This is a genomic window from Candidatus Paceibacterota bacterium, from assembly GCA_035583355.1.
Taxonomy (GTDB): Bacteria; Patescibacteriota; Minisyncoccia; order Phycocordibacterales; family UBA6899; genus JAJZQJ01.
This window is the reverse complement of sequence record DATEZQ010000012.1, coordinates 1-57,671: the sequence shown is the minus strand read 5'-3', so window position 1 is coordinate 57,671 and position 57,671 is coordinate 1. Positions and strand designations below refer to the sequence as shown.

The window sequence follows — 57,671 nt, the reverse complement described above, 5'->3', positions numbered from 1 at the left end:
TGAAAGATGCATTTGTTGTCGAACATCCTGAGCGCGTGCAGGGTAAGCATGTGGTCATCATTGATGATGTGGTGACGACGGGGGAGACGATGCGGGCAGCACGGGCGTTGCTTAAGAAGGCAGGAGCCAAAAAAGTGATAGGTATCGCAGTAGCGCATTAACAAAAGCAGCTGTATTCAGCTGCTTTTGTTTTAAGCGGTACTGCGTACCCGCTTGCGCTACTGCTTTGTTCTGTCTCCGTTACAGTGGCGGCGGTCTTTTTCGTAAATCTGCCATGGTCTCCCTGCGGTGCGCGCTCAATGTATATCTATACACCTCGCTGGCGCTCCTCGGTCCGACCATGGCATCTTTCCAAAAAATCCTCGCCGTTTCATTAAGGTACATTCAGCGTGTGAATGAGGATAAAAATTCCTCGCTGTTTCATGGGGTAGGGTGAGGTGCGCGAATCCAATGCCTCCGACAAAAATCCTCGCCGTTTCATGATTTGAAGTGGGTGATGTCTACTTTTGAATTCCCTCATGACTCAAGCTCATGTCTCATGACTGGATTTTCACTGGCATTCTGCATTTTCTCCCTGTATAATAGAGTACAAATGAGCTTTCTCGAACAACTTGGTAATTTATTTGGAGACAAATCGAGTGCGAGCGTCGTCGGTGTGGACATCGGCGGTTCTTCGGCGAAGGTATTGCAGGTAAAGCGCGGTAGTCCAAAGCCAATTCTTGAGACCTATGGTGAGATTGCACTTGGACCTTATGCCGGCGTAGAAGTCGGCCAGGCAGCACTCAATCTTCCTGTCCCTACTATTGTTGAAGCATTGCGCGGACTCTTTAAGGAGGCGAACGTGACTTCGACTGACATGGTGTTTTCGCTTCCACTTTCTTCGACATTGCTTACGGTGATCGAACTTCCTGATGTTGGTGAGAAGCGGCTCGCAGAGATTGTGCCTATTGAAGCGCGCAAATATATTCCAATGAATGTGAACGAAGTTTCACTTTCGCACTGGGTGATTCCAAAGGCCGTCCGTAACTATGTTGATCCTGATGAAGAAGAACGCAATAAGAATGGTCCACCAAAGGTAGACGTGCTCCTCGCGGCAGTGCACAACGACATTTTGAAGCGCTTCCAAGACATCGCTACAGGGCTCGGTGCAAAAACCGCTTCCTTTGAGATCGAGGCATTCAGTACGATTCGCGCCGTCATGGGTCGCGAAAGTCAGCCTGTTGCCATTCTCGATATCGGTGCCGCATCCTCGAAGCTTGTGCTTGTTGAAGATGGCGTGGTGCGTGGCGCACACTTACTCTCCGTTGGTTCGCAGGAAGTGACCCAGGCACTTGCACGTGCGCATGGAGTGACGCTCCTCCAAGCAGAAGAGATGAAGCGTGAGTATGGTCTTATCGGAGATCCGAATGATCCCGCAATCGCCGAAATCGCACGCCTTGCAATCGAGCGTATCTTGGGTGAAGCAGTCCGTATCGTTCGTCGCTATGCGCAACAGCATCATGTCACTATGAGTCGTGTGATTCTCTGTGGTGCAGGCTCACTTATTAAGGGGCTCCCCGACGTAGCCCGTGGAGGTTTTGATTGTGAAATTGTCTACAGTGATAGTTTCTCACGTTTAACCACTCCTCCTGCACTTGCTCCATATCTTGCTGATGCGGGTCCAGAATTTGCCGTTTCCCTCGGTCTTGCGTTGCGCAAGATGGGGAAGTGAGGATAAGACTAAATCCAAGGGAATAAGGGAATAAGGGAATAAGGGAATAAGGGGATAAGGTTTGAAATAAATACAATTTTTAGACAGTATAAAACTTCATGCGCTAAGCGTATGAAGTTTTTATGTTTGCCTTATACCCTCATAACCTCATTCCCTTATCCCCTTATTCCCTCGCATTTGTATCATATTCCTCGTTCTCTTATGTTATAATATATACGTATATTATGGCTAACATCGAAACAAGCTTTATCCCCGAGCAGGGAGGTACCTATCAGTATGGCGCGCGCAGATCCTATGCTGCAACCATTTTTGCGGTATTCATTACGGTCATCGCGATTGGTGCAACCGCATATGTCTGGTGGGCATTGCGTGCGGAAAAGCGAAAGGTTGATGCTTATGCTGCAGCACTGCAGAGTACAGAAAAGAATTTCGATCTCGATAAGATCGCAACGCTTGCACAACTCGATAAACGCATAAATCTCGCTCGTGAAATATTCAACAAGCATTCAATGCCTTCTCTGGTGATTGATTACTTAAGCGACCATACGGTTTCTTCAATCAGGTGGACGCAATTCTCATATAAGAAGATGGTTGCTGATGCGAAAGCGAGTCCCGAAGGAGTGCCCGCAGGAGACACATTGGAACTCACTGGTGAAGCCATTGGGTATGGAGCACTCTATCAGCAGCTCGCACATTTCCGTGCGCAGAATCGCGTGATTCTCTATACCGAACTTTCAAGTTTTCATATTGACCCCCGTACGGGTGTCGTCGCAATCGCGATGAGGCTCGTGCTTCGTCCAACATATGCAACCTTTGCAACGGTCCGTGAGCGTGCTGCTGCCTCGGAGGCACCTGTCGCAGCTCCCGCTCCCGCAGCAGCGCCTGCAGCAGCTCCCGTAATCATCACTCCTCCAACGCAAGTGACCCCCGTTGCTCCTAAACCTGCAACGACAACACCTGCACAGACGTCTCCGTCGACTACCACAAAGCCAGCGGTCGCACCAATTACTAAGCCCGCAGTAACACCCGTAGGACAATAATATGCGCTACATTACCGCAATCCTATTTTCATCGCTTGCCGCAGGCCTCATTGTTGCATACGCATATCCGACGTACCAAAAGATCGGAGAGCAAAAGGCACGCCAAGTTGAGCTACAAGACTATATTCAGAAGGCTTCACGCGCCCAAGATAAGATTAATAATCTCGATAGCATCTACAGTAAGTTCCCTGATGGGGCAAGTGAGCGTATGGCTATCATGATTCCCGAGTCTGTGGATGATGTGCGCCTTACGATGGACCTCACTAATCTTGCAGCATCGCACGGTCTCTCACTCGCAAACCCTTCAATCAAGAAGCTTTCAGTGGACAAGAGCAGCCAGTTGCAGCAGTACGATGTATCATTCTCGATAGAGGCCCCGTATGTTACCTTCCGTAATTTCCTGAATGATATTCAGTATTGGTTACAGATTCGTGATATTACGTCGCTGTCCATTACTCCGGGCGAAACACTTTCTTCTCCAATGAGAATTTCGATTAGTTTCGTAACGTACGCACTCCACTAATATGAAGCAAACACTCTTTGATATGCTTATCGTGATGGTGGTCCCCGCACTTATATTTGTGGGATATATCACGATGCACAATATCGGTGGTACACAGGAGTTGATCCAAACTATTACCGGTGGTAACGTTCCAAAGGCAGATGAGCCTGGTGCACGCACAACGCTTGCACTTAATGAGCTTGATAAGATTCAACTTGATAGCTCTATCTTCTCGCTGACGGAATTCAAATCGCTCAAGTTTAGTCAGGCTACTATTCCTGATGAGCCGATCGGCCGCAAGAATCCATTCACCGATTAAAAAGAACGCATGAGCGTTCTTTTTGTTTTTCTCATGCTCAGCTGCATGGAATTTGCACCAGCAAACATACATATATATGGAGAGGAAATGCAGGTGCGTAGGGTGGTTCAAATGGTCAGTCAGTATGCTTATGAAAGTACTCTATAGAGTGACTAACAGAAAGGTATTGACATAGGTATTTCAGTGTGATAAAGTCCTAGGGCAGTAAAAAGAAAGGGGAGAAATCGCTTGACTATTCCTGGCATTCGTATATACTGCATCTTACGTCAATCGAAGTTCAGCGAAAGCAAAAACCCCGAAAAGACGTAAAGAACTTTGACAACTGAGTGTTACGCAAGATCCTGGTCAAACCTGCCGTATGAGTAATACGAAAGGCAATGACCAAAATAACAAATTTCATAATCAATTTGTAATTCCAGTTTTGAGAAATCGAGTAATCGATAACACAGTAATAATCAAGAGCATTGAAAGTTGGGTCAAGAAAGAAAGTTCTCTCTTGTCTCATTTTACTTTTAATTAAGAGTTTGATCCTAGCTCAGGATGAACGCTGGCGGCGTGGATAAGGCATGCAAGTAGAACGATTCATGTTTACTTCGGTTTACATGGGTAGTTGCAGACGAGGTAGTAACACGTAGGAATATCCCCCATAGTCAGGAATAACGTATCGAAAGGTACGCTAATACTTGATGGTCCCGCAAGGGTAAAGATTTATCGCTATGGGAATAGCCTGCGCAGTATCAGCTAGTTGGTAGGGTAAAAGCCTACCAAGGCTATGACGCTTAGGGGAGGTGAGAGCCTGACCCCCACCGATGGGACTGAGACACGGCCCATACACCTACGGGTGGCTGCAGTCGAGAATCTTCCGCAATGGACGAAAGTCTGACGGAGCGACGCCGCGTGATCGAAGAAGCCTTTCGGGGTGTAAAGATCTTTTATGAGGGATGACATAGCGACAGTACCTCATGAATAAGGGGCTGCTAATCTCGTGCCAGCAGCAGCGGTAATACGAGAGCCCCAAGCGTTATCCGGAATTACTGGGCGTAAAGAGTTTGTAGGCGGCACTGTTAGTCTTCTGTTAAATCTCCTGGCTCAACCAGGAACCCACAGAGGAAACGGCAGAGCTTGAGTGTGTGAGAGGTGAATGGAACTCATAGTGTAGGGGTGAAATCCGTTGATATTATGGGGAACACCAAAAGCGAAGGCAGTTCACTGGCACATTACTGACGCTGAGAAACGAAAGCGTGGGTAGCGAAAGGGATTAGATACCCCTGTAGTCCACGCCCTAAACGATGTTCACTCGCTTTATGGAGTATCGACCCTCCGTGAGGCTAAGCTAACGCGATAAGTGAACCGCCTGGGTAGTACGATCGCAAGATTAAAACTCAAAGGAATAGACGGGGACTTGCACAAGCGGTGGATTATGTGGTTTAATTCGTCGGTACACGAAGAACCTTACCAAGACTAGACATCCTAACGAAAACTCTAAGAAACTAGAGCCCTGCGCAAGCACGGTAGGACAGGTGATGCATGGCCGTCGTCAGTTCGTGGTTTGAACTGTTCCCTTAAGTGGGGTAACGAACGCAACCCTTATCTCGTGTTACAAGTGTCACGAGAGACTGCCCAGCCCAATGTTTGGAAATCCTTTTCAAGGATTTGTGAATATCGGGCTGGGAGGAAGGTGGGGATGACGCCAGGTCAGCATGTCCCTTTGACGTCTTGGGCTACACACATAATACAATGGGAGTTACAACGGGTCGCGACGCCGCAAGGCTGAGCTAATCCTAAAAAAGCTCCCCCAGTTCGGATTGGAGGCTGCAACTCGCCTCCATGAAGCCGGAATCGCTAGTAATCGCGGGTCAGCCAAACCGCGGTGAATACGTTCTCAAGTCTTGTACTCACCGCCCGTCAACTCAAGGGAGCCGGGGGTGCCCCAAGTCTCATCTCGCATGGGCCTAAGGCAAATTCGGTGACAGGGAGTAAGTCGTAACAAGGCACGGGTAGCGGAAGCTGCTCGTGGATCAATTCCAATTTGGGCGTGATTCATATTTATATGATCACTGATCGTCGATTGTTTCTTCAAGAAACATGGATATCATGAAATTCCATTTAAGTCATGACCTAACGTGCTGGTGTCGCACGTCGGATTTCCTCGCAAATACGTTAGCGAGGGGGTAAAATGAGGCAATAGAGAATTTTATATTCTCCAACCTTATCTTGATAGTGAATCAAGAATTGATTAAGAACTTGCGTAACACTCAGTAGTCAATGTAAAGAAATACCCGGAAGGGTGTTTTTCTTTTTGTTAAATATTTAAATTTTCAAATGTTTAAATATTGGTTATGGGAATTCTCAACGCTCGGGGCGTTCCCTTTGGGAACGTCTCGCTATTTGAAGTAAAATGAGGCAATATCAGCGGCCTCGAGAACTCGGCACCAGGCGCTGATACCGGTAGGAGTCGCGCCACCGCGCGTCTATCAACTCAAGCCACTGCTGCGCATTGGCTTTTTCCGATAGAGAATTTCATGCGCTGAGTCGTTCACGGGTAGACATCAAGAATTGATCAAGTACTTGCATACGCCTAGATTCAAAGTAGGGAAGAACTGGATGGTTTTTATTAAATTTTTGAAATTTTCAAATATTTAAATACTCGATGAATGGGGGCTTTACATGTTGTATTTCATGATTGCGGTAGGTTTTTACATGTTTTCTTTTGCCGCAACTGCTATAATGGCGATATATGCGCATAGATAATGACATGAAGTTGGATTACGCAGATGTACTCCTCAAGCCAAAGCGAAGTACACTCGAATCACGAAAGGACGTTGTACTGGAGCGAACGTTTACGTTCTATCATTCGCCAAAGGAGTGGACTGGTATGCCGATCATGACCGCAAACATGGCTTCTTCGGGGACATTTGAGATGGCGAGGGTGCTCTCAGAATATAAGATCATTACAACGTTCCATAAGTATTATACGGTGGATGATTTCAAGGAATTCTTTGCTCAATTCAATAACCCTGATTATGTTGCGTACAGCCTAGGTATACGAGACGAAGACATGCAGAAACTCCGCGATATGGATGCCGCTGGTCTCATGAAGAATTTTTCATTCATTTGTCTCGACGTGCCCAATGGATATTTGCAGCGTTTCATCGATGCGATCAAGTCAGTGCGTGCAATGTTTCCTGAACATATCATCGTCGCAGGGAATATCGTGACCAACGAAATGGCTGAAGAGATCATTCTCTCGGGTGCGGATATCGTTAAGGTAGGTATTGGCTCAGGTGCCGCATGTACTACTAGGCGCATGACCGGTGTCGGTTATCCGCAACTCTCTGCGGTCATTGAATGCGCGGATGCAGCGCACGGTATTCGAAATGCACAAGGAGTGGGGAGAATCATTGCCGATGGCGGACAGCAATATATCTCCGACATCGCAAAAGCATTTTGTGGTGGTGCTGATTTCAATATGTGCGGCTCACTCTTTTCAGGATTTGAACAGAGTGGGGGAGAAACAGTCGAGAAGAATGGAAAGCTCTATAAGGAGTATTTCGGCTCCTCTTCAAATAAGGCAATGATCGAACATTATGGGAAAAAAGATGCGCATCGTGCGAGCGAGGGGCGCTATGTACTGCTTCCCCACAAGGGAGATCTGCATATTTTCGTTCAGGATCTCCTTGGTGCGTTGCGTAGCACTGCAACCTATCTTGGCGCAAGCTTCCTCAAGGAGCTCCCAAAGCGCGCAACCTTCATCATGGTTAACAGACAACTAAATACGTATCTCGAAAAGTATGATACGGGCGATTAGGTCATAATGTCGAAGAGAGTGTAAAAGAAAAAACGCCCGGGTGGGCGTTTTTGGGGAGGGGGAGCTAGTCCTGAAATGCACTGATGTGTGCAGCGAGCTCCGCGAAGATGATCATGAAGAAGGCGATTGTGGGGTTAGCTGGTTTCCCGAGGAGGGTAGTGAACAGCACGCTCGCAGTGATTGCGATGAAGACAGACAGAATCGCAGTGAACGCATGTATCGTCTTACGATGCACTTCTCCGCCAGTCAGTAGGACTGTGATGGAGATGAGATTTGCGATGAAGCCGGCCGTCGCGCTAAAGGTAAAAAACATGGTGAATCCCCAGAGCGCCAGCAGGAAAAGATGCCTTCCGTCGGGTCGACCGAGGAGGAGGATTGCTGTGAGCACGGCGAGGCAGATGAGCAGTGCACGAACTTGCTTGGCGAGGAAATCCCTTGTGTTGACGAGAGCGGGCGAATCACTGGTGGACATGGTGTCTCCTTGTTGAAATGTGGTCTATGGAAATTATGACATAGTTGTATTAAATGTCAAGCAAAGTGTGTACTTTGGCTAGCGAGAATTTGTATGCACAATAACCGTATATGCTACAATTACAGGATGGAAAGAATAGGAAATGAAGAGGTGTCTGAAGGGCAGATGCTTAATGCAGAGGAGGACGTGAAGCACGAAGTGAAGGAGGTAGTGCCCGAGCTTAGTTTTTATCATTTTGCAGAAGAGGATGAGGGGCCTGTGGATGGGAAGTATGTTATTGTACGCACAGCAACAGGAGAAGAGTTGTTTGCTACGCTTCCGCGCAGGAGGGCAGAATTGCACTCTGATATTGTAAATATCCTTGGGGGTGAATTGGGTGAGAAGGTGACTTGTATTGGTGGAGGCTATTTTGAAAAGATCGATCCCTATGTTGATAAAGATATGCAGTGGGCGGTGCAAGGTAAGAGTAGTGAGTTTGGTGCAGAAGAAAATCGCAAGCGCACTGCAGCGCTCGTACAAGCACAATTCCCGGAACTCATCATTCGTTCGTGATAGAGAAAAAGCCCCACGTATGGGGCTTTTGATTAGGATCGCGGATTGATCCGCGAGCGGTAGAGGCCGATAGCGCAGCAAAGCGCGCTGATGTCCGAGCGGTTCTGGGTAAACTTGAAGAGCGCATCGAAGAATCCGTCGAGCGCAAGGTCGAGTGTCACCATTCCACGAACTGACCCAGTGATTTCTCTCGTGGTGAGTATTTCAGTCAGTGTGACGACATACTCTTTCCCGGGAGGGCGCTCGAGGCCTGCACTTTCGAGTAATTTTTCAATCGCTCGGTGTAGTGCTTTGTGCTCTTCGGGAGCACAAACTTGGAGGGCTTTGTTGAGGCGAAGTCCTGAAAGGAGCAGTGAGGGGTTGTCCATATGGACTCCTTGTGGTGAAGTTCTGTTTTAACCATAACAGACCAGATTAGTGCGTCAAGGGTAATCCTGAATTGCGCCTTTACCTATTGCGTTTCCACTGAATTTTTGGTATATTGCCTCTACGCGAAAGCGAGTGATTTAGGTCTTAAATATATTCATTGGTTTACAAAGTGCGCGTGTAGCTCAGGTGGTTAGAGCGCGTCACTGAAAAGCGAGGTAAAGAAAAATCGATCCCAATTAAATATTTGTGTTCAAAGTGCGCGTGTAGCTCAGGTGGTTAGAGCGCGTCACTGATAATGACGAGGTCCCAAGTTCGAGTCTTGGCATGCGCACCTTGAACATAAATATTTGATAGGGATTTTTCTTTACACCAGGCTCGCTTGCTGGTCAAGGTCGCGCCACCGCGCGGCAATCAACTCGGGCTATTGCTGCGCACTAGCCCTATCCAGTAAAACGAGGTCCCAAGTTCGAGTCTTGGCATGCGCACCTTGTAAATCAATGAATCTATTTAAGGCTTTTTTATTTGCGCATCACTGAAAAGCCAGGCCCTTCGGGCACCGGGGCTGGCTTGCCCGACAAGGTCGCGCCACCGTGCGGCTATCAACTCACGATTCAGCTGCGCTGAGTCGTTCACGGGTAAAGACGAGAAAGTTCGAGTCTTGGCATGCGCACAATGTGTACAAATATGAGTTTTTTAGCACACAATATTTGTTTTTGATTATTGGGATATTGTGCTAACATGCCTCTATGGCGACACTATATATAGTCTCTACTCCAATTGGCAACCTCGAAGATATCACGCTGCGGGCGCTAAATGTCCTCAAATCGGTCAATAAGATCCTTTGTGAGGACACGCGCGTGACGAGGAATCTGCTCGCGAAATATGATATCCATGTACCGACGATGAGCTACCACGCACAGAGTAGTTCAGGGAAACATGATGATATCCTTGAGCTTCTCCGTGACGGTCAAGATCTCGCACTTGTATCTGATGCGGGCACTCCGACGCTTTCAGATCCTGGGGTACTCCTTGTCCAGCTTGTACGTGAGCATCTGCCCGACGTGCAGGTGATTGCAATTCCGGGTGCTTCCGCACTCCTCACCGCGCTTGTCTCGACAGGATTCTCTTCAGCACAGTTTCTTTTTCTCGGTTTTCTCCCGCACAAGAAGGGGAGAGAGACACTCTTTAAAGAAATAGCAGAAACAGAGCGCACGATAGTATTTTACGAATCTCCGCACCGTATCGAAAAGACACTTGAGTCGCTCGAGAAGTATCTTCCCGCAGATCGGAAAGTTGCGGCCTGCCGAGAACTCACAAAAATGTTTGAGGAAGTACAGATTGGTACCGCAGCGGAAGTGCGTGCCTATTACGCTGCCCATCCGGACAAAGTCCGAGGTGAATTCGTGGTCGCAATCAATCAAATGTAGTAAAAATGTTCTCCCCACGGAGAACATTTTTGTTACATGAAAATTGGTCATTGACGGAACTCATTTATCCTATGGACGTGCGCTATCCACATTAGAAGAAAACAAGAACATACTCTATAATACGAGTATGGCACGCAAACTTCTCATCGGCATCGCACTCGTTATCGCTGCTTTTCCTTGGTTTGGATTTTCCCATTCCATCGATACCTACGTAACTACAGTGCTCGGACTTTTTATGGCCGCAGTATTGCTTTTTTCGAAGCGCCCAAAGATGCTTCCGCAGGAAAAAACTAATGCTCTCCCCGATGCAAAACCTTCACCTTTTGTTCCATCGATGCAGGAGCTTCCCGTTGCGCATCCGAAGGAAGAAGCTTTCACTCCCGTCATTGTCGCAGAGCGACAGTCTGAGTATGTGATTCCATCACCAATCGAAACGCCTGTCCGCAAGCGCGCACGCATGGCACAGCCCGCAACTCCGCAATATGAGATTCCTGCAGCAACGAGTACACTCCCATATGCGCATCCGACGACACCGCGTCGCGTACGAAAGAATGTAGCCCGTGTCACGTTAAGCGAAGAAGCACAGGTACAGCCCGCAGATGTACCCTTTCAGCCAAATACAAATTCATTTGAGGACTCGCGTGCAGAGACTCACTCGTAATATTCCTCATGCAACCTGAAACCTCTACAATGAAGCACTTTGTGCTGGGAGTACTTATCCTGGCAGCACTTTTGATGATCTCTATGGCGTTTGGTGGCGGCGCAACAGTAACGTATGACCGCACAGCGGTCGCAAAAGAGATTGCAGCAGAAGAGGCGCGCAATGCCGCAATGAACGCATCGTCGACTGCATCGACAACACAAAACTCAGTCACGCCAATCGATGTAAAAACCGATGGTGTTGCTCCTATTTCTGCGCAAAGTATCACAAGTTCAGGCACTACTTCGCCGAAGACTCGCCCGATAGTTGTGCACCAAAAAACGCCAGATGTAGTGCGTGCAGCGTATATGACAAGTTGTATCGCAAGTGGTGCGGGTTTGCGTGCACCTATGTTAAAGCTGCTCGAAGATTCAAGCCTCAATGCACTGGTTATCGATGTGAAGGACTATACGGGGTACATCTCCGTTGACTTAGGGAATCCAAATTTTCCTACTGGAGGCAAGTCTTGTCTTGTGAAGGATATGCATGAGTTCCTTGCTGAGCTTGGAGCAAAGGGTATTTATCGCATTGCTCGTGTTGCAGTGATGCAGGATCCTTACTATGCTGATCATCATCCTAATGAGGCAGTGAAGCGCAAAGATAACGGGGGAATATGGAAGGATAATAAAGGACTCGCATTTGTTGATCCAAGTTCAAAAGATTTCTGGAAATACATTCGTGATGTCTCTGTCGCCGCATATGATGCGGGATTCGATGAAGTAAACTTCGACTACGTACGCTTCCCAACTGATGGAAATCTTGCAAACATGTCCTTTGCACACAATAGTTCAACAACGAAGCAAATGGTCATGAAGACATTCTTCACTTATATCGGTGAGGAGATGCGTTCTCGAAAGATCCCAACTTCTGTGGATATCTTTGGTATGGTGACGACTGCAAGTGACGATCTTGGTATTGGGCAATATCTCGAAGATATACTCCCACACTTTGATTTTGTTGCGCCTATGGTCTATCCATCACATTATCCAAAGGGTTTCAATAACTGGAAAGATCCAAATACTGTGCCCGGACCACTGACGGAATTCGTTATGGGTAAGGCAGTAGAACGTGCAAAGGCGAAGGGCTTTGGTCCCGAAAAGTATAGAACTTGGATTCAGGATTTCAATTATGGAAAGATTTATACTGCGGCTGATGTGCGTGCAGAAATAAATAGCAGTGTGAAAGTGGGTGTAAAAAGCTACATGGCTTGGGATCCATCGAATCGTTATACTGATGCTGCATATATCCAGCCCGCAAATCCGATTTCCGCTGCACAATAGTGATAGAAAAACACGACCTCTCGGTCGGGTTTTTTGTTATTTCCATAATGCAATTGTGCTATAATGCATGTATAACGCCACTATGAGCTGGAAATACGACAAAGAAAAGATTACCTATTTCGCTGAAACTGACTTCCGTGGACAACGCGTGAAATTCGGCATTCGTGCTGAGGATCGTGCGCGTCACATGTACATCATCGGTAAGACGGGTATGGGTAAATCTACCTTGCTCGAAAACCTCGCAATTCAAGATATTCAGAATGGGGAAGGAGTTTGTTTTATCGATCCTCACGGAGGCACCGCTGAGGCGCTTTTGCAGTATGTTCCAAAGGAACGTGTGAATGATGTCGTCTACTTTGCACCATTTGATGTGGAGTATCCACTTGCGATGAATGTGCTTGAGGATATGGGACCAGAGAAGCGACCACTCATTGCGTCAGGGCTCATGGGTGCTTTCAAGAAGGTGTGGGTGGATGCATGGAGTGCTCGTATGGAATACTTGCTCTCGAATGCACTCCTTGCACTACTTGAAACTCCCGGCTCGACACTCCTTGGTGTGAATCGTATGTTCGCTGACAAGGATTTTCGTGAAATGGTGGTGAATAACGTGAAAGATGCCTCTGTGCGTTCATTCTGGGTAGATGAGTTTGCGAAGTATACCGAGAAGTTCGCAACAGAAGCTGCATCTGCTATCCAAAACAAGGTTGGACAATTTTCTGCAAATCCACTCATTCGTAACATTGTTGGACAAGAGAAGTCCACATTCGATATTCGTTGGATGATGGATAATCGAAAGATCTTCATTGTGAACTTGAGTAAGGGCCGCATTGGTGAAGGAAATGCTGCGCTCCTTGGTGCTATGCTCATCACGAAGATGTATTTGGCTGCAATGAGCCGCGCCGAAGTAACGCCAGGAGAGCTCAAGGAACTCCCACCATTCTATCTTTATGTCGATGAGTTTCAATCCTTTGCGAATGAGTCGTTTGCGGATATTCTCTCTGAGGCACGTAAGTATAAACTTTGTCTCACAATCGCACATCAATATATTGATCAGATGACGGACGAAGTGCGCTCCGCGGTGTTTGGAAACGTTGGTACAATGATCACCTTCCGTGTGGGTTCTACGGATGCCGAAGTTTTGGAGAAAGAATTTGCGCCAGTATTCGTTGTTGATGATTTCGTGAGCCTTGGTTTTGCGCAGATCTACCTTAAGCTCATGATCCGTGGAGCAAGTTCCGCTCCGTTTTCCGCACGCACTGAAGACCGTCCGCCAATGCCCGAGCATACCTATCTTGCAGAAGTCATCGATGCTTCCCGAAAGCAGTTTGGAAGACCACGCGAACAGGTTGATGCCGACATCAATGTGTGGTTCAGGCCAGTAAAAGAAGGGGGGAGTACTAGTGATGCGCCAAAGACGCAGAAATATTCTCCGGGTGCACGTCCTGATCGACCACGTTATGAAGGATCTTCTTCGGGGTCACGTGATGGTGGTGGACAAGGTCCCCGCCCGTCATATCCTCCTCGTGATAATGATCGCGACCGTGGTGATCGTCCTTCTTATGTTCCGCGTAGTGATGATCGAGGTGGACAGGATCGACCACAGTATGCACCGCGTCAGAGTGAGCGACCAATGCCGGGAGGCCCTGCATTGCGTGATGCACTTGCACGCGTGAATGCAGCTCCTGCGGGATCACGAGACAACTTTGGTTCATATGATCAGCAGCGCCCGTCTCAACAACCACAGCAGGAGCAGCAGTATGCCGCGCCGCAGCAACAGATGCCGCCGCAATACCAGCAGCAGCCTCCGCAGCAGTACGCACCGCCACAGCAATATCATCCTGCTCCTTATGCGCAGCCTCAGCATCCGGGATATCCTTACGCATTGCCACCTGCTATGCCGGGACACTATTATCCTCCGCAGCCAATGCCGCAGTATCCGTATCCTGCGCCGCCGCAACAATCATATTATCCGCAGCATTACGCGCCGCAGTATCCGCAATATCCTTCGCAGCAGATGCAGTATCCGTATCCTCCTGCACAAGCTCCGCTCCCGTCACCTCATGCCTTTGGGCCGCAATATGTAGTGGTGCCAGTAAGTCCAAAGACACATACGCAGCAACATGTTGCACCGCCGTCAGTTCCTAGTCGCGAGCCCCGTAGGGAGGAGTCTCGACGAGAGGATACTCGCCGTGATGATGGCAAGAAAGAAGAGCGTAAGGACTCCATGCGTACAGAACGTCCTGTCGATCGCACGCGTACGGAGAATCTCAAACGTGAACTTGCAAAGTCAGAGGCGCGCAATGTGGCGCCCCGTGTTGATAACAAGAGTCCCACCCCAGAGAAGCTTGATGCACTTGCTGAAGCACTAAAGAAACTTCAGGAAAAAACCGCAGCGGCACCTGCTCTCGAGGGTGATGGAGTAGAGCCACCAGTGCAGCTTGTTGCTACTCCAGTTGAGGAGAAGCAGCAGCCGAAAGAGGTTCCGCTCGATCAGCTCAGATCGGTGCTCGGAGATAATGAATAAAACAATAGTCGCAAGACTATTGTTTTTTTAACCATTGAAATAGTGATGTGTACTGCATATTTTCTTGACGCTCTCCAATAACCTTGTAGTTTTAGCATAGAGCGTACTTTTTGGAGGACAACATGCACGATGGCCTACCCGAGATCGAACCTGTCGATATGGTGCCACCGCAATTCGGCCGCTGTTATTTCTGTGGCAGTGATTCAGAGGCAATGATGCGCGGACCCTGTATCGCAGAGAATTTTCAGGGAGAAGCGAAGCAGTACATTCTTGATGCGCTGACACTCGTCGGATTGTACGACCCAGAGAAGAAGGTTGCACAATCAACGGGCTTCGCGCTCATTTGCGCGGACTGCGTCTATGGTCTTGCTGAGTGGTTCGATGACGAAGCGGTTCAGGAAGATGCGAATCAGATTCGCGCCAAAAGCGTGAAGATGACTCCGGGTCGCATTCAAGCCATGCTCGACAAGATTGTGATTGGACAAGAGCGTGCCAAGAGGGCACTTTCAATCGCCGTCTGGCAGCATTACATGCGCATTCGTGCCAAGAGCGAAGACCTGAAGCATCCAAAGGCTCAAGGAGCGGAGGTGAACATCGAGAAATCGAACGTCCTCCTCATTGGTCCGACGGGCTGCGGAAAGACGCTGCTCGTGCAGGCAATCGCGCGGTACCTCGAAGTCCCGTTTGCAACCATCGATGCATCCATGGTGACCGCATCAGGATATGTTGGGGCGAATTCCAACGATGCGCTCCGGCAGCTGTTCTATCAGGCCGAGGGTGACCTCGCACTTGCAGGCCGAGGAATCATTTGTGTTGACGAGATCGATAAGATCGTCGCCAAGGAAACAACCAGCGGCGCTGATGTCGGCGGCATCGGTGCGCAGCAGACATTCCTCAAGATCATCGAAGGAGCGGATGTTCCGTTTGAAGTGCCACTCCCGAGTGGCGCGAAGCTCGAGCGTGTCATGGATACGAGAAATATTCTTTTCATCGGAAGTGGTGCATTTCCTGGTCTTAATAAAATCAAGCGTGCGCCAAAATCGTCAAAAGAGATCGGCTTCATGAGTTCGTCTGTGAAGAAAACAGAAGAGCAGGAATCGTGCAAGAAGGTACTTCCTGAGGACCTTGTCAAATACGGTTTCATTGAGGAGTTCTGTGGCCGTTTTCCGGTTATTGAAACACTCGATGCGCTTTCAAGACAAGACCTCGAACGTGTACTCATCGAGCCACAGAGTTCACTCGTGAAGCAGTACAAAAAACTTTTCCGTATTGCTGGGGTTGAACTCGAAATCACTGAAGAAGTGCTTGCAAGTGTTGTTGAAGAAGCGGTCTCGAAGAAGATGGGGGCACGCGGGCTCCGCGGAGCACTCGAGGCGAGGCTGCAAAGTGTTTTATTTACGGTTCCCGATCTCAAGTTGCAGAACTCGCGCTTGAAGAAGGTAATCGTTGATAAGGAGTGCGCGGGAGGAGGATCGCCGAAGTGCGAATTTCGTCCCATAAAAGTGAAAATTCCTCCTATCGTAGAGATAGAGGGTTAGCAAGACAACCACGAGCAATCGTGGTTTTTTATTTGCAATATTCTTGCCACTTAAAATATATTATGGTCTACTGCAAAAAAATAAAGTATTATTGATTTTCTTGACCGTTTGCTATTTTCTATGAATTACACGCATGCTATAATTTGTGTATGTTACATCGAATGTTGGCGATGAGCGTTCTCTTTTTGCTGCCAAGCGTTTGTTTTGCAGCTGTCGAAATAAATGAGATCGCATGGATGGGAACCTCTGCAGGTTCTTCAAATGAATGGATTGAATTACACAATACTGGTAATTCTGATGTTACTCTTTCAGGTTGGAAGATTGTTTCCGTGCCTGCAAAAATTTCTATTGCGCTCACTGGTTCCATTGCGGCTGACGGCTACTATCTCATCGAACGTTCGAATGATAATGTCATCCCAGAAATTCCTGCTGATCTTATTGCCTCTTTTTCGACAGGCCTCAGTAATGATGGCATGACCCTCAATCTGCTCGATGCGAGTGGTGCAGTCGTGGATGAGGTAATCGGGGGAGTAAGTTGGAAAAATATTGGAGGCAGTGTCTCTTCGAAGGAAACTGCGCAGCGCAGCACCTCAGGCTGGGTGACCGCAGCGGGGACACCTGGTGCACCAACTCCTTCTTCTGTTTCGGACAATACAAGTGGTGATAATACGACTCCAGTCATTGAATCGAGTGCAACGAATACTCCAGATAATGTGCAGGACATCACTGTTTCAGGTACTTCTTCGGGCAGTGCCTCTGCTACAAATAAAACTACCGTCACTCGTGAAAGTTATCGTATTGTCGTGCATTCAAACGAGCGCATATACAAAGACATCCCAACCGCTTTACGTGCAAGTGTAAGTGGTCTCCATGATGAAATGCTTCCTGATGCGGTAGTGACTTGGAACTTTGGTGACGGCGCGGTTGCGACAGGCACTGCGGTGACACATACGTATCGTTTTCCAGGGACCTATCCTGTGATCGTCACTGCGGCATATAAGGGACTGAGCACACAAGTACGCGCGCGAGCGCAAGTGATTGCACAAGATGTGCATATTGTGACCGCACTTCCCGGGATTGATGGATACGTGTCCATTATTTCTCCTGTTGATATAGATATCTCCGGCTGGACACTTCGTGATGGAAATGTGTCATTTGCTTTTCCTCCGCAGACACAACTCTTTGGGAAGGTTGCGGCAACATTTCCAAATGCCATCACTGGTATGTATGTGCAGCAGACGCTCGCACTCTTCCGTGCTGATGGAAGACTGATGTCTGCTGTAGGAAGTGATGACGAAGCGGAGCTTGTTGTTGATAGTTATCCTTCAGCACAGCTTGCGCTTGCACGCTCTGCGCTGCAACCACCTGTCTTGGGGAAGGCAGCGACAACGACAGCAACCTCACTCGGTGACTGGAGTATGTCGAGTGTAACAAAAGGCTTTCGTTTTCCTGTGTGGGGATATTGGGTCCTCGCCGCATTCTTTGTCGGCGCTGCGGGACTCATTATTGCACTCTCGAAAGGATTTAATCCGAATAGGGAAGTAGATGCGGAAGCAGAGAAATATACGTTTATAGAGTTGGACTCCAACTTGGAAGACATAACTTAAAACCGCATATTTGAGCGTACTTGCACTGGCTTCCCAGTGCCGCCTCGTCACCGTAGAACACCTACGGCTCCGACGGTCGGCACTGCTCCAGCCAGCACAATTACATCTCAAATCTGCGGTTTTTACATTTCTAGACACGCGAGGTATGAAATACAAAATGCGAACTTGTTGCACTTTTATTATCTGTTAGGATGAAGGGATGTTTAGTTATCTCAGTCAGGAGTGGAAGGAATTTCTTGGAGAGGAAGTACTCAAGAAGACCGAAATGGATTTGAGTGATTTTTTGGATGGGGAATATAGGAAGGGTGAAGTTTACCCTCCGCGCGAACAGTTGTTTACCGCACTTAATCTCTGTCCACCAAAGTCTGTGAAAGTAGTTATTCTTGGGCAGGATCCATACCATGGGGAGGGTGAGGCTCATGGGCTTGCGTTTTCGGTCCAAAAGGGCGTAAAACAGCCTCCCTCGCTTCGTAATATCCTTTCCGAGGTAAGCTCCGATTTGAGCCTAAAAACGCCACAAACGGGCGATTTGACCCCCTGGGCAGGGCAAGGCGTGCTGCTACTCAATACGGTGCTATCAGTTGTGAAAGATAAAGCGAATTCCCATGCCAAGAAGGGTTGGGAGGACTTCACCCTAACAATCATCAGAAAGCTTTCAGCCCAAAATAACCCCGCTGTCTTTATGCTCTGGGGAAAGCCCGCCGGGCAGTACGCGCAGTACATTGACCCAATAAAGCATCTCATTTTGACCGCCCCGCACCCTTCACCACTTTCCTCCTATCGTGGCTTCTTCGGCTCCAAACATTTTAGCAAGGCAAATATTTGGTTAAGGGAAAAAGGAAGAGGCGAGATCGAGTGGTTACAAGAATAGGTTGAAAAACATCGCTCCGGCGCTGTGTTTCATGCGTGACTTTAGAATGAAGTATCATGTTATGATACATATATGACAACTGAAATCGTTGATTCAAGAGCTGAGTTCGTTGGTTTTATAGGACAAGGGTTCATTGGAAAAAATTATTCAAATGATTTTGAAAATCGAGGAATAGCAGTAGTACGTTATGCGCTTGAGGAACCGTATGTGCAGAATAAGGCTAAGTTGAAAAATTGTAAGATTATATTCATTGCAGTCCCGACGCCTACAACGCCGGATGGATTCGATGACTCTATTGTGCGCAATGCAGTTGGACTCGTCGCCCCAGGAACGATCGTTGTGATCAAGTCGACGTTGGCGGTGGGTGCTACAGAGTCTATACAGAAAGAATACCCAGATCTCTTTATTATGCATTCACCAGAATTTCTCGCTGAGAAGACAGCTGCATACGATGCTGCTCATCCAACGAGGAATATCATTGGCATTCCAAAAGATACTGTCGAGTATCGACAAAAAGCTGAGCAGGTACTCTCGATACTTCCTGCTTCTCCTTTTACACTGATCTGTGCAGCAAAGGAAGCCGAGCTCATAAAGTATGCTGCGAATTGTTTTCTTTTTACAAAAGTGCTTTATGCAAATCTCATTGCTGATCTTGCTGCGGCGAATGGTGTTGGTTGGGAAAATATTATGAAAGGAATCGGTACTGATCCACGCATTGGTCCGTCACATTTGCGTATCATGGATACGAGTGGTCATCCAGGTGCAGCGCAGGGTAGGGGTGCAGGTGGTCATTGCTTTATTAAAGATTTTGCGGCACTACGGGAAATGTTTGAGCGGTCGTTGCCAAATGACGATAAAACCTTAGCAATACTGCGTGCAATGGAAGCTCGCAATTGTCAGTACCTTAGAGAGAGTAAGAAGGACCTCGATCTGCTTGGTGAGGTCTATGGGGTCCAATTCCCTGAGGGTTCTTGAGGTATGTGTCTGTTCGCATTTTGCTAAGTGTCTTGCAACTTTTCTCTATATGCGGTAGTTATTGGGGTAGATAATCTTTATAAGGAGAACACATGAAAGTACTCATTACTGGTGGCGCCGGTTTTATCGGCTCACATCTTGTCGAGGCAATGCTTGCGCGTGGGCATGAGGTGACCGTTTTGGACAATTACTTCACGGGCACGCAGGCAAATCATTTTTCTGGCGCCCGTTACGTCCGCGGGGACACCGAGCATATCGCCACACTCATCGACGAAAAGCCCGAGTTGGTGTTCCATCTTGGTGAGTATTCGCGCGTGGAACAAAGTTTTGCTGATATACAATTAGTCCATCACTATAACGTAAGAGGTACCTTCGCTGTTCTGGAATTCTGCAGGAAGCATGGCGCAAAAATCGTCTATGCGGGGAGCAGTACAAAGTTTGGCGATGGTGGTCTCGGTCGTGATCAGAGTCCGTATGCTTGGACAAAGGCAGCGAACACTGAACTGGTGCGTAATTATCACTCTTGGTACGGGCTGAGATATGCGATCACGTATTTTTACAACGCTTATGGCCCACGAGAGATTGCTGAAGGGCAATATGCGACATTGATCGCGAAGTATCTTACATTTGCGCGTGAAGGGAAGCCTCTTCCCGTAGTCGCCCCAGGCACGCAGCAGAGAAATTTTACACACGTTGCAGACATCGTGCGTGGACTCGTGTGTGTCGGTGAGCAGGGAGAGGGGGATGATTATGGCCTCGGTTCCGATGAGGCCTTTACTGTGCTCGAAATCGCGCAGATGTTCAATCGCCCGATCGAGATGCTCCCTCCACGTCCTGGTAACCGTATGGGTGCATCAGTAGAGGTGGCGCGTGCACGTGGTGAGTTCGGATGGAAAGCTGAGCGCTCTATTCGGGATTACATCACTGAAAGTCTCGCGAACCTCTAGGTTCAGATCTTGTTCAGTTAACGCCCACATGGTGTGGGCGTTTTTATTTCCACTAAATAAAAAAACGAACAGGTATGTTCGTTTTTTATTAGAAACGTTACATGAACGGACTCCCTTTGTAATAGTCGTGTTTTTTGAGCAAGGCATCCAGTTCCTGCTTTGTGAGGAGGTGGTGCTCTGAGCTGTATCCCTCAATGGGAAGTGTCACGGTTCCGGATATCTCCTTGTAGTGAATCCTGTACATATTTGTACTTGGATTGAAGCTTGTTCGCGGTGCTTCTGCATGCGCAATCATTTGTTCGTGGAGCTTTTCTGAGATACGTGGTACTCCGACGTGGTAGCGAAGGCCAAAGCGCTCAGCATAGATCTCAAAGAGGTCTTTTATGCGCATAGAGTGGAGGGCGGGGACAATACTTGCGCCTGTATCCTTGAGTGCGACTTCAACACAATCGATTGCAGCCTCAATCTCGATCATGAAACGTGTCATTTCTTCTCCGTAGAGCGCAAGCTCGTAATTTTTTGCGATAGCATCCCAGATGAGTGGGATGATGGAGCCTGTAGAATTAAATACGTTGCCATAGATGACCGCCGAGAGTAGTGGCTTTTCTCTTTCAGCATTGAGAATGAAAAGTTCTCCACCAACGAATTTCATCGCTCCGTAGAGGGTCGTTGCTGCACGACTCTTGTCTGTCGAGATGAATGTTGCTGCTTTGAAGTTGTTTGCGATTGCAACCTTTCGAGAGTTGATTCCTCCTTGAATAATCGTCTCAATTGCAACTTCGGGATTCTCGTCCACTGCTTCCACCTGCTTAAGTGATGCGGTGAAAATTCCTATCGTGCACCCCCTGGCCGCATTATTGAGACGTTCAAAATCTCTCACGTCGCCAATGACACAGTGGATTTTTGGGAACTCCTTCTTCAGGAAATAATGCTTTGCCTCATCTCTACTGTAGATGGTAATTTCATTATCCTTGTAGTAGCGTCGGACGAGATTTTTCCCAAGAAATCCAGCTCCACCAGTAATGAAAATGTGCTCTCCCGTAATCATAAGTATTCGAACTATAGCAGATAGAATTATCGTTTGCAACGCTTGTGTTTGTGGAGTATATTCATTTGAGATACTTAGGAGTATCATATGAATATGACCAAAACACGCGTTATTCTCATTACTGGCGCAGATGGCACACTCGGCTCTGCGGCCACCGTTGCTTGCTGCGCCCGAGGAGACAGGGTTATCGCGCTTGGGCGCCGTAAGGTGATTCCAGCCTGGCTTCCTAGTGGTGCTGTTTATGCTACCGCTGATATTCGGGACGAAAGCCGCTTGGCAGAGATAATGACTGAAAACAGCGTTGACTCTGTTTTTCATTTTGCATCCCTGAAGAATGTTGGCGAGAGTGAGCGGATACCATTGGAGTATTGCTCGGTGAATATCGACGGAACACGTGCTGTCCTATCGGCGATGAAAGCCGCAGGCGTGCAGCATATTGTTTTCGCTTCGACATGGGCGGTCTATGCTTCATGTACTCCTGTTGCACAACTCAATGAATCAAGTCCTGTTGGTCCAGCATCAACGTATGCGCTCACTAAGCTGCTCGGCGAACGTTTCATACAAGAGTATGCTGAGAAGAAGTGGATTTCGGATTTTCAAATACTTCGACTGGCAAATCTTGTAGGGCCAGCCCCCTCTGCTTCTGGCGTGAATACTTTCCTTGATATCGCGCTTGATGCTGCTCGCAAGGGTAAGCCAATTACGCTTTCTGGCATTCATCACCCGACGAGTGATGGTTCAATGGCCAGAGATTTCGTGGATATTCGTGATGTGCTGAGGCTCATGCAGTTACTCCCTGGTGCCCCGTCTGGTACTTTCAATGTCGGCTCTGGGAAAGCGACGACGCTCAAGCAGGTCATTGCGGCAGTTGAAGAAGTCACTGATACAAAAGTCTCCTTAGTTGTGCAAGAATCTACACCAGGAGCTCTTGCGTCAGTTGTCGTCGAAAGTGCTCTTGCGAAAAAGATGTTCGGCTGGGAGCCGTCGGTTGGCTTGCTTGATTCTATCCGTGCGCTCTAGATAGCAAAAACGGCCACTCGGTGGCCGTTTTTTTGCGTAGTGTGAATCTTTAGAGTGCCGCTATTTGCTTACATGCAAGCTCGAAGAACTGCCCTGTGTCCCAGCACACATAACCTTGCCTGTGCAGATCAAGGATCATGACTTTTGCTGCCTCTGCGGCTGAGATCATGATGAGCACCTCGTTCTTTTGGTGGCCGTTGGTCCTGATTACTCTAAGTACGGAATCTTCAAGCTGTGTATAGACTCTCCACGCGTCATTAGCTGGTGCCTCGATGAAGGTTGTGCTTAGTCCAAGCTTAATATCGGTAAATCGTTCAACACCAGAAGTGACGATATAGACATGTCGCGTCGAAAGGAAGTGCTTTATTCTGGGGAAGTCTATGTGTTTATTGTGTTTCGGATGAAAGCACATTGAGTTTCCATATGTAGACCCTTCGCGAAGCAGTTTCCTCGCAAGAATTTTCGCAGAAATCCAGATGGACCACTCGTGGGGAATATTCGCCAATCGGTATTCTTCTTTCTTTCGGGTTATTTGTTCATGGGGAAAGCAAAGTAGTATACCCTCAGCCTCAGCTTCTTTAAGGGACGAGAGGAGGATTCTCGCAAATGCACGATTGTAGCGAAAGTGCCAATTATTGAAATAGATACTCGCCCCCATGAGATATCCAAACGTCCCATCTCCTGCACGAATCATAGAGCGACTATGGTTCATTAGCTCATCAAGAGTTTCTGTTTCGCTTAAGAAACGTACTTTTCCATAAATGTCTGCATCCTTGTCGGCAACAAGTCTTTGGTAGGTATGTCTCCAGATGTAGGAGAATACAACGAGTGGGTTGTCGAGTGCTTTTCTGAATTTCATAAGTGGGTGACTGTGCACAATCTATTTATTGAATGCCGTCTCGATGAGTTCTTCAAATCGCTTCATTGTCGTATCGATGAGAAAAAGTTCACGTCCCTTCTTCTCTGCTGCGCGTCGCATGTTTTGGAAGTCGCTATTTTTCTTCTTTGCAATGAATGACTCCATATTTTTAGCATATGTAGCGAAATCATCTTTCTCGCTTACTAGACTAAAATTGCTATCGAGATACTCAAGGTGTGCATTCCAGATGTGCGACTTGTGGGAGAGTATTGGATTTCCTGCAATCATTGACTCTGCGATATTTAGTCCGAATGATTCTCCGTCGAATCTGAAGTGTGCAAGCGCATCGAGTGATCCATGGAATCCCCAAATATCTTCTTCTTCGTAGCTTGGGTCAATGTAATGTACATTTGGGATATTTCGTTCGCTCACAATCGATTTCAATGCAGGCATTGGGGCCATGATGATGTAATGTGCTTCGGGGTGGTTCTTCACGATAAGCTCAAACGCATTAATCCCGATGGGGTCAAAGATGCCATCTGATGGGCGACCTATTCTTCCGAATACAAAGTCGGAATCCTTGATTCCAAATTTCTCTCGAATTGCTTTGCCTCGCGCAAGCATTTCGGGGAGGGGAGGTTCAGAGGGGACAGGAAAGACGACCCGTTTTTCTTTTGATACAACTCCCTCAAGCTTTGCAGAGACTTCTTCAGAAATGCAGATATGGTAAACAATATTTTTTTGCACATTTGGTACACCAAAAATATTGATCATGATGATGGGGATATTTCGAACTGTCGTGAGTGGGTAGTTCGCGCCACCCACCTCTGCCATTACGAGTATGTCGATGTTTAATGCTTTGATGAGTTCATGAATTTCAGGATTCATACCAGAAACGAAGTGGGGAGGCACATCATCTGCCCTTTCGTGTGCAAAAGGGATCGCGATTACCTTACCATCTCGAATGTAGTTCAAACGACTCTTTCTTTTATCTCCTTCCTCATGGAGCTCGGGATGAAGAAAATATACATCATATTTATTCTTATCAAGATGCTTTGCCAGTATTTGGAGATATTTTTCGGTACCGCCAAAATCGAGTCCAGCAAGATGATAGAAAAGCAATCTTTTCTTCGTATTTTTTCTGGGCTTATCAATTAACATCTTCATGAATGAGAAAGAACGCACATATGCTTCTCGAATGTTCCAGTAAATTTTTCCGCGATGCATGTGTGTGTTTATGAAGGAAGAAAGACTCATGTTAGTTCATATATTTTTCTGCAAGTGGGGCAAGTTGCTCTTGGTGCTTTGTGTACCAGGCAACCGTTTTTGCGATTCCATCACTCATCGTCGTCTTTGGACTGAAGCCGAGCTGTCTTATCTTGCTTGCATCAGCATATTGATCTGGAATTTCGATGAAATTCACTGGCTTAGGAATGATGACTGGTTCTATCTTTTTGATACGGGCACCCAAGAGTGCAATGATGTCGGTCACACTTTGGATGCGATCACACTTCTTGACTTCCGCAAGATCCTTCTTGTCATAATTGCCGATATTGAAGGCTGACCATCCGTACGTTTTTGCTCCGCTTGAGGGCATATTCTCAAGATTCTGTCCATAATACTCATTCGTCTTCTCTGCAAGCAAGAGATATGCGTCAACAACATCATCAACATAGATATATTCACGAAGGACATGTTCGTTGCCGATATTGATGACAGGGGCCTTGCCCTCCATAAGACGCATTATCGTTCTTGGTATAAGCCTTGTGAAGTTGAGGTCTCCTGGGCCATAAATATTACATGCTCGTGTAATCATCACTGGGAGCTTGTATTGATATGCGTACGTTTGTGCAATCATATCTGCTGCAACTTTAGATGAACTATAGACGTCCAATCCGCGGAGTGCATAGTGTTCTCGATAAGGGAGTGTTTCCTCGGTATCATTTGCATGATCACCGTACACTTTGTCAGTTGAAACAATAACCACACGTGGAATATTGTTCGTACGGGCAACCTCAAGGAGATTCAAGGTAGTCTCGACATTATTCTCGATTGTTGAGATGGGAGAATTCGCCGCATTACTTACGATTGAAATTGCTGCGAGGTGGAAGATTGTATCAATCTGATGCCTATCACAAATTCTACGAGTTGCAGCAAAGTCGAGCAGATCGTTGAACTCAATATCCGGCGATGAGCTCTTCTCTTCTCCCTCGTCGAGCAACTCAAGTGTTTTGATTGGGCGATTATGACGCACTGTTCCGACAACTACGGCACCAAGGCCAAGTAACTTCTTTATGAGGTTTGCGGCAACAAATCCGTCTGCCCCAGTAACGAGGACTCGCTTTCCGTACCAAAAATTTTGATTTTTCATGAATATGAGTTTGATTAAAAGATGTGTATTTTCGACGGGTGTTCTTATCTTCTGATTACTTTACGAAAGGAAGATCGAGTGGTGTCTCTTTGTGGATAAATAAGTACATATATGCCCCATCGATGGGTACCTCTGGAATACTCACAAGGTTTTCGCCCTTGTGGAGATATGCGGTGTATCCTTCATCGCCGAGTAGGTCGAAAATTTTCTGGAAATCTTCATTGATATACGCTCTCTTGCTGAGTGAGTGTGCAATCTCGATATAAAGCACAGGGTGCGCCGCGGCGATCGTCTTTCGTCCACCGAGCAATGCTCGGTATTCGAAGCCCTCAACGTCAATCTTTATGAAATCAGGAGGGGGAAGTGAAAGTCCATCAAGAGTCTCTACAGTGATATTTCGCTTCGCAAGTTTCATGTCCCCATTGAAACCTTTGACGAGACTGGAACCTGATCCTGCAATCGTGATTTCTGCGGTCGTTTTCGAATCTCCGATAGCAATAGGGTGAATTGTGATGCGGTCAGAGAAGTTGTTGAGTTTTACAGTTTCGGTAAGGCATTCAAGGTGCTCCTCTAGCGGTTCAAATGAGTGCACTTGTATCGATTGGTCTTGTGCGGCAGCGAGAATTCCATAGTAGCCTGTATTTGCGCCGATATCGTAGAAAACAAGATGTTGTTTCTTTTGTTTGAGCTGGCGAAGCAGGTTAATTGTGAGCTTCGTACCATTTTCTTCAACGGATCCACCGCTGTAAGCAATGCCATATGCGATATCTGCTACGCTAAATACATTACCAACATACCAAAAACCGAGTTTTGAGTATACGGCGGTTTTAAGGTTACCACGGACAACCTGTGGGGGTAGTACAAGGATTGCTTTGTTGAGTATGCGCTCAAGAAGGGCGATAATGGTTCTTTTCATATGAGTATTACTAGCCCTCTTTTATTTGAGAAGCTTATATCGGATATAGTTTTTCATATCATTGAGTGATACGAGCCACTTTGGTGGCAACGAGGGATTCGGAGCGCGCCCGACTTCTTTTTCGAATTGTGCTCGCAGTGTCATGTTATTCCATATATCAAGTGGTTCAAAGAATGCGATGCCTTTTTCTTTGAACAGTTCTTGAATACGCTCCTCTCTCTCGATATCTGGTGCATTGAATGCATCATGAGGAGGAAGAGTTACTCCTTCGAGCCATTCCGAAGGAACTGGTTCAGTTTCTATCTTTTCAAATTTTGCAATTGCATACTTGTTGTTCACACGATAAGGGTGTATGCCAGCAGCAAGTTCATGACACATATACCAAACCTGCTTAATCTTATTTCTCTCAAGTGCCATGAAGTGCAGATGGAGGATGGGGAGGCTTATCGAGATACTGTCGGTGATTGGAGGGATTCGTGCGGTATGATCATTAATAACCACCTGTTGTGGAAATTTCACCTTGTCGTCATCATAGAATGCAAAGGCTTTTAGGCTCTTGCGCCATACGCCATCAACACGATGAACAGTGCCATCGTTCATGAGCTGTACCCAGTCCGCAACGAACGCAAGTGGCTTCCTTGTGCATGCTGCTTTCATTGCTTCAATTGCCTTTGGTGAAATCGGTTCGTCTGCATCAAGGAAAACGATCAGTTTTTCTCCTGGAATTTTACGTGCCTCATCTAGGAGGAGCCAGCGTACCATGTTCGAATGGCCTTGATTGTTATTATCAATGACTTTGACTTTTGGGAATTGCGCACAGATTGCTCGAGTCGCATCCGTTGATTGCTGGTCTGCAATGATGATGACATCAGAGAAGTCAGAAAAATTCTTTAGCGTCCAGGGTAGGATCCATGCTTCATTTTTGACTGGGATTAGTGTAATGACTTTCATGTGTTTTCTATAACTCGATTATAGTGAAAAAGGTTTTTTATACGCTTTCGGAATCGCAGTAATCCTAGTTTCGCGCTGTTTGAGAGAAGGCGTGTGAAAAGTGCGTATAAGCCGAGTCCGCGTATTGCATGTATGCTTATGAGATGATGAGGCTTTTGTTCTTTGAGAAATGCTCGAAGCGAGAAGCTTCTTGGGAACGTGCTAAGGTAGTAGAGCGCTGCGTTCGTACTGAGAACGTCGACTTTATTTCGGGGAAACTTCTTTGTGAGGAGGCCTCGATAGAAAGAAAGTAGGTTGATTGCATGTGTAGGGGTTAGAGTGGAGCCACGATCGTCTCTTACATCAAGTGTGTGGTCACGTTCGAATATCCCCCTTCCTGTGAAAAAAGCTCCATGAGCATTGAACTGTTCAAGAATGGTCCCCAGCATGAAGCGATCACAGAATACATCGTAGAGGTTGAATTTCCAGTCATAAATTCGCTGCTCCTTACGATATATGACCGCACCAAAGATGAATGGAGTGAAGTTCAGTACTGCTTCCGCAAATTCAGCTGCATCGAAGGTGATGTACTCAGTACTATCCATCCTTTTTTCAGTGAATGTGATATCTTTCGAAACCCATTCTGGTCCAGTTGTGACCCATGAGATGGATGGGTTTTTTTCGAGGAGTAGTATTGCTTGTTCAAGATAATCCGACTTCAGGAAGTCGTCGGCATGTTGAGAGAGTATGTATTTTGTATCAACAGGGAAGGTGATGCTTTTGAGCATATTCGGCATTGCACCAATATTTGTTTCGTTCCGAGTGATTTCAACGGGAAATTCCGCTTTAAACTCTTCTCTGAGTGCATCGAATCCAACTGGGGATGCATTGTCGATGATGACCACTTTGAAAGATCTAAACGTTTGTCGCTTGAGTGCGGTGAGTGCTCTCCTAAGAAAATCATGATCTTTATATACCGGAAAAACTACCGTGAGGATTGGAGATTCTGGAGATTCCATCAGACGATTATAGCATTCTGTGTGGGTTTCCGCACCCATGCTGCCTTATGAAGGAACATAAGAAAAACGGCCCGTGAAGGGCCGTATGTGTGGTTTATTTCTGCACACCGATAAAGGAAGTCAGTGCTTCCTCAAGGGTGAGTCGTGGCTCCCATCCTGGGACAATAAGTCCATGCTGTAGTGGAAGCATGATTTCTCTTGGACGGTAGTTCAAGGCGCCAAATCGCGCATCGATGGGGTGGCCACAAATGCGACCAAAGAGCGCCACGAAGTCACGCAATGTCATTTGTTCCCCTGACGAGAGCACGAATGACTTTCCTCGAAGATTGGTCTGCGCTGGACTTGAAAGTAACTCAAGCATCCTCTCGAATCCGTCGATGATGTTCTCGATGGGGCTGATGTCGAGGATCTGTTCGCCCGGAGACATATCAAGTGGCATTTTCTTCTGTGCAGCCTCAAGGAGGATATTCGCGAGCTTTCTGCGGGTATCGCCCTTCCCGAACGTGTCAAAGAGTGTGATGTCAATGATTGTCGTCGGTGAGGTTTCTGCGTAGTAGCGCACAATATCCGCAAATGCTTGCTTTGTCGCCGCATACAGGTTCATGGGGGCGTAGGTGCCGTCTGCTGCGTATTGCACAAACGTACTCGTGTTGATGAACCAAGGCGTTTCGTGCCGCGTGGCGACATCCAAGAGCTTCGTACCGAAGGATATGTTGCTCTCAAGGAGTTGCGTAATATCTTGTGGTCGATGTTGTGCTAGGAAATGCGTCGCGAGGTGAATCACCCCGTTGAAGTAATTTTTTGCGAAGAGTTCCTCGATTGAGTACATGTCGCCCGTGAAGTTATGCGTGCGCACTCGAGTGTCGAGTTTCGTCGTATTTGTGGTAGGGCGAATGAGTGCAGTGATTTCGTCGCCATTTTCAATGCATCGTTCGACAAGATTACTGCCAATGAAACCCGTTGCTCCGGTGACTAGAATTTTCATGTGACCTCCCTGAATTACTTGAATGGAGTTTCAAACTCTGAAAGCGGGGGATGGCTCTTGTCGCGATTCGACAAGATGGGGTTGCTTACTTGCCAATCACAACCAAAGGAGTCAAAGTGAATCCCTTTGTCGTGGTCGGGTGAAAACTCCCTCGTCTGCAAATAACGCACGACCGTTTTGTCTTCAAGGGCGAGAAAGCCATGAGCAAATCCCTGGGGGATATAAAGCATTTGGTGATTTTCTGCACTGAGCAAGATTGTGATATGCGTGCCGTACGTTGATGCAGATCTCCTTAGGTCGAGTACGACGTCGAGAATGCTTCCTGATGTCACGGAAACATATTTTGCACACGCCATTGGTGGCGATTGGAAGTGCATTCCGCGGATGACGCCGCTCTCGGAGGTTGATGCAAATTCTTCCTGGATTTCTGTATCCATGCCGTGAGACTTAAATAAACTCGCGATGAACGATTTCTCGAACGTTCCTCGATTGTCGGTCAGGAGGCGAGGGGTGATGAGAAAAATGCTGGGAATTTGCAACGTTTCGATGCGCATATTGCGCTCCTTGTTTCTGTGAATGTACTGTGCTGTTAGCACAATAACACTTGATTACGATATGGCAAGGCTACCGTTTTTGTAAAAAAAGACCCGCGTGTTGCGGGTCTTTGCGTTGCAAGAAAAATTAGGACTTGCGCGCGATGAATTCAGAGATGCAGTTTTTCATATACGAAAGTTGTTCCTTCGTGAGGCCCTGATGCGCGGCAAGCACGAGGCCACTACGCATAATCTGATTCGTCACGGGGTAGTCCGATTCGGCGAGGCGGTGAGGAATATCCTTGAAGCCTGGCTGTTTCAGGATGTTGCCCGTGAAGATGGGCCTCGTCTGGATGTCGCACTCTTCGAGATAGGTCGCGAGCTGGAGTCGTGTGAATGGCGCTCCTTCCTTGATGGTGATCGGGAAGGCGAGCCAGATCGCATCTGCGCCCTTGGTCTGCTTCGGTAGCGTGAACAGGTGTTCGTACTGACCGAAGAATTCCAGGAGGTCAGCGAAGGACTCTCTGCGTGTATCCATGAATCCCGGAAGACGCTTGAGCTGTTCGAGACCGAAGGCTGCCGAGATCTCGAGCGGTAGGAAATTGTATCCCATTTCCGAGAAAACGAACTTGCGATCGTACGCGATACCCTCGAGCTCCACATTAAAGCGGTTCTCGGGGCGCTCGGATTCCATACCTTCGCCGAAGAGCGAAGATTGGCGGCCCCAGCCACGGAGCACCAAGAGGCGTTCCGCGAGTTTTTTGTCGTGGACCATGATCATACCACCACCGCCCGCACCATTGATGATGTGGGAGCCGTAGAAGCTTGTGGTGGTGATGTCCGAGTAAGATCCAGTCGGTTCGCCCTCGAACATTCCGCCGAGCGTGTCGCAGGAATCCTCGATGAGGGCGAGGTCATGGAGATGCGCGATGTCGCGCAGCTCACGGAGATTCGGGATGTTGCCGAGCAGCGAGGGGATCATGAGCGCCTTGGTCTTGGGCGAAATCGCCGCCTCAACCCGCTTGGGGTCGACAACGTAGGTGCCCTCTTCGACATCGACGAATACTGGGGTAAGGCCCTTCTGGATGATGGGCGCCACGACCGTACTGAAGGTGAGGAGAGGTGTGATGACCTCGTCGCCAGGCCGGAGGTTGAGGAGTTCCATGGCAAGGAGATTCGCGGACGAACCGGAATTCACCATGATGCCATGAGCTTTGCCGAAACGAACGGCCACATCAGCCTCGAAAGCTTTGGTGGCTTTGCCGACGGCCGTACCTGTCTTGAGGACATTCACAACTGCGTCGATCTCTTCTTGGCCGTGGAATGAAAAAGCGTAGGGGACGCGCATATACTGCTCCTTGTGTAAAAGAAAGAACTGGCCAAACACTACCACATATTATCTAATTGTAAAACACAAGGATTGGGACAAAAGTTGCTCATGTGTGGTTATATTTTCTAGATTGACTCGCTACTGCTTTTGATGCAGTATTCGATAAGTTCTGTTCATTAGGGAGGTATTCATGTATCGTCATTCGCTCGCAGAGTTCTATCGAGGTAAGAGGGTGCTCATCACTGGCCATACCGGTTTTAAGGGTGGCTGGCTTGCGCTACTGCTTTCCTCTTGGGGTGCCGAGGTCACTGGTGTCGCACTCGCGCCACCTAGTGGGCCGAATCTCTTTGACGCATTTGAACTCCGGTCGGCATTGCGCAACTTCGTTGTCGATGTGCGCGACAGGGGCGCGCTTCGAGAGGTCATGATCGAATCACAACCAGAGATCGTATTTCATCTCGCGGCGCAACCCCTGGTTCGCAGGAGTTATCGTGAGCCATTGCTGACTATCTCGACAAATGTGATGGGCACGACGCACGTTCTCGAAAGTATTCGAGAGACTCAGACGGTGCGCTCTGCGGTGGTCGTTACTACCGATAAGGTGTATGAGAACCGAGAGTGGGTCCATCCCTATCGAGAGATTGATGCGCTTGGGGGATATGATCCCTACAGTGCGAGTAAGGCTGCAGCAGATATCGTGACGCAGTCCTATCTGCGTTCCTACTTCAATCCCGAAAAATATGGCATTGAACATTCGACGCTTGTCGCGATCGCGCGTGCGGGGAATGTCATCGGGGGTGGCGACTGGTCTGAAGACCGTCTTGTTCCTGATATTATTCGTGCCATTTTTACTGGAGATGGGGTGGTTGCACTCCGCAACCCCGATGCGATTCGACCCTGGGAGCATGTGCTTGAACCTCTCTCCGGTTATTTGCAGCTTGGAAAGTCACTTGCAGAGGGAATGGTGGAGTGCTCAGGTCCGTGGAACTTTGGTCCGAGCGTTGATGCTTGGGTCTCTGTGGGTGAGGTGACGAGGAAACTCATCGCTTGTGCAGGTGTGGGAGAGCTTCGCGTTGTCCCCGACCATGAGAAGCACGAGACCAGTCGTCTCGCACTCGATGTGACGAAAGCATTCGTTCATCTCGGTTGGGTTTCGCAGTGGAAAGTGGAACGTGCTTTAGAGCAAACCATCAAGTGGTACCAGGCGTACTATGATGGCAGCGTCAATATGCGCGAGTTCACGCTTGCGCAGATCGAGGAATACTTTTCCTTCGAAAATCAGAGCGGGAGGCTCCCATGAAAGTTGTGATTCTTGCGGGTGGTCTCGGGACGCGTATTAGCGAGGAGACGCAGGTTCGCCCGAAGCCAATGGTGGAGATTGGTGGCATGCCACTCCTTTGGCACATCATGAAGATCTATTCGTTTTTCGAAATTCATGAATTCGTGATCTGCCTTGGATACAAGGGTGAGTACATTAAGGACTGGTTTCTGCGCTACAAGTCGCTGCAGAACAGTTTCACGCTCGATCTCGAGCGTGATGCAATTGAATACCATACGACGACGCACGAGCCTTGGAAGATTGCGCTCATCGACACTGGCCTCCATACAATGACCGCAGGACGCATCGCGCGTATTCGTGAATATGTGGGCAACGAGCCCTTCATGCTTACATATGGCGACGGAGTGGCGAACGTGAATATCCATGAGCTGCTCGCGCATCACAAGTCTCACGGGAAACTTGTGACCATGACGACCATCGTGCCTGAAGGACGCTACGGTGTTCCTGATATTGGCGCCGATAACATCATTGCCTCTTTCAGCGAAAAAACAGATAATCGCAGTCGTGTAAATGGCGGATTCTTCGTCTGCGAGCCGGCAGTCTTCGATTATCTGCAGAATTCTGATAGTGTCATGTTCGAGCGGGGGCCACTCGACGCGCTTGCGCGAGACGGCCAGCTGGTTTCTTACCCGCATGATGGTTTCTGGAAGGCGATGGACACCCTCGGCGACAAGCAGGAGCTTGAGCGGCTCTGGGCTGGCGGAGCACCCTGGAAAGTCTGGGATGCGAAATAAAAAAACAAACGAGCACCATTCGGTGCTCGTCTTTTATTTCACAAGTGTTTTGAGTTTTCTAAAAACCCTTGCTGCTTGATGGTATACCACACTCAGATTCCAAATCGCTTTCTGAGGGAGTGACATGAGTTTCTGTGTGCGTACCTCGTCCTTTCCTACACATACTCCATAGATTGTGTGTGCATAACCGTCTATCTCGAGATTAAGGAATTGCAGTTGCCAGTTCGGTAGGTTCTTAATCCACCAATCTTTGCTTCGTACGTGCCAGTACCCCCACTGATGGTTCGTATCATATGGTTCCGCAAAGCAGAGTATGGAACCGACAGGAAGATCATTTACTTTTTCCAAGAATGCGGCAATGTAGTAATCTTCGATATGCGTGAGCACGACCGATGTTGTGAGAAAGACCGGCTCTGATATTTGGAGTTGGTCGATCCCATCGCACATATCAGCATTGACCAGTCGCATGTTCTGCAGTTGTGCGTGAACACGTTTGCAAAGTGCTATTGCTGTCGAAGAAGGTTCGACTCCGATCGTGGTCTCGAAATATGGTGACATTTTTCGAAGAAGCCAGCCGTTTCCAGAGCCGATATCTATATGGGTCTTTGGCGCCCTACTCGAAAGAGAGAGTGCAAGAGCAAATCCCATACGCTCAAATTGCTTCATGCCGTCGTAGCGCCTGATGATGGCGAGGGTATTCTCGTCATTATTTTCACTCGTGTTAAAATGTGCGTTATGGCGTTCGTAACTTTTTAGGTCTTTTTTCATGTTATTCCTATTTGCAGCGCGAGCTTACCATGCGTAAATTTTCCATTTTGTCATTGCGTGCTGATAGTCTGGTCTCATATCAAGTATCAATCGTTTTATCGCTTCAGGGTCTCCAGGGCGATGATAGATACAGATTGATAGCCTTGGCTTGAATCTTTTTATCGTTTCTGTGGCACCAGTGAGTGCAGCGATTTCTGAACCTTCAATATCCATTTTTATGAAATTGATCTTTTCTATCTTGTGCTCTTTTACATAATCATCAAGTGTGGTTATGGTTACGTCGATGGATTCACCCTCGGAGTTTTCTGCAGAGCTACTAGTCTTTTCGTCTGAAAAACGATAGGTGGTCGCACCCTTTTTCGCACCAAGAGCCTCTGTATTCGCGATGATATTGTCACTTGCGGTATATTTCGTTTGGTTTTTCAATATAGCGTTAATCGCGGGGATTGGCTCGAATGAGAATACTTTTCCTTGTGGTCCAATCTTTCGTGATGCATCGACGGAGAATACGCCAACGTGTGCTCCTGCATCGACAACGTAGTCATCTTCCTGTAGTCGTACACCAAATTTCTCGTAGCTTCCTTCGATAACGATGAATGGAATCGGAAAGCGTACCTGGTTGGGATAGATGATATCGAAAAAGACCGTCAAGAACGAAAGCATCGAAGATTCTTTGCTGAAAAAATCGTCCGGTAGCGCGATCTTGAAGTCGCCCCATTCTAGGATGTGGTCGGTCTTGTTTGAAGTGATCTTGAAGTATTTGTTTATGTAAAAATGAGTGCGTGCGTAGCGCTGTTCTGCAGACAGCGTCATATACTCATATATATATAACCAAGGATGCTTCTTGGTTTCGAATGCTGCAGCCATAAGCATGTTCGGCAAACTTCGTAGGACCCAAGTGATCCTCCTTACTATCTTTCTAATGTACATAGGTGTGGGTTAATTGGAAAGTTTTTGATTCCGCTAATTATTACAGGTTTCGTATTTGCTGTAAAGAATTCATTCTTAGGCGGCACGATAACTCCCAAGTATCATATTGCGAGTGCTCTTAAAGAATAGTAGGGATGCGGGGAGGAACATATAGGAGACAAGTGTCGCATATGCCGCACCATTTATACCGTAAAGGGGAATCCATAGGATATTAAGGATGATATTGAGAACCATGGGTACGAAAGAAGAGAAAATGAGTATGAACCGTAGATTCATCGCAATGAGGTATTGATAGAAGAATAGACCAAGTGAGGTGAATACTCCAGACCAGACGTATATCTGAAGAATCGATACACTTCCCTCGTAGCCTTTTCCATACAAGACATGAACGATAAGTGGAGCAAAAAAACCTACAAGTGCAGCAATTGCGGAGGGTATGACTGTTAATAGTGCTATTCCTTGTCGCATGCGCTTCTTGAAAGTAATACCCCCCTCGGTTGTGCTTGATACAATTGATGGAACGAGTGCGGTAATGATGATCGAGGGAAGGAACGACCATAGTTCAGCAACGCGCACTGCTGCATCATAAACACCAACCTGAGTCACATCAAGCATATATTTGATGATGACTTGGTCGACACGGGAGTAAATATTCGCAAATGCAGTGAGGAGGACAACAGGGAGTGAGTCGCGTACGAGCAATTTCGCAAGCTGCTTGTTCCATGTCCATGATTGAATATTTTCCTCTATCTTTGTTTGATAGATGAATACGTAGAGGATTGCATTGAGTACTGCTTCAAGCAACAGGATTAATGCAAGGTAGATTACTCCCTTGGAAAGAAGAATGGCGAGAATCTTCAATATATTGAGTGTGGCCGAAGTTGCGATACTGATAATCGATTGGTATTTAGACTCAGAACGTGAAAGAAATTCATAGTTTATTATGAGAAAGGCATTGAAGATGAAAGTGCCTGAAAGTATGACGATGAGAATCCTTGTGATATCTTCTGCTTTTATAGTAAAAGCGGTGATGATCGAGAGGGTGGCGGCAAGCGTACCTGCAGCAAGCTTAAGCAAAAGTGTTGTCCCAAGAAGTTCATTTTTCTTTTCGGGCGTACGCACAAGTTCCCTGAATAGGATTTGATCCAGCCCAAGTGGCGCAATGAAGGCAAAGAGTCCATTCATGCTTATTGCAAAGCTCAGTTGTCCGTAGTTGGTCGGACCAAGGTGTCGCGCGATGAATAGTGTTGCAAAAAAAGAGATGATCATCGTTGCAACTCTTCCGGTGAGCATCCATCCTGTATTTCTTAGAAATTTTTGGAGCATGGTACTTCGGCGTATGTGCTCCCTTTTTTCTTTTATATATTGAAGCATGATATGTATTCTATCGTTTGATGAACGCACGAATGATTCTCATCGTAAAATATACAAGAAAGCTCGGCTTGTGGCTGTAGCCTCGTTGTTTAGCTTCTTTGAAAATGAGTTTTAGCGTATTAAGCTGCTGGCTCGTCTTGCGAACACGGTTATTTAGTCCAGATTGCTCGTCGTATCCGTCGCTGAATGTGGTGATGATTTTATCGTAATATATATCATTTTTTAGCCCTAGCTGAAAATAGAATACCCACTCGTCACCCTGTTTGACTTCATGAGAGAAGTTGATTGATCTTAGGGCGGATGACCTTATACAGTGTGTTGCGTCGCCCTGGAATCTGCGAAAGATAAGATAGTCTCTCGCATAGTCATAGTGCGTAGTGTTTTTTGGTGCAATCGTTAGCGACGTGCCGTTCACATAACCACGTCCGGTTACAATCCAGTTTTCATCTGGCCTTTCGGAGATGATTCTTGCAAGCTCAGAAAGGGCATCGGGAGTAAAATAGTCATCATCATCAAGAAATATCACCCAGTCAGAATCTTGGGCGATATTCTGGAGGCCTCTATTGCGGCTGAAATTCACACCGCTGTTTTGCTCGTTCACTATATAGGTGATTCGGTGGTCTTTGCGAACAAATTCCTCTACGCTCGAATATCCTTCTGCGTGTGGTGTATCATTTATAATGATCATCTCCCAGTCTGAATATTTCTGAGCACGCACAGAATCAATTGCTCTCTGCAATTTTTCTGCACGCTTATATGTTGGTGTGATGATGCTGAATTTCATATGTCTAGACGAATCCAAGGAGCTTCTTAAGCACCTCCTTAATACCGAGCTTCTCGCTTATTTTTTTTCCTATCGTATGTATGCCTAGTTGCTTGAAGAATTTATTCAGCGGATGTCCCCATGAGTAATTCCACAGATGAACACCGTATGTCTCGGAACCTAGTGGTTGTCCCTTGTAATGCTGAATTTCTGTAGGGCCGAATGGGTAAAAAGCAGCAGGGGGAAGGACAATAATGCCATTCTTGTCCTCTATTCCATTGTAGATATTCGTGACGACCTTGGGTATTGTGATCCGCTCAGTCATGTGTGTGTCATAGAAGTCCTTACATGTTCTGATGAAGGGGTGGTGTGGTTCTGCGCCCATCGCAGCGACATTAATCATCCCAGGTTCTTCTTCTCCAAGAAATATCTTGTTGCTGAGTAAATTATCGAGTGGCTGCACGAGGAGCATGTCCGTATCAAGATAAACACCGCCTTCATTGAGGAGTGCGGCGAGGCGCACATAATCAGCGACAAAAGCCCAGTGACCTTGCTTATGCATGAGTGCAGTAAATGCATTTGCTTTGACGTCGAAGTTCTCCTCATTCCACTCTTTGATTGTGAAGTCGGGGCAGAATTTCTCCCAGCTTGCGATACAGCGCTGTACGAGCTCAGGCTTTGGTTTTCCACCAAACCAACAATAGTGAATCGTCTTAGGAATCATGTGTTTAGTATAACACTACAGGGCTTCGTTTGGTTGCTTCACGCTTCGGTTTTTGTATTGTCAATTGATCAATTTTTGCTGCCCAGGAAGGTTGTCTCGAGCGTTCCTTTCTGCGCTACCTTGTCATTCCTTGTTATGCTTCCATCTATATGCTATATATTTTGAATGCGACTTCGAAAGCAATTACTCCTTGCAGCCTTTCTGCTTGGTGTACTGGTGGTAACTTTTGCATATTTTGAAATTGGTACTCAACTCTACGAGGCTTTTGTGCTTACGCGTCTTGCTGATGGATCTCCTCACTCACTCGTTCATTTTGGTGGATATTCCGGATACTATTGGCTGGATGATCGCGCTCCCGTTATTGTGCGCATAAACAACGCTGGGTTTATGGGTCCTCACAGGGAACTCGTTGCACCACAAGGAACTTATCGGATCGCCATATTGGGTGACTCAATCGTCGAAGGCCTCCAGGTTGATGAGGATAAGACTTTTGCTGCATTGCTTGAGCAAGCACTTAATGAGCATAAACGCTGTTTGAAAAAAGTCGAAGTTTTAAATTTCGGTCTAAGTGGAATGGGCGCATATAAGGAGTATTTAGCGTATGAGCAAATCGCCTCCCATTACAACCCAAATCTTGTGATTCTTTTCTTCAATACAGGGACACGAGGTTACGATGACTATAAAGATGCTCAGGTTGAATCAGTCTTTTTTGAGGGGGAAAGTGCAAAGTCTAAAAGCAATGAGAATTTCTTGTTACGGATGCGGGATATATTGAATACTTCGAGTTTTATGAACCGTGTTCGCATTGAAACAGGGATTGCACAAAAACTGCGAAGCCTTCGTGGGCTTATTGCTGCTGATACTAAGGGTACGAGCTTCATGGAGGATGGTGCATCGTACCCGCAGGCATATTTTAAAGCAGGTGATGAGAGCCTTCTCGGGCTGCAAAAGAGCGTTGAGAAGAATGGTGCGAAGCTCCTTGTTGTTGCACATCCTTCAAGGGATAGTTTTATGGGGCCACAGCAGGGTGCTGACATGCCGGTGATTGCACACCTGCTTGCTTTCCTTAATGAGCATAAGATTACTACTGCGTATTTCGGAAAGGAATTGCGTGACGCAGCGTCTGCAACTTCTACTGCGATTACGCTCACTGACGGAATCCACCTCGAGCAAGAAGGTCATCGACTCATGTCTTCATTATTGAAGTCCCAACTCACTCTCCGTGCGGGGGCATTACGAATACCTTGCGCAAAGTAATATGTTATTCAATTCGCTCATATTTGCATTTCTCTTTTTCCCTATCGTCACCCTGTTATTTTTTCTGCTACCTCATCGCGCGAGGTGGTTCTTGTTGCTTGTGGCGAGTTGTTTGTTCTACATGTTCTTTGTTCCAAAATTCATATTCATACTTGCCTTTACTATCACACTCGATTATTTCCTCGGCATTCTTATTGAGGAGTCTGCACCCGAACGTAGGCGGTTGTATCTGATCTTGAGTATCATCTCAAACATTTCTATATTGTTTGTTTTCAAGTATTTCAATTTTTTCAATGCGAATGTTGCTGCAGTGGCGCATTATCTCGATTGGAATTATTCTTTTGGGGCACTCTCGCTGATTTTACCGATTGGACTGTCTTTCCACACATTTCAGAGTTTGAGCTACGTTATCGAAGTATATAGAAAAACCCAGAAGGCAGAACGGCATTTCGGCATTTTTGCCCTTTATGTGATGTTCTATCCTCAACTTGTGGCTGGTCCGATTGAGCGACCTCAGAATATGTTGCATCAGTTCCATGAGCAGAAGTATTTTGAATTACAGCGTGTATTGCTGGGTTTACAGCGCATGATGTATGGGTTCTTCAAGAAGATTGTCATTGCGGATAATATCGTACCATTTGTGACGGAGGTATATGGTAGCCCGCATGGTTTTCCGGGCATCTCCCTCATGATTGCAACCGTATTATTTGCTGTTCAGATCTATTGTGATTTTTCTGGCTACGGCGATATTGCTATTGGTGCAGCAAAAGTCATGGGCTTTGATTTGATGGAGAATTTCAGGCAACCATATTTTTCTGCATCTGTTGCAGAGTTCTGGAAGAGGTGGCATATATCACTCTCTACTTGGTTTAAAGATTACGTCTATATTCCTCTTGGGGGAAGTAGGGTTTCCGCATTCCGTCGGGTGTTTAATTTCATGGTGACATTTCTGCTTAGCGGCTTGTGGCATGGGGCGAATTGGACTTATGTCATCTGGGGAGGGTTGAATGGCGCAGCATTATCTGCGGGGTCATTTTTCAAGGGCTCATTCTCTGGCGTATTCCATATATTTCGTGTAGTACGAACGTTTATCTTTATTTGTGTGACTTGGATATTCTTTAGAGCCGAGAGTATGTCTGATGCTTGGTACATTCTCACTCATCTATTTTCGGGATGGAATAAAGTTTTCGCTCAGTTCCATGATGCATCATTCAGAGAAAGTACTATTTTTCTGGGTCAAAATCCGGCAAGGTTCTTTGCCTTGCTCGCATTTATCGCCACATTCTTTTTCATAGAGTATCTGATTGAAAAGAAAGCAAGAATCATCGCACTTATGTCAGAACATACTCGAAGGGCATATTTCCTTCGCTGGTTCGTTATGGCGACTATAGTGCTCCTTATCGTTCTCTTTGTGCGCACAGATAAGTCACCATTTATCTATTTCCAGTTTTAGCATATAACCGCATGTGCACATGCGGTTTTTGTGTTGAGAAAGCGTATTTTATAAGGATTTGTAATAGCTCCTAGATCTGTGTAAATTTGCGCTAGTCTTATAGTCTGCGTCAAGTCGAGTTTTATTTGCATCATGGTATAGTTATACCCATGGACTTACGCAAGACATTACGCTGGGGCATACTTGTATGCTTACTGGTTACGCCATTTTTAGCAAATTATGTTTCTGACAGCATGTTCTTTCCATTTATCACGGGAAAGAATTTCGCTTTTCGAATTTTAGTAGAAGTCGCCACTGCAATGTGGGCTCTTCTCTTGTTCATCGACAAGGAGGCTCGACCTCGCTTCTCATGGATCCTTGCGGGGGCGGGTGCCTTTCTCGTTGCGCTCACCATCGCAGACTTTTCTGGAGTTGACCCCCAGAAGAGCATTTGGTCAAACTATGAGCGCATGGAAGGATTGGTGACCCACGTCCACCTCTTCCTGTATTTCCTTGTTGCTGGCTCAGTGCTTACTTCTGAGCACTTATGGGGCTGGTTCGCAAACACATGGCTTGGTTCCTCAATCTTCATTTTCTTTGGCGCAATTGCGCAAATTTATGGTAAGGAGGCGTATAACTTCGGCGCGGGTCGTGTCGATGCGGGACTTGGTAATGCTGCATATATGGGTATCTATGCGGTGTTTAATGTATTCCTTGCGGTACTGCTTTGGGTAAAGACGGACAAGAAGTCATGGTGGCGCTATGCATATCCTGTGTTTGGACTAGCAAATATGTACATGGTATTTAAGTCGCAGACGCGTGGTTCAATGCTCGGCATGTTCGCAGGTGCTGGGCTTATTGCGCTTTGCTTTGCACTCTTTGATAAGGCTCGACCACAATTCCGTAAGTATGCTGCGGGGGCAGTGCTTGCAGGCGTACTGCTTACAGGACTCTTTGTCGCAAATCGTCATGCGGAGTGGATCAAGAATTATCCTTCACTCAATCGACTTGCGCAAATCTCAGCCTCAGATACGACAACAAATTCGCGTATCACCATCTGGAAGATGTCCTACGAAGGATGGAAGGAGCGACCCGTATTCGGTTGGGGACAGGAGAATTTCATCTATGTTTTCGCGAAGTACTACGATCCTCAGATGTATCATTACGAGCCTTGGTATGACCGTTCACATGATGTGTTCTTCGATTGGTTGGTGGCGGCTGGGGCCGTCGGACTCCTTGCGTACCTGTCACTCTATGTGGGTATCATCTATTACCTTTGGTTCTACAAGAAGGGCGAGGTATTTTCTCTCGCAGAGAAATCTGTCGTTACGGGAATGGTTGCTGCATATTTCATCCACAATGTGTTCGTGTTCGACAACCTCGTTTCGTATATGTTCTTCTTTGCACTCTTAGGCTGGATGCATGCGCGCGTCATTCCTCCTGTTGTATTGGAACAAAAGAAGAAGGGTACGACGCTTCTCGAGGGCGGGGACCTCTTCATTGTAGGGAGTGTGCTTATCGTTTTGCTTTCTGCCGTCATGTATTTCGTGAACATTCGTGATATCAATGCAAATCACGATTTGCTTAAGGCGATTCGCGGCGATGGGAATGCAACCTATGTTGAGAACGGTAAGCAGAAGATCCGTTTGCTTGATGCGCTAGACCAAGCAGAAATAGGTAAGAGTGAAGCACGCGAGCAGTTGGTGCAGCAGGCGCTTCAGGCAATGCAGCAAAAAAACGTCCCTGATACGCTCAAGAAAGAATATTTTGAGATGGCACAGAAGGAAATCGAAGGTGAACTTGCGCGAAATCCAACTAATTTGCGTATGCACACATTCGCTATTATGTTCTACGCGAATACGGGGAATATAAAGCACGCAGAAGAGATTCTTGCCCGTGCACTCGAATTGTCTCCAACACGCGGAAGCTTGTACCTTGATTCGGTGAATATGCGCTTATCGAACTCTGATGTTCCTGGTGCACTGCAATTGGCCGAAAAGGCACATGAACTTATGCCTGACAATAGTAAGGCTACGGTCGCATATGCAGCAATGCTTATCCTCTCTGGAAAGCAGGCACTTGCAAAGGAATTGCTTACTCCTCTGGCTGGTGACCCAGCATTGGTTGATGAGCGCCTCGCCTATGCATATAGCAAGGTGGGTGCAGCGAGTGAGATGATTTCCATATTCGCGGGGCTTGATGCTGCAGGCAAATTAAGTTCTCAGAATTATCTTGTATACGCAGATGCGCTCATGAAAGCAGGAAGGAAGCAGGAGGGGGTTGCGATGCTGCGTAAGGCAGCAACGCTCGATGCGTCACTTTCGGCAAAGGTTGAGGAGTATATAAAGACACTTAAGTAAATAAAACAGCAATGCAAGAGCATTGCTGTTTTATTTACACCTTTCCCATATGCTATACTTATGATATGGAAGGACCAGATAATAATATCTCAAGTTTTACAAAGAACCTTTATCTCTACATTGCAATCATTATCGCACTTGGTGCACTTGCAGTGATATATTTTGCACAGCAGGGAAATACTGAAACCTCCCTCGAAGCACTTTCAAAGACTTCGCAGCGTTTCGCAAAAGCGCTCAGTGCATGCAAGACCGCAACTTTTGACATAAATGGAAAGAGCTATACGGTAAGCGCAACGGGTGCTACGGGGCTTCCCGTGGATGATGATACGACCACTGCGGTACTTCAATATACCAACCACGCAGTGCGCGGTACTGTGAATAGCGATGCGTATAATGATATGATCTGTTCCTACGATCTCACTGATGAAGCTATTGGTACGAGGAGTTATGTAGGTGTTCTTTTTGGTGCAGAAGATGGAAGATTCTTCCCTGGTCCAATGCTCCTCTTGGGGCCACAAGTGACGATAAATACAATGAGTGTTAGTGCGGGAATAGGAACAATACAATTTACAGACAGTACCGGTGCGTCAATCGAGAAACGTTTCTTTCTCGAAGGTGATACACTGACGTTCTCATAAAAAACGGGTTACCCCGTTTTTTGATATACGCAAACTACAATTTTCCAGAGCATGTCTTCGGGCTCCAAAGGCCAAGAAGGGCCTTACTTGCGTCTCGCTCCGCCTGCTTAAAGTTTTGCCGCTCAACGTATGGAGTAATATATGTGTACTCATACGCATACCCATCACGGATCATTGTGCTGTTGATGAGTAGTCCGTCATCACGATAGACATATGCGAGAAGGCGACCATATTTGTCATAGCGGTCTTGGCTGTCATCAAATACAAGCGTCACCTTTCTTTGTTCGAGGAGGGCACTGAGGTGCGCCGCTGCTTCTTTGCCATAGCACTGGAGAGGACGCCTCGGGTCAACGCTTTCTGGTGCGTTAACTCCGATGAGGCGTATTTTTGTCTCGATACCGTTAATGCCAACAGTGATTGTATCTCCATCAATGATGCGCAAAATGGTGTAGATTGTTGCAGTATTTGTACTATTGCTGTTTTGGGAAGTAGTGTTGAGTTTCACCTCTCGGACTTTTGGTACTAGTAGTTCAAGTCTCTGTGGGAAGAGGTCGAGCAGGGACGCAACAAGGATGAAGATTGGGCCGATGATGAGTAGTAATCGTTTGTGATTCAGATGCATATACAGGTAGTGTAGCATGAGGGCTGATAAAAAAGCACCCCTTTGGGGGTGCTTTGTGTCACTTGATGTGCACGAGTATCGTCGTGGCATTATCACTAGCCCGACGAATCTCCATGCCCAAATAGGTGAGCTCTTCTGCCGTTAACTTCTCATCATCCTCGAGCATTTTTGAAAAATAGATGAGTTCATCAACATAGGATTCATCATCATTAGTTGTTATGACACCATCGGTGGCGAACATAATGGTGTCACCTTGCTTGAGATTGAGCGTAAAAACGTCGGGTGTGCGTATGAGCTGGGGAATAAGTTTGTCACCGAGCGCACGTGAGCATTGAATGCTGTACGGCCCATTGCAGATATACCCTTCCTTTTCGTCCCAGACTGCACCCCGAGCGATTAGTTCGAGCCGATCGGTACTGTGCATGCGCGCATTGTGGGGATGCGTGGCAAAGGAAACCTGACCTTGCCGCGCGAGCATGAGCACTGAGTCGCCGAGATTGGCGGCATACATGCGCTTTGTGTGTACGTCGATGAGTGCACAGGTGAGTGTGCTTCCCGCAACGAATTGTTGGGTTCCACTAAAAAGCGTTGCGCACATGTTTTCCAAGATCTGCGTCATGGGGACATTTCCGGTGAGTAGTGCATACTCAAACGCTGGCATACTGTGGGGGAGCATCTCGAGGAGAGCATCAACGGTTTCTATTCCGCCATGTCCGTCAAGAATTGCAATGAAGTATGCGAGCGGCTCTCCGGCAGCATCTTGAATGAGGTGCAAGAACACTCGGTCTTCCTGTGTACTACGGCCTCCTTGAGCCGTAAAATGATCTATCTGTACGGCTAGTCGTTGACACGGGGCTGAGGCCATGAGAACTCCTTGAATGATCGTTCCTTATGTACACTACAATACAAGTAGCAAAAGTCAAAAAATAACACATACACGAATGCGTATGTGTTATTCAGCAAAGAGAGAGCGGACATCTTCCCAGGTGAGCTTCGAAAGTGTGCTGCCTGTTTCATTTACAAGAGCGTCGAAAAGGTCCTTCTTCTTCGATTGAAGTGCTTGGATCTTTTCTTCGATTGTCCCTGTAGTGATGAGACGATAGACATTCACTGATCGTGTTTGTCCGATGCGATGTGCGCGGTCGATTGCCTGACGCTCGACTGATGGGTTCCACCATGGGTCGATGACAATTACGGTGTCCGCGCTTGCGAGATTCAGTCCGGTTCCGCCTGCCTTTGTACTAATTAGGAAGACGCAGGTCTCTTTGTCCGCATTGAACTTCTCCACGAGCTCCTGTCTATTCTGTGTCTTTCCAGTAAGTGTAATGAAGGTGATGCCGCGAGTTTTGAGTTCAGCTGCCAAGAGATCAAGCATGCCTGTGAATTGACTGAAGACAAGTACTTTATGCGGCTGTGCGTCTCCTGCAGTATTTCCCGCAAGTGCCTCTTCGATGAGTTCTATAGCAAGATCCATTTTTGACGATGTCGCTTCCTTCCGTGCAGGATCATTTTCCTCAAGGAGGAGTGCAGGGTGGTTGCAGACCTGCCTGAGTTTCATGAGTCCAGAGAGGATGTGGATATATGATCGCGCAAAGCCATTTGTTGCTACAGTTGTTTCTATGCTATTGCGCACTTGTGCGAGAATTTCACCATAAAGAATACGCTGATCGGGAGAGAGGGCTACGGGCGCATGCTGCTCAATCTTTGGCGGTAGCTCCTTGAGCACTTCTTGCTTTGTACGGCGGAGCATGAAGACGGTGATCTTGCGACGCAACTGCTCCAGCGCATACGTATCATTGGTCTGCATGATCGGTTTGCCATAGCGATCAATGAAATCGTTATGATGTCCGAGGAAGCCGGGCATGAGGAAGTCCATTATAGACCAGACTTCAACGACATTGTTCTCGAGCGGGGTTCCGGTGAGTGCAAGACGATATTCAGCATTCAGCTTTTTGACGAGCATTGCCGTTTTTGAGGCATGATTCTTGATGAATTGTGCCTCATCAAGTACAACATAGTCATACATCGTTGTTGCTTTGCTGTGCCACTCTTTGTCTGCAAGGAGTGCGGAGTAGCTTGTGATGACAAGATCTGCCTTACGTGAAAGCTCTTGCGCTTCCGCACGCTCAGATGCCGTGCCGTCGATGGTAACTACTTTGAGGTGTGGGGTAAACTTTGCCGCCTCACACGCCCAGTTATAGATAAGCGTCTTAGGACAGACGACGAGATGAGGCTTTTCAGGCGTGCGGTGTTCCGAGAGGAATGCAAGTGCCTGAAGTGTTTTTCCGAGTCCCATGTCATCTGCGAGAATTCCACCAAAACGATACGTGCGGAGGAACTCAAGCCATGCGATACCCTCTTTTTGGTAGGGTCGTAAGATCTGCTCGAGGTGCGCAGGTATAACAGGAGGTTTCATTGGCGTGCCATGCTCTGCCTGTTCGGTGAATTTCTGGAAACTTTCAGCGCAGCGACTGTTATAGTGCGGTGAACACGTCATGATGTACTTGAGCTCCGGAGCATGATGAAGTTTTCCGACAAAAGAGTCCTCTCTTGCCTTGAACGAGCGAAGCATACGAATGAAGCGTGCGAGTTCACCGCTGTTATCGATTTGGACAGTCGTCCCATTTTCAAGCATGAGATGAGAACTTCCACTTTCGACAAAGGAGCGCAATGTTTCGATTGAAATACGCTGGTCACCGATATAGCAGACGACATCGAACGAGAGTTCATCGCTTGCAGTGTCCATCTCTACGGCAAAATCAGCACGAAAAAGTGCGTGCTCGTCAGAAAGCGTATTGTTGTTGAGGGTCACGGTAAGTCCATGCTGATGTGCAAAAGCAAGTACATTCGGCCATGTGTCTCTAAAGAAGCTCGCGATACGCTTGTCTCCAGAGAGGCGACATTCAAGCGAAGCAGAGAGTCCAAGCGCCTTCGCATTGAGGAACAATAGTTTATAGAAGTGTTCGGCACGAGCAGAGTCAACAAGTGTAAGGATGAGCTTCCCGTTTTGCTCAGAAATATAGTGCGCATGAGCCGCCCTGCGCGCAATATGTACTTTGCCTCCAGCAGTACTACGGTAGTACGTTGATGAAATATCCTCGCGCACATGTCCCCAGTCAAGATGTGGAGTGATAGAAAGTCTTTCCCCAAGGATTGGATCAGAGTCGTGTATTGCAGTAAGCGTGAGGCTCGGTGGAGGCGCAATAGTAAGCTTCGCGAGCGCGGGGTCAAGGGTGAGATTTGTGCGCTCCTTGAGTTGGTCGATAAGGTTTTGAAGTTGCCCCAAGAAGATGCCCTCGACGGGTACTTGGAGAAGGACTGATTTATCTCCGCCATTGAAAGGGAAAGAGGGTGCACGCCTAATACGACTAAGGAGTGTGGCGAGTGGATCTGCGAACTGATGCAGTGATAGGGTGTGTTCGCCAAAGAAGAGTGCATATTCACCACGCACGAAAAGTGGTCGCTCCCCATGTGTTGCCGCAGGGACTGATTTCAAGTTCAGTGCAAAAGACTCTTGAGAACCGCGAGCAGTCACTACTCTGCGCATGGTAAGTTCGCAATCAAGTTTTTCTTTTTGAGAGAGTTTGAGCACATTTCCTTTCTGGAAATCCCATGCTGAACATGCGATTGGAAGATGTGTTTGCTCAAGACCAAGAAAAAGTTTCGGAAGTGTGTGGACGAGGGTTGGCCCATGCACAAAATGAGCAAGAAGTGCCTTGTCGTCAGTTGAGATTTCGGATATTCGTGCTATCTCCGTTGAAGGTACCGGAGCATAAGGGCTATTGCGCTTATAGAGGAGTAGTGCGGCTTGTGGTGAAATTACAAAATAATATAACGCTTCAGATTTCACTTTAGGTTGTATGCCGCGCACCATTGGGGAATACTAACACAAATGAAGTGAAAATTCAAGGCCTCTTGGCTTGGTGTTTATATAACAAAATAACACCGTACGAGGTACTGTGTTATTTCTTTGCACGGACTATACAGCGTCCCAATTTGACCTCATCCCAAGTATAATCCTCGGGGAGTGCCTGCTTGATCGGGCCGAGTTTCTCATCGCCTTCTGCGTCGATAGCATAAGCAATTGCAAGTAGTCGCGCAGGGGGGAGTAGTGACTCTAGGAGCGCGGTGTTGACGGAAAGCCCTTCGGCAATGCACTGCTCAATATGCTCGATGATCGTGACTGGTGAAAGGTCTCTCAGTGTCGCGATTTCCTTTGGGGTTTTATTCTGCATCAAGAGATCACGTGTAATCAAATTGCTTTTTTGCTTTTCTTCTTTTGGTTGTTTTTCCTCACGTACTTTACGTGTCTTTCGCTCGGTGCGGTCTTTTGTTTCTGAGCGCTGCCCGCTGCGGAGGCCACTTTTTTGCTGTGCTTCTCTGCGTGAAGCGCCCTCAAGGAGCTTCGCAATTTCTTCATCGGTTGGGGAGGTGAGTAGCTCAGCTGCATCGCAGTTGTCGTCTGAGAGTTCACGAAATTCAAGGTCGACGCGTTGCACTTCTTCATCAATGGCGAGTGCCATATTGTTGATACCTACAAGTGACAGACCATCGATGGTGCGTACGCGAGAGAGCGCTACGTAACCCATCCCTTTTACGAAGGCGTTGCGGAGATCGATTTCGGCAGCATCAAGCGACATCCCCTGGCTCTTGTGTATAGTGATTGCCCATGCGAGGCGTAGAGGATACTGCGTGATTGTTGCGAGGGTTTTTTCGCCATCGACGATAAGCCAGGTTTCTTCTTCCGGAGATACGACGCGGCCATCTGATTTGCGTACGACGGGTGCTCCCATGGCATCAAAGGATTCAATGATTCCTGTGGTTCCATTCACCCAACGACCCATCACATCATTACGCACAAACATGACACGCGCTCCAACTTTGAGATGAAGTGTTTCGGGTGCAAGGCAGCTTTTCTTGAGTGAAATGACAAGGTGCGAAGGACCAGTCGACCACATTGGAAATGCATGCATTTCTCCATCGATCTCTGCAAGATGATGCGCATTAATCTTGTCAACGTCTAGGTTCTGAGCGTACAACTTCGTAATCGCGCCTTTTGCGTGCTTTACGCCGATGCGTTCCATGAGTGCCTCTCTTGAGTCATCACTGACTTCTCCTGCACGAATCTCATTCAAGATACGCGTCATGATGCTTTCGGTTTGCCTGAACTGTTCTGCAAGATAGCAAACTGCAAAATCCGCATTACGCCAGCTAAGCGCGCGGAATGCAAAAGGAGCAGGAAGACCTACCTCGTCACGGACGATAGGGGGAAGTTGGAAGAAGTCTCCACTGCAAACAATTTGAATTCCTCCGAATGGTCTGAGGTCATTGCGCGCTTTGCGTAAAATGGCATCAACCATATCGAGACGTGAGTAGTGAAGCATCGAAATCTCATCAATAATGAGGATATCAGTATCGTTAAAGCGTTTGTTTAGCTTCTTGTCGTAGGCAATACGTTCTACTTGTGAGTCATTAAGTGAGTCATAGATACCAATGCCCGCCCATGCGTGTATCGTCATGCCACCCATGTGTGTCGCTGCGATTCCCGTTGATGCGGTGACTGCACAGGTTTTGAGTTCACTGTCTGCCCAGCGCAAAAACGCACGCAAGAGGTGCGTTTTGCCGGAACCAGCGGCGCCCGTCAAGAACACATTTTTCCCTGAGATGAGTATGCGTAGGGCGTCTTTTTGATGCATGCTAGGAGTATAACATATTGCACAAAATGGGCGAATGAGGTTGCTAGATGGCCATTTATTCTAAGATTTCATCTTTGTGATTATGCACCTGTTATCCACATAGGGTTAGGTATAGCCTATCATATATGTTATTATAGTAATATACGAATTAGCAAGTAATACTATGCAAGAATATCAAGATGAGAATTTAGTAGAAGAAGTACCTGTAGTGAAGAAGAGGATGAATTCGAAGCGAGTAGCTGGTTTGCTTCTTCTTGTGCTTGTGGGTTTTGGAAGTTGGGCCTATTACCAGAAATTTGGCATCCCCACTTTTAATAAATCCACGCCCGATAAGAAGTTGTCAGAGGCGGACCAGAAGGCACTTGTTTCAAATTATCTTGCTCAGGTGGGTAAGCACATGATTCTTCCACAAGGGGACGAGCCTGTGGTTGCTACGGTTGATAATCCTGAAGCACTGGTGAAGCAGCAAGCATTTTTCCTCGGCAGCGTGAAGGGTGATATTGTATTAATATTTCCAAAGACGCAGCGCGCGATACTCTATAGTCCATCACGCAATAAGATCGTCAATGCAGGTCCAGTAATTGCTGGCAATCAGAATAAGTCTGATACGGGGTCAGGGGACACTGAGACGGTAAAACCATAGTATAACCGCAACACATGAAATGCACCTCCGTGGTGCATTTTTCTGTTTACAGCAATATTATCTGCTATACTATACTATATAATAGAAGATATATTATGAGTACAAAAATTGGACTTGGGCAATCACACGAGGCAAGTGAAATTGAGGCGGGGAAAGAGGCGATGACTATTGCGTTACACGCACTTTCGGGGTTATCACCTGATGTTGTTTTCGTGTATTCGACTTTTGGGTTTGACTTTCCATCATTGATCCACTCAATACGAGCAATGGTTCCAGGGGTGAGAGTGATTGGCGGTTCAACCTTGGGTATTATTACCCGCGAGGGACCTGACACGGAATTTCATCGTGTGAGTGTCTGTGCAATAAAGAGCGATGATTTCATCATGACTCCTCTTGTAGCTAAAGGACTCATCGGGCGTTCTGGTGCTGCAGGGAGGGAACTTGCTGCACAGATCGAGGCAAGTGGTAAAAATGACATAAAGGGATTGTATCTATTTCTTGATGGACTGCATGCAGCAGATCCTGACTCATTGCTCCGTGAAGTAGAACATGCACTTCCTCCAGCTACTCCAGTTTTTGGTGGCACAGCATCAGAGCCTCTGCTTTGGAAAAATACATACCAATTTTATGATGACGAAGTGCTTGAAGATGCAGCAGTGGGTGTACTTTTTTCAGGAAAAATTAACATAGCGGTTACCTCAAGTCATGGAAGTCAGGAGCTTGGTGCAGTACATGAGGTGACTAAGGCGGATGGTGCGCGTATCTACGAAATTGATAATAAACCAGCAATGCATTTATTTACCGAGCTTTATGGTGCTGAGCAAAAGCAAATAAGCGCAGCGATGGCTGCGGGGGTTTGTCTTGGAGTGCGCGTACCTGAGGAAGTCGTTGGGGGTGAGCGCATGGAACTTCGTGTTCCGCTTACTTCACTTGATGATGGTTCAATCATTATGGCAGCGGCGTGGCCTACAGGGACAAAAATATATGTGTGTCAACGTAATGGAGAGCGTATCATCGATCGTGCAGATAGTGCAGCAAAAGAACTTGTTGCGATGCGCAAGGGTATACAGCCACTTGTGGTGTTTCATGCTGATTGTGTGGGGCGTAGTGCCGATCAGGTTGGAAAAGATGTCGCATTCTCTGAGGTACGCGCTACGATTGATGCCTTTCCGCAGGATACGCCTTGGTTTGGGGCATATGTATATGGCGAGCTTGCCTCAGTTGGAGGCAAGGCCGCGTTCCATAATTGGACGGGAGCAATTGCGAGTATGTATATTGAGTGATCATGTCCGATGAGCATCCACAATCTCAGGAAGAGGCAATTGCACATGCCAATGTGCTTGTTCAGCGTGGACGTGAACTCGATCAGAAACTGGTGGCGATGGAACTTCTGATGAGTCGCTATCAGGCTTCGCATGGAATTGCGCTGCTCTTTTCCCGTGTTAATGAGGGTGCAAATGCATTACTCGATTTTACTGAATACCTTGTACGTGAGATGCATTTTCAGAAGGTATGTGTTTTACGAGTAGGGGCAGCGGTTTCGCTTATTGCGCAAAGTGGATTTTCATTTGATGAAATAGCAAGCTATCTCAAGGAGTCTGAGATGGTAAAAAAGAAGTTTAGTGAATTCTGGGTAGCGAGTAGTGAAACTGATGCCGCAATGCTCGTGCAGGTTTCACCTCTCGAGACAGAAAAGATGATTTTTGGGCTTTCGCGGTTTCTTATTGGGTATACGCCAGACGGTGATGATCGGCTCTATATCATTGCAGGATATGATACAGGAAAAGGCGCATTATATGAAAATAAATACCCACTCTCAGATTCCGACGTGTTTTGGTTTTCGCAGTTAGTGCTGCTCTCCGGGTCATTTTTGATTAAAATGCGACTCATTAATGAGTTAAAACAAAAAGCAAGTGAAAACCTTACTATTGCCGAGCAACGCGAAAAACAGATAGAGGAACGAACGCGCGCATTGCTCGATGCTCTCTTTGATGCAAAGAAATTTCGCTTGGTCATCGAGCGAGCAGATATGCTTGTTGCACTCATTGATTCAGCGAGCCATCGTTTTATCTTCGTGAATACACTCTGGGAACAACTAACCGGCTATTCAAGGGATGAAGTTGTGGGCAAGAAAACTTTTGAGTTCTTACACCTAGAACCACTCGAACGTCAGCCAAAAATGTTTTCATCTGAGTTTGATGCGCAGATTGCCGGGGAAGGATCATATCGAGGTTCTTTTGTGCTTACTGATAAGAATGGAGATGAGCAGGCGCTTTCTTTGTCACTTTCACGTATGGAAGACGGAGCTGGGGGCATGCTCTATGTTGTTATAGGACGAGATATTAGGGAGGATCGTGAGCGACTTGCACGTGAGCGGTCCCATTTTGAAGAAGTGGAAAAACTTAACCAGTTAATGATTAATCGAGAATTGCGCATTATCGAACTTAAGAGACAAGTGAGTGGAAAATTAAGCCAATGATTATGTTGTTAAATTCCATAAATTATAAACGAGTGTTCGTACTTGGCTTATTGATTTTGATCATACTGAGTGTTTTTTATGTCATGCAACCTGATGAACAAAAGGTAGTGACGGTCGCTGCTTCGATTCCGCACACAGCGAGTCAGGCAAAAGGGCAAATACGGGCACTCAAGCTTGCGCTCTCTGAAGTCGAAAATAAGGCAGGTGAATATAACGTGCGCCTACTTGATCTTGATGATAGCGCTGGGGATTCTTGGAGTGCAGATCTCGAGGAAGCAAATGCCGTGAGTGCTGCGAAGCGGACTGACGTCGTTGCATATTATGGACCATTCAATAGTGGTGCAGCAAAAATCTCGATGCCAATATTGAATAGAGCTCGTATGCTCCAGGTATCAGGTACGGTAACTTGGCCTGGGTTAACAAAGCCAGGATATGCGGCAGGCGAGCCGATGAGGTTTTATCCTACGGGTGACCGTCACTTTTATAGAGTAGCTCCAACTGATGCATTGCAGGGTCCTGCGGGTGCACTCTTCTTGCACAGTATCGGAATAAGATCTGTCGTCATACTTAATGATGGTGGCGTCTTTGGTGCAGGTGCGAGTAGACTATTTGAATCAAAGGTACGGGACACTGGTATCGAGGTGCTTATGAGCGGTGCATTTCAGGTGGAACGTATAACCCCAATGCTTATTAAGGATATTGTGACCCTGAACCCTGATGCAGTGTACGCAGGTGCAGATGATACGGTGGGCCTGGCTGATTTGTACGTTGGTCTTCGTGATGCAGGGTACACTGGGGTATTTCTGGGTCCAGAATTTCGAGGCACTGATTTTGAAAAGATGATAGTGCAGGGCGATAGGAATGTATACACGACATCTCCTGGAGTGGCGGCACGAAATCAAAAAAATATAAAAGCTGCGCAGTTTTTGCAACTATATTCCACCGTGTATCATGAAGAACCTGATGCGTATGCGCTTGCTGCATACGAGTCAATGCGTCTTATCCTTCAAGCTATCGCACAGAGTGACGGAACACGTGCAGGGGTTTTGGCGTCATTTAGGAATATTAAGGATTTTGATTCTGCGTTTGGGGTTGTAAATTTTGATACGCGTGGTGATATCGAGTTAAATATGATTAGTATATTTAACTATGCAAATGGGAATTGGGAATTTGTGCGTTTAATTCAAGATAATCTCTAGAGCAATGCAAACATCTTCTGACGAAAAAATTCCTCTGTTTGCAAAACGGGAAAGAAAACTCCTGTCGTTCCAACTTGGATTGCCATTTGGGATTTTTGTCGTTGCGGTTATCACCTTATTGCTTGCTGCTACATATATTGTGCAGGATCGCTCGAGTGCGTCTACAAAAATAATTCCGCAGACTCATGCAGATAGTATTGCACTACGAGTCGAACAAGCAGTCGAGCATAGCATTTCTGTTGCGAGTATTATTTCTCGCCTTGCGCGAACAGCCCCAGATGCAGAGCGTCTTGAAGTTATCCATACATTGATGAATAGTGATCCTGCGATTCTCTCTGTTGCATTTGTGAATAAGGAGCTGGAAACTATTTGGAAAATCAACGCAATCAATTCTGATATACCTGAAGATTTCATTTTGACAAAAATCCCGTCATCTATTCATTTCGAAAAAGCGATTCCATGGAAAGAGGGTGTCTCATTGCAAGTTATTCACTTTCCCGTCTATGGAAAGACGGGTGAGGTGGAGGGGGTCCTTGCGGTTTCGTATGATGTAAGCGCATTTTGGGAAATTCTTGCAGATTACACAGATGGTGATGCGTATATTGTGGATAGTGCTGGGTCGGTATTGTTGCGCAGGGGAATAAATATTGAAAGCACGTCGACAATCTCTCAAATCGAGGGAGTGCAGAATTTTCTGGATCGTAAGCATGTTGTTAGTACATATTTGGAAGAGGATGGTGTAGGTATGCTTAGTGCATGGTCCATTGTACGCATGCCTGGATGGGCAATTGTTGTAGAAGAGCCAATTGCCAAGCTGTATGATCAATTACGCGCCCTCTATGCCTTTATTGGTTTTCTCATATTTATTATCGCATTTCTGTTTGTTATTGAGGTTATAACGGTTAAGAGGAAAATATTTACCCCTTTGCATCTACTTGAGGAGAATGCGAAGAAGATTGCAAGTGGAGAAAGTAACACGTGGGTAGGTACTGATGCAAATAATGAATTCGATACCGTCGGTGAAGCAATGAATACAATGGCACGTAATGTACAAACACTACGTCATGGTCTTGAGGAAAGGATTGCTGAGCGCACGGAGCATTTAAGAGCAAAAACTGAGGAGGCGGAACGGCTCAATACTTTCATGGTGAATAGAGAATTGCGCATGACGGAACTTAAGGCAAAAATAAAAAAGTTGGAAGAGGAGCTGGGGAAAAGAGATAATAAGGAGTGACAGGGAAGGTTGGCTGGATAGTCCATTGGAACATGCATTGATATTCTCAAATTTTCAAATTGCTGTTTACTCTCACGTGGTTTCCCTGTATATTATCCCTATGCATATTGACCTTCTTGCGCTTATTGGAACTGTTGGTACTTTCGGTATCCTTGCTATTGTTTTTGCTGAGTCAGGTTTGTTTTTTGGTTTTTTCCTCCCTGGTGATAGCTTACTCTTTACCGCTGGACTACTCGCAGCAACAGGCGTACTCCCATTTTGGTTGCTCATCCTTACACTTCCGCTCGCGGCAGTACTTGGCGATTCTGTTGGGTATTGGTTTGGCAAGAAAGTCGGTCCTGCACTTTTTAGTAGGCCAGAGTCTCGATTCTTCAAGCCAAAGTATGCGTTAGAGGCGCAGAAGTTTTTCTTAAAGCATGGCAAGAAGGCGCTGGTCTTGGCACGATTTCTCCCGCTCATTCGCACTTTCGTTCCTATCGTTGCGGGGGTAGGGAAGATGCCCTACCGTGATTTCATTTCCTATAATATCATCGGTGGAATCGCTTGGACGCTCTCGATGTTTCTGCTTGGCTTTGGTTTGGGGAACATCATTCCAAACCCAGAACGTTATCTATATCCAATAGTTGTTGCAATCATTCTCATTTCATTCATCCCTGTTGTGCGCGAGTATCTGCATTCAAAAAAAACAACAACACCATAGTGTTGTTGTTTTTTTGTATTAGCTCTTTTGCGCAATGCGATCCTTGAGCATATACACAAGCTCTTTCTCGCTGACGTGAGGTTCTTTGCCACCCTCGCGCCACTCGATGGCGAAAGTCTCAGTTGTGACCTCGTTGTCTCCGATGACGATCCATGCAGGGACTTTGTCTGTCTTTGCTTTACGCATACGCTTACCTAATGAGTCATCGCTGTTCTCAGAGAGGACGCGAAGGCCATGGCTGCGGAGAATTTTGACGAGATGATCCGCAGCATCCTTGTGCTTCTCGCTTACCGGGAGTATCGCTATCTGGTGTGGAGCAAGCCAAAGAGGGAAGTTTGCTGCCGAGTGCTCAATGTAAACTGCGAGGAAGCGCTCAAGTGATCCCATGATTGCGCAGTGAATCATCACAATTGGTTCCTTTTCGCCTTTCTCATTTGTACATACCAGCCCGAAGTTCGTTGGCTGCACGAAGTCAATCTGAATCGTAGCTACTTGGTGAGTGCGGCCGATGGAATCTTTTGCCATGAAGTCAATCTTTGGTCCATAGAACGCCGCTTCTCCTTCACCATCAATCCACTCTACTTTTTGTTCCCCAAGTATATTTTCTATTGCAGCTTCAGCACGATCCCATGTTTCGCTGCTACCCATATATTTCTCAGGAGTTGAGAGGTCTCGCCTCGAGAATCGGGGGACAAGCTTAAAGCCAAAGGTGCCATAGAACGTCATGATGATGTCCCAAATATTGTTCACCTCCTCCTTGAGTTGATTCTCTCTGCAGAATACGTGCGCGTCATCTTGAGTGATTGAGAGCACGCGGGTAAGACCAGAGACTTCACCAGATTGCTCATCGCGATAGACCATTGTCGTTTCCGCATAGCGCTGTGGCATGTCACGGTAACTTCTTGGCTCACAGTCAAAAATCTGTGTGTGATGCGGACAATTCATCGGCTTCATGCAGTAGGTGTGTCCCTCTCGAGTATTGATCTTGAAAAGATCATCGGAGTACTTTGCCCAGTGGCCTGAAGTCTTGTAGAGGTCAGATTTCGTGATGTGGGGAATAGCGACACGCTGGTAGCCCTTCGCGCTACGGAGCGCCCATACGTAATCATTGAGTGTTTCTCGGAGC

At 46.9% G+C, this 57,671-nt stretch carries 51 protein-coding genes, 1 tRNA gene and 1 rRNA gene (1 of these 53 running past the window's edge); 31 read left to right on the top strand and 22 right to left on the bottom strand.

Annotated features, from left to right (window positions below; all coding sequences use genetic code 11):
- The 7 genes from VJ579_04870 to VJ579_04840 all read left to right on the top strand — a co-directional run.
- Nucleotides 1-161, top strand: partial view of a phosphoribosyltransferase family protein gene (locus VJ579_04870; protein HXK38370.1) — the end only. The gene continues 490 nt to the left of window position 1, outside the view; only the last 161 of its 651 coding nucleotides appear in the window; its start codon lies off the left edge, out of view; the stop codon is at nucleotides 159-161.
- A 431-nt stretch (nucleotides 162-592) separates the two neighbouring features.
- On the top strand, nucleotides 593-1,711 hold the full coding sequence (pilM, locus tag VJ579_04865; GenBank protein ID HXK38369.1) for a pilus assembly protein PilM: 1,119 nt from the start codon (nucleotides 593-595) through the stop codon (nucleotides 1,709-1,711).
- A gap of 224 nt (nucleotides 1,712-1,935) precedes the next feature.
- Nucleotides 1,936-2,751 (top strand): hypothetical protein, encoded by an 816-nt coding sequence (locus VJ579_04860; GenBank protein HXK38368.1) that lies wholly within the window; start codon nucleotides 1,936-1,938, stop codon nucleotides 2,749-2,751.
- A gap of 1 nt (nucleotide 2,752) precedes the next feature.
- Complete coding sequence (locus VJ579_04855; GenBank protein HXK38367.1) at nucleotides 2,753-3,274, top strand: hypothetical protein; 522 nt, start codon at nucleotides 2,753-2,755, stop codon at nucleotides 3,272-3,274.
- 1 nt (nucleotide 3,275) lies between these two features.
- Nucleotides 3,276-3,572: a hypothetical protein gene (locus tag VJ579_04850; GenBank protein HXK38366.1), complete on the top strand. Its 297-nt coding sequence runs from the start codon at nucleotides 3,276-3,278 to the stop codon at nucleotides 3,570-3,572.
- Nucleotides 3,573-4,084: 512 nt separating this feature from the next.
- A 16S ribosomal RNA gene (locus VJ579_04845) occupies nucleotides 4,085-5,601 on the top strand.
- Between the two features lie 708 nt (nucleotides 5,602-6,309).
- A complete protein-coding gene (locus VJ579_04840; protein HXK38365.1) occupies nucleotides 6,310-7,380 on the top strand; it encodes a GMP reductase in 1,071 nt (356 codons plus the stop codon).
- 64 nt (nucleotides 7,381-7,444) lie between these two features.
- Here VJ579_04840 and VJ579_04835 read toward each other — a convergent pair whose 3' ends face one another.
- On the bottom strand, nucleotides 7,445-7,852 hold the full coding sequence (locus VJ579_04835) for a hypothetical protein (protein HXK38364.1): 408 nt from the start codon (nucleotides 7,850-7,852) through the stop codon (nucleotides 7,445-7,447).
- Between the two features lie 126 nt (nucleotides 7,853-7,978).
- Between VJ579_04835 and VJ579_04830 the strand changes: the two genes are divergently transcribed.
- Nucleotides 7,979-8,404, top strand: a complete 426-nt coding sequence (locus tag VJ579_04830; protein HXK38363.1) for a hypothetical protein — start codon at nucleotides 7,979-7,981, stop codon at nucleotides 8,402-8,404.
- Nucleotides 8,405-8,436: 32 nt separating this feature from the next.
- On the opposite strand, the gene VJ579_04825 is transcribed toward VJ579_04830, so the two are convergent.
- A complete protein-coding gene (locus VJ579_04825) occupies nucleotides 8,437-8,772 on the bottom strand; it encodes a hypothetical protein (protein HXK38362.1) in 336 nt (111 codons plus the stop codon).
- A gap of 258 nt (nucleotides 8,773-9,030) precedes the next feature.
- Here VJ579_04825 and VJ579_04820 point away from each other — a divergent pair.
- The 10 genes from VJ579_04820 (at nucleotide 9,031) to VJ579_04775 (ending at nucleotide 20,642) form a co-directional block, all read left to right on the top strand.
- Nucleotides 9,031-9,104, top strand: a tRNA-Ile gene (locus VJ579_04820).
- 415 nt (nucleotides 9,105-9,519) lie between these two features.
- Complete coding sequence (rsmI, locus tag VJ579_04815; protein HXK38361.1) at nucleotides 9,520-10,200, top strand: 16S rRNA (cytidine(1402)-2'-O)-methyltransferase; 681 nt, start codon at nucleotides 9,520-9,522, stop codon at nucleotides 10,198-10,200.
- A 127-nt stretch (nucleotides 10,201-10,327) separates the two neighbouring features.
- Nucleotides 10,328-10,861, top strand: a complete 534-nt coding sequence (locus VJ579_04810; protein ID HXK38360.1) for a hypothetical protein — start codon at nucleotides 10,328-10,330, stop codon at nucleotides 10,859-10,861.
- Between the two features lie 8 nt (nucleotides 10,862-10,869).
- The gene (locus VJ579_04805) at nucleotides 10,870-12,180 is read left to right on the top strand and encodes a putative glycoside hydrolase (protein HXK38359.1); all 1,311 of its coding nucleotides are present in this window, start codon (nucleotides 10,870-10,872) and stop codon (nucleotides 12,178-12,180) included.
- An 82-nt stretch (nucleotides 12,181-12,262) separates the two neighbouring features.
- Complete coding sequence (locus VJ579_04800) at nucleotides 12,263-14,704, top strand: type IV secretion system DNA-binding domain-containing protein (protein ID HXK38358.1); 2,442 nt, start codon at nucleotides 12,263-12,265, stop codon at nucleotides 14,702-14,704.
- A gap of 122 nt (nucleotides 14,705-14,826) precedes the next feature.
- On the top strand, nucleotides 14,827-16,242 hold the full coding sequence (gene clpX / locus VJ579_04795) for an ATP-dependent Clp protease ATP-binding subunit ClpX (GenBank protein ID HXK38357.1): 1,416 nt from the start codon (nucleotides 14,827-14,829) through the stop codon (nucleotides 16,240-16,242).
- Nucleotides 16,243-16,391: 149 nt separating this feature from the next.
- Nucleotides 16,392-17,849, top strand: a complete 1,458-nt coding sequence (locus VJ579_04790; GenBank protein HXK38356.1) for a lamin tail domain-containing protein — start codon at nucleotides 16,392-16,394, stop codon at nucleotides 17,847-17,849.
- A 199-nt stretch (nucleotides 17,850-18,048) separates the two neighbouring features.
- A complete protein-coding gene (locus tag VJ579_04785) occupies nucleotides 18,049-18,720 on the top strand; it encodes a uracil-DNA glycosylase (GenBank protein ID HXK38355.1) in 672 nt (223 codons plus the stop codon).
- A gap of 72 nt (nucleotides 18,721-18,792) precedes the next feature.
- A complete protein-coding gene (locus VJ579_04780) occupies nucleotides 18,793-19,695 on the top strand; it encodes a hypothetical protein (GenBank protein ID HXK38354.1) in 903 nt (300 codons plus the stop codon).
- Nucleotides 19,696-19,787: 92 nt separating this feature from the next.
- Entirely contained in the window at nucleotides 19,788-20,642 is an 855-nt protein-coding gene (locus VJ579_04775) for an NAD-dependent epimerase/dehydratase family protein (GenBank protein HXK38353.1), read from the top strand.
- 97 nt (nucleotides 20,643-20,739) lie between these two features.
- On the opposite strand, the gene VJ579_04770 is transcribed toward VJ579_04775, so the two are convergent.
- On the bottom strand, nucleotides 20,740-21,690 hold the full coding sequence (locus VJ579_04770) for a polysaccharide biosynthesis protein (protein ID HXK38352.1): 951 nt from the start codon (nucleotides 21,688-21,690) through the stop codon (nucleotides 20,740-20,742).
- 93 nt (nucleotides 21,691-21,783) lie between these two features.
- On the opposite strand from VJ579_04770, the gene VJ579_04765 reads away from it, so the two are divergent.
- On the top strand, nucleotides 21,784-22,710 hold the full coding sequence (locus tag VJ579_04765) for an NAD-dependent epimerase/dehydratase family protein (protein ID HXK38351.1): 927 nt from the start codon (nucleotides 21,784-21,786) through the stop codon (nucleotides 22,708-22,710).
- 49 nt (nucleotides 22,711-22,759) lie between these two features.
- On the opposite strand, the gene VJ579_04760 is transcribed toward VJ579_04765, so the two are convergent.
- The 9 genes from VJ579_04760 to VJ579_04720 form a co-directional block, all read right to left on the bottom strand.
- Nucleotides 22,760-23,569: a GT-D fold domain-containing glycosyltransferase gene (locus VJ579_04760; GenBank protein HXK38350.1), complete on the bottom strand. Its 810-nt coding sequence runs from the start codon at nucleotides 23,567-23,569 to the stop codon at nucleotides 22,760-22,762.
- A gap of 21 nt (nucleotides 23,570-23,590) precedes the next feature.
- Nucleotides 23,591-24,796, bottom strand: coding sequence for a hypothetical protein (locus VJ579_04755; protein ID HXK38349.1), 1,206 nt, complete (start codon nucleotides 24,794-24,796; stop codon nucleotides 23,591-23,593).
- Nucleotides 24,797-24,827: 31 nt separating this feature from the next.
- Nucleotides 24,828-25,940: an NAD-dependent epimerase/dehydratase family protein gene (locus VJ579_04750; protein ID HXK38348.1), complete on the bottom strand. Its 1,113-nt coding sequence runs from the start codon at nucleotides 25,938-25,940 to the stop codon at nucleotides 24,828-24,830.
- A gap of 55 nt (nucleotides 25,941-25,995) precedes the next feature.
- A complete protein-coding gene (locus tag VJ579_04745; GenBank protein HXK38347.1) occupies nucleotides 25,996-26,856 on the bottom strand; it encodes an FkbM family methyltransferase in 861 nt (286 codons plus the stop codon).
- A gap of 21 nt (nucleotides 26,857-26,877) precedes the next feature.
- On the bottom strand, nucleotides 26,878-27,807 hold the full coding sequence (locus VJ579_04740; GenBank protein ID HXK38346.1) for a glycosyltransferase: 930 nt from the start codon (nucleotides 27,805-27,807) through the stop codon (nucleotides 26,878-26,880).
- Nucleotides 27,804-28,805, bottom strand: a complete 1,002-nt coding sequence (locus tag VJ579_04735; GenBank protein ID HXK38345.1) for a glycosyltransferase — start codon at nucleotides 28,803-28,805, stop codon at nucleotides 27,804-27,806. The genes VJ579_04740 and VJ579_04735 overlap by 4 nt, the downstream gene beginning before the upstream one ends.
- A 94-nt stretch (nucleotides 28,806-28,899) precedes the next feature.
- The gene (locus VJ579_04730) at nucleotides 28,900-29,790 is read right to left on the bottom strand and encodes an NAD(P)-dependent oxidoreductase (protein HXK38344.1); all 891 of its coding nucleotides are present in this window, start codon (nucleotides 29,788-29,790) and stop codon (nucleotides 28,900-28,902) included.
- A 14-nt stretch (nucleotides 29,791-29,804) separates the two neighbouring features.
- Nucleotides 29,805-30,344 (bottom strand): dTDP-4-dehydrorhamnose 3,5-epimerase, encoded by a 540-nt coding sequence (gene rfbC / locus VJ579_04725; GenBank protein ID HXK38343.1) that lies wholly within the window; start codon nucleotides 30,342-30,344, stop codon nucleotides 29,805-29,807.
- Nucleotides 30,345-30,471: 127 nt separating this feature from the next.
- Nucleotides 30,472-31,671, bottom strand: coding sequence for an aminotransferase class I/II-fold pyridoxal phosphate-dependent enzyme (locus VJ579_04720; GenBank protein ID HXK38342.1), 1,200 nt, complete (start codon nucleotides 31,669-31,671; stop codon nucleotides 30,472-30,474).
- A 172-nt stretch (nucleotides 31,672-31,843) separates the two neighbouring features.
- On the opposite strand from VJ579_04720, the gene rfbG reads away from it, so the two are divergent.
- Both rfbG and rfbF read left to right on the top strand, forming a co-directional pair.
- Entirely contained in the window at nucleotides 31,844-32,953 is a 1,110-nt protein-coding gene (gene rfbG, locus VJ579_04715) for a CDP-glucose 4,6-dehydratase (protein HXK38341.1), read from the top strand.
- Nucleotides 32,950-33,726 (top strand): glucose-1-phosphate cytidylyltransferase, encoded by a 777-nt coding sequence (gene rfbF, locus VJ579_04710; protein HXK38340.1) that lies wholly within the window; start codon nucleotides 32,950-32,952, stop codon nucleotides 33,724-33,726. The genes rfbG and rfbF overlap by 4 nt, the downstream gene beginning before the upstream one ends.
- A gap of 33 nt (nucleotides 33,727-33,759) precedes the next feature.
- Here rfbF and VJ579_04705 read toward each other — a convergent pair whose 3' ends face one another.
- The 5 genes from VJ579_04705 to VJ579_04685 all read right to left on the bottom strand — a co-directional run bounded on the left by VJ579_04705 (nucleotide 33,760) and on the right by VJ579_04685 (nucleotide 38,285).
- Nucleotides 33,760-34,494, bottom strand: a complete 735-nt coding sequence (locus VJ579_04705; GenBank protein ID HXK38339.1) for a class I SAM-dependent methyltransferase — start codon at nucleotides 34,492-34,494, stop codon at nucleotides 33,760-33,762.
- Nucleotides 34,495-34,518: 24 nt separating this feature from the next.
- Nucleotides 34,519-35,307: an FkbM family methyltransferase gene (locus tag VJ579_04700; GenBank protein HXK38338.1), complete on the bottom strand. Its 789-nt coding sequence runs from the start codon at nucleotides 35,305-35,307 to the stop codon at nucleotides 34,519-34,521.
- A gap of 192 nt (nucleotides 35,308-35,499) precedes the next feature.
- Nucleotides 35,500-36,750 carry a flippase gene (locus tag VJ579_04695; GenBank protein ID HXK38337.1) on the bottom strand — a complete coding sequence of 417 codons (1,251 nt, stop codon included), beginning with the start codon at nucleotides 36,748-36,750 and terminating at the stop codon, nucleotides 35,500-35,502.
- Between the two features lie 58 nt (nucleotides 36,751-36,808).
- On the bottom strand, nucleotides 36,809-37,582 hold the full coding sequence (locus tag VJ579_04690) for a glycosyltransferase family 2 protein (protein HXK38336.1): 774 nt from the start codon (nucleotides 37,580-37,582) through the stop codon (nucleotides 36,809-36,811).
- A 4-nt stretch (nucleotides 37,583-37,586) separates the two neighbouring features.
- Nucleotides 37,587-38,285, bottom strand: a complete 699-nt coding sequence (locus tag VJ579_04685) for a glycosyltransferase (GenBank protein HXK38335.1) — start codon at nucleotides 38,283-38,285, stop codon at nucleotides 37,587-37,589.
- 165 nt (nucleotides 38,286-38,450) lie between these two features.
- Between VJ579_04685 and VJ579_04680 the strand changes: the two genes are divergently transcribed.
- The 4 genes from VJ579_04680 to VJ579_04665 all read left to right on the top strand — a co-directional run bounded on the left by VJ579_04680 (nucleotide 38,451) and on the right by VJ579_04665 (nucleotide 43,972).
- The gene (locus tag VJ579_04680; GenBank protein ID HXK38334.1) at nucleotides 38,451-39,542 is read left to right on the top strand and encodes an SGNH/GDSL hydrolase family protein; all 1,092 of its coding nucleotides are present in this window, start codon (nucleotides 38,451-38,453) and stop codon (nucleotides 39,540-39,542) included.
- A gap of 121 nt (nucleotides 39,543-39,663) precedes the next feature.
- A complete protein-coding gene (locus VJ579_04675; GenBank protein ID HXK38333.1) occupies nucleotides 39,664-40,995 on the top strand; it encodes an MBOAT family O-acyltransferase in 1,332 nt (443 codons plus the stop codon).
- Between the two features lie 233 nt (nucleotides 40,996-41,228).
- Nucleotides 41,229-43,334, top strand: a complete 2,106-nt coding sequence (locus VJ579_04670; protein HXK38332.1) for an O-antigen ligase family protein — start codon at nucleotides 41,229-41,231, stop codon at nucleotides 43,332-43,334.
- A gap of 65 nt (nucleotides 43,335-43,399) precedes the next feature.
- Nucleotides 43,400-43,972 (top strand): hypothetical protein, encoded by a 573-nt coding sequence (locus tag VJ579_04665; GenBank protein HXK38331.1) that lies wholly within the window; start codon nucleotides 43,400-43,402, stop codon nucleotides 43,970-43,972.
- Between the two features lie 34 nt (nucleotides 43,973-44,006).
- Here VJ579_04665 and VJ579_04660 read toward each other — a convergent pair whose 3' ends face one another.
- The 4 genes from VJ579_04660 to VJ579_04645 all read right to left on the bottom strand — a co-directional run bounded on the left by VJ579_04660 (nucleotide 44,007) and on the right by VJ579_04645 (nucleotide 50,290).
- Nucleotides 44,007-44,594: a thermonuclease family protein gene (locus VJ579_04660; protein ID HXK38330.1), complete on the bottom strand. Its 588-nt coding sequence runs from the start codon at nucleotides 44,592-44,594 to the stop codon at nucleotides 44,007-44,009.
- 58 nt (nucleotides 44,595-44,652) lie between these two features.
- Entirely contained in the window at nucleotides 44,653-45,459 is an 807-nt protein-coding gene (locus VJ579_04655; GenBank protein HXK38329.1) for a PP2C family serine/threonine-protein phosphatase, read from the bottom strand.
- Between the two features lie 87 nt (nucleotides 45,460-45,546).
- Entirely contained in the window at nucleotides 45,547-48,468 is a 2,922-nt protein-coding gene (locus VJ579_04650) for a DEAD/DEAH box helicase (protein ID HXK38328.1), read from the bottom strand.
- An 88-nt stretch (nucleotides 48,469-48,556) separates the two neighbouring features.
- A complete protein-coding gene (locus VJ579_04645; GenBank protein HXK38327.1) occupies nucleotides 48,557-50,290 on the bottom strand; it encodes a helix-turn-helix domain-containing protein in 1,734 nt (577 codons plus the stop codon).
- A 163-nt stretch (nucleotides 50,291-50,453) separates the two neighbouring features.
- Between VJ579_04645 and VJ579_04640 the strand changes: the two genes are divergently transcribed.
- The 6 genes from VJ579_04640 (at nucleotide 50,454) to VJ579_04615 (ending at nucleotide 56,545) form a co-directional block, all read left to right on the top strand.
- Nucleotides 50,454-50,933: a hypothetical protein gene (locus VJ579_04640; protein HXK38326.1), complete on the top strand. Its 480-nt coding sequence runs from the start codon at nucleotides 50,454-50,456 to the stop codon at nucleotides 50,931-50,933.
- Between the two features lie 95 nt (nucleotides 50,934-51,028).
- Nucleotides 51,029-52,216 (top strand): FIST N-terminal domain-containing protein, encoded by a 1,188-nt coding sequence (locus VJ579_04635; GenBank protein HXK38325.1) that lies wholly within the window; start codon nucleotides 51,029-51,031, stop codon nucleotides 52,214-52,216.
- Between the two features lie 2 nt (nucleotides 52,217-52,218).
- A complete protein-coding gene (locus VJ579_04630; GenBank protein HXK38324.1) occupies nucleotides 52,219-53,412 on the top strand; it encodes a PAS domain S-box protein in 1,194 nt (397 codons plus the stop codon).
- 83 nt (nucleotides 53,413-53,495) lie between these two features.
- Nucleotides 53,496-54,611 carry a branched-chain amino acid ABC transporter substrate-binding protein gene (locus VJ579_04625; GenBank protein HXK38323.1) on the top strand — a complete coding sequence of 372 codons (1,116 nt, stop codon included), beginning with the start codon at nucleotides 53,496-53,498 and terminating at the stop codon, nucleotides 54,609-54,611.
- Between the two features lie 4 nt (nucleotides 54,612-54,615).
- A complete protein-coding gene (locus VJ579_04620; protein ID HXK38322.1) occupies nucleotides 54,616-55,845 on the top strand; it encodes a hypothetical protein in 1,230 nt (409 codons plus the stop codon).
- Nucleotides 55,846-55,945: 100 nt separating this feature from the next.
- A complete protein-coding gene (locus VJ579_04615) occupies nucleotides 55,946-56,545 on the top strand; it encodes a VTT domain-containing protein (protein ID HXK38321.1) in 600 nt (199 codons plus the stop codon).
- Nucleotides 56,546-56,563: 18 nt separating this feature from the next.
- Here the strand turns inward: VJ579_04615 and thrS are convergent.
- Nucleotides 56,564-57,671: threonine--tRNA ligase (gene thrS / locus VJ579_04610; GenBank protein ID HXK38320.1), on the bottom strand; the 1,108-nt coding region annotated here is incomplete at its 5' end.

What these genes read in the sequence shown, in the direction of transcription:
- VJ579_04680 (HXK38334.1), top strand. Translation starts at nt 38,451, where the DNA reads ATGCGACTTCGAAAGCAATTACTCCTTGCAGCCTTTCTGCTTGGTGTA.
- VJ579_04790 (HXK38356.1), top strand. Translation starts at nt 16,392, where the DNA reads ATGTTACATCGAATGTTGGCGATGAGCGTTCTCTTTTTGCTGCCAAGC.
- VJ579_04860 (HXK38368.1), top strand. Translation starts at nt 1,936, where the DNA reads ATGGCTAACATCGAAACAAGCTTTATCCCCGAGCAGGGAGGTACCTAT.
- VJ579_04740 (HXK38346.1), bottom strand. Translation starts at nt 27,807, where the DNA reads ATGAAAGTCATTACACTAATCCCAGTCAAAAATGAAGCATGGATCCTA.
- VJ579_04805 (HXK38359.1), top strand. Translation starts at nt 10,870, where the DNA reads ATGCAACCTGAAACCTCTACAATGAAGCACTTTGTGCTGGGAGTACTT.
- VJ579_04810 (HXK38360.1), top strand. Translation starts at nt 10,328, where the DNA reads ATGGCACGCAAACTTCTCATCGGCATCGCACTCGTTATCGCTGCTTTT.
- VJ579_04830 (HXK38363.1), top strand. Translation starts at nt 7,979, where the DNA reads ATGGAAAGAATAGGAAATGAAGAGGTGTCTGAAGGGCAGATGCTTAAT.
- VJ579_04720 (HXK38342.1), bottom strand. Translation starts at nt 31,671, where the DNA reads ATGCGCGTCCCCTACGCTTTTTCATTCCACGGCCAAGAAGAGATCGAC.
- VJ579_04780 (HXK38354.1), top strand. Translation starts at nt 18,793, where the DNA reads ATGACAACTGAAATCGTTGATTCAAGAGCTGAGTTCGTTGGTTTTATA.
- VJ579_04735 (HXK38345.1), bottom strand. Translation starts at nt 28,805, where the DNA reads ATGGAATCTCCAGAATCTCCAATCCTCACGGTAGTTTTTCCGGTATAT.
- VJ579_04670 (HXK38332.1), top strand. Translation starts at nt 41,229, where the DNA reads ATGTTCTTTCCATTTATCACGGGAAAGAATTTCGCTTTTCGAATTTTA.
- VJ579_04755 (HXK38349.1), bottom strand. Translation starts at nt 24,796, where the DNA reads ATGCATCGCGGAAAAATTTACTGGAACATTCGAGAAGCATATGTGCGT.
- VJ579_04760 (HXK38350.1), bottom strand. Translation starts at nt 23,569, where the DNA reads ATGAAATTCAGAAAAGCACTCGACAACCCACTCGTTGTATTCTCCTAC.
- VJ579_04655 (HXK38329.1), bottom strand. Translation starts at nt 45,459, where the DNA reads ATGGCCTCAGCCCCGTGTCAACGACTAGCCGTACAGATAGATCATTTT.
- VJ579_04640 (HXK38326.1), top strand. Translation starts at nt 50,454, where the DNA reads ATGCAAGAATATCAAGATGAGAATTTAGTAGAAGAAGTACCTGTAGTG.
- VJ579_04675 (HXK38333.1), top strand. Translation starts at nt 39,664, where the DNA reads ATGTTCTTTGTTCCAAAATTCATATTCATACTTGCCTTTACTATCACA.
- VJ579_04770 (HXK38352.1), bottom strand. Translation starts at nt 21,690, where the DNA reads ATGATTACGGGAGAGCACATTTTCATTACTGGTGGAGCTGGATTTCTT.
- VJ579_04635 (HXK38325.1), top strand. Translation starts at nt 51,029, where the DNA reads ATGAGTACAAAAATTGGACTTGGGCAATCACACGAGGCAAGTGAAATT.
- VJ579_04630 (HXK38324.1), top strand. Translation starts at nt 52,219, where the DNA reads ATGTCCGATGAGCATCCACAATCTCAGGAAGAGGCAATTGCACATGCC.
- clpX (HXK38357.1), top strand. Translation starts at nt 14,827, where the DNA reads ATGCACGATGGCCTACCCGAGATCGAACCTGTCGATATGGTGCCACCG.
- VJ579_04745 (HXK38347.1), bottom strand. Translation starts at nt 26,856, where the DNA reads ATGAAAAGAACCATTATCGCCCTTCTTGAGCGCATACTCAACAAAGCA.
- VJ579_04695 (HXK38337.1), bottom strand. Translation starts at nt 36,750, where the DNA reads ATGCTCCAAAAATTTCTAAGAAATACAGGATGGATGCTCACCGGAAGA.
- pilM (HXK38369.1), top strand. Translation starts at nt 593, where the DNA reads ATGAGCTTTCTCGAACAACTTGGTAATTTATTTGGAGACAAATCGAGT.
- VJ579_04700 (HXK38338.1), bottom strand. Translation starts at nt 35,307, where the DNA reads ATGACGCTGTCTGCAGAACAGCGCTACGCACGCACTCATTTTTACATA.
- VJ579_04615 (HXK38321.1), top strand. Translation starts at nt 55,946, where the DNA reads ATGCATATTGACCTTCTTGCGCTTATTGGAACTGTTGGTACTTTCGGT.
- VJ579_04730 (HXK38344.1), bottom strand. Translation starts at nt 29,790, where the DNA reads ATGAAAATTCTAGTCACCGGAGCAACGGGTTTCATTGGCAGTAATCTT.
- VJ579_04855 (HXK38367.1), top strand. Translation starts at nt 2,753, where the DNA reads ATGCGCTACATTACCGCAATCCTATTTTCATCGCTTGCCGCAGGCCTC.
- VJ579_04660 (HXK38330.1), bottom strand. Translation starts at nt 44,594, where the DNA reads ATGCATCTGAATCACAAACGATTACTACTCATCATCGGCCCAATCTTC.
- VJ579_04685 (HXK38335.1), bottom strand. Translation starts at nt 38,285, where the DNA reads ATGATTCCTAAGACGATTCACTATTGTTGGTTTGGTGGAAAACCAAAG.
- rfbC (HXK38343.1), bottom strand. Translation starts at nt 30,344, where the DNA reads ATGCGCATCGAAACGTTGCAAATTCCCAGCATTTTTCTCATCACCCCT.
- VJ579_04625 (HXK38323.1), top strand. Translation starts at nt 53,496, where the DNA reads ATGCAACCTGATGAACAAAAGGTAGTGACGGTCGCTGCTTCGATTCCG.
- VJ579_04840 (HXK38365.1), top strand. Translation starts at nt 6,310, where the DNA reads ATGCGCATAGATAATGACATGAAGTTGGATTACGCAGATGTACTCCTC.
- VJ579_04650 (HXK38328.1), bottom strand. Translation starts at nt 48,468, where the DNA reads ATGGTGCGCGGCATACAACCTAAAGTGAAATCTGAAGCGTTATATTAT.
- rfbF (HXK38340.1), top strand. Translation starts at nt 32,950, where the DNA reads ATGAAAGTTGTGATTCTTGCGGGTGGTCTCGGGACGCGTATTAGCGAG.
- VJ579_04705 (HXK38339.1), bottom strand. Translation starts at nt 34,494, where the DNA reads ATGAAAAAAGACCTAAAAAGTTACGAACGCCATAACGCACATTTTAAC.
- VJ579_04785 (HXK38355.1), top strand. Translation starts at nt 18,049, where the DNA reads ATGTTTAGTTATCTCAGTCAGGAGTGGAAGGAATTTCTTGGAGAGGAA.
- VJ579_04835 (HXK38364.1), bottom strand. Translation starts at nt 7,852, where the DNA reads ATGTCCACCAGTGATTCGCCCGCTCTCGTCAACACAAGGGATTTCCTC.
- VJ579_04620 (HXK38322.1), top strand. Translation starts at nt 54,616, where the DNA reads ATGCAAACATCTTCTGACGAAAAAATTCCTCTGTTTGCAAAACGGGAA.
- VJ579_04665 (HXK38331.1), top strand. Translation starts at nt 43,400, where the DNA reads ATGGAAGGACCAGATAATAATATCTCAAGTTTTACAAAGAACCTTTAT.
- VJ579_04850 (HXK38366.1), top strand. Translation starts at nt 3,276, where the DNA reads ATGAAGCAAACACTCTTTGATATGCTTATCGTGATGGTGGTCCCCGCA.
- rfbG (HXK38341.1), top strand. Translation starts at nt 31,844, where the DNA reads ATGTATCGTCATTCGCTCGCAGAGTTCTATCGAGGTAAGAGGGTGCTC.
- VJ579_04825 (HXK38362.1), bottom strand. Translation starts at nt 8,772, where the DNA reads ATGGACAACCCCTCACTGCTCCTTTCAGGACTTCGCCTCAACAAAGCC.
- rsmI (HXK38361.1), top strand. Translation starts at nt 9,520, where the DNA reads ATGGCGACACTATATATAGTCTCTACTCCAATTGGCAACCTCGAAGAT.
- VJ579_04645 (HXK38327.1), bottom strand. Translation starts at nt 50,290, where the DNA reads ATGCATCAAAAAGACGCCCTACGCATACTCATCTCAGGGAAAAATGTG.
- VJ579_04800 (HXK38358.1), top strand. Translation starts at nt 12,263, where the DNA reads ATGAGCTGGAAATACGACAAAGAAAAGATTACCTATTTCGCTGAAACT.
- VJ579_04750 (HXK38348.1), bottom strand. Translation starts at nt 25,940, where the DNA reads ATGAAAAATCAAAATTTTTGGTACGGAAAGCGAGTCCTCGTTACTGGG.
- VJ579_04775 (HXK38353.1), top strand. Translation starts at nt 19,788, where the DNA reads ATGAAAGTACTCATTACTGGTGGCGCCGGTTTTATCGGCTCACATCTT.
- VJ579_04690 (HXK38336.1), bottom strand. Translation starts at nt 37,582, where the DNA reads ATGAAATTCAGCATCATCACACCAACATATAAGCGTGCAGAAAAATTG.
- VJ579_04765 (HXK38351.1), top strand. Translation starts at nt 21,784, where the DNA reads ATGACCAAAACACGCGTTATTCTCATTACTGGCGCAGATGGCACACTC.